Genomic DNA, 45,608 nt, shown 5'->3' on the forward strand with positions numbered 1-45,608 from the left:
CGCGCTGATACCCGAGGTCAACAGCGGTAAACCCTGACAGCGGCATATAGGCCGCACCGGTCTCGGACCGCTGCACATGTCCGAACTGCTGCATCGGTGCTGATGTGACGTTCGACTTGAAGCGCGCCTTTTTGCGGATCCAGTTGGCACATTCCCGCGCGACCGCCCGTTGAGTCATCTTGTTCCGAAGCTGAATTTCAAACTCGCTGCCTGAAAGCGTTTCTGCCGCTCGCCCTTTGGGAATGAAAAACTCACGCTTCTCCTTCTTGATGCGGTCGATCGCACCGTTTGGGGTAAACGTCGGTGTGGTAAAAATGAACTCGAACTCTTTTAGTTCACTCAATTCCGTTTTCAGGGCATCGAATGCGTAAATAGAGAAGCACGCGGCGGCGACCCGAAATTTCGACGCGCCGGACAGCTCGCTTTTCAGATCATCTCCCAGCAGCGTGGTTGTGTTGTCGACAATCCGCAAAAGTTCCCCCATAGGTCATATGTTCGGAAATGATGTCACACTAACTCTCGCGGCAGAATGTGCAACGCTTTGAAAATAAATGCGCAAAGCTGTTTACACTGCCAAAAAGAATAACTCGGAGCCTTGGGCGAAGCCAAGCGTCAGCCCTTCTCCAAGCATTCGGCCATCGGCCGCCCCATGACCTTAATCCACTACCTAAGCCCAGACTAGGATCGTAAGCGCTTCTAAAGCCTTGGTTTCTATTTGTTTAATAATTTAGAAGTGGTCAGGCTGTACTAGTTCCGGCCAAGCCTGAGCTCCGTTGCCTACGACCAGATCGTGTTTTCTTTGGCTGTGCCCTAGCGGCTTCTGCGTATCCCTGTAGCGCGCCTGTATAGGTCTGGACCGCAGTCTCGAATTCCTTGTCGCCCATGGAAATCGCCGCGGGTGCTGCGGGTTCTGGTTGCTCGAGGGTGATTTTCCTCGGCCTGTTCGAGACTGGCGCTGCAGCAGGAGGATATGGCAAGGCATGCCCTTGCCGTGCTTTGTCGATCTCCTCAAAATGCCAGTCCGCATAGTAACGGATGTGATCCGCCTTGATGGGATATTGCCCCTCGGGCAGGACAAGGACCTTGTCGAGCGGGAAACGCAGCAATTCAGCGGGCGATACCAACGCCCGTTCTTCCGAGCGACGGCTGATATTTGCGCTCTCCGAGAGCTTGCGCACGGTTGCCTGTGATCTGGTCTTGCCTACGATCGTGCGCTTGCCGAGGGCTGCGGACAGCACGTCGGCGGTACGATCATCCTGCGGGGTCATGTAAATCTGTACACCCGCACCGGCCTGTAGCGCACGGCGGTCGGTTTCGCCGTAGATGCCCTCAAGACCGGGGATCGACTGCGAGATGATAAAGAGCCGCCCGCCATAGGAGCGGATCGTCTTGATGCTTTGCAAGACCAGGGGTTGTTTGCCCAGTTGGTCGAATTCATCCATCAGGAACATGACGGGATGTGGCTCGTCCGGTCCGGGATGCGCGCGCTGCAGACATGCGATGGCATCGGCGAACAGGAGCCGGATCAGGGGGGCCAGTGTTTTCAGGTGCTCCGGCTGCACGACAATATAGAGCGACTGTGGCTCTCGTCGGAACGTCCCGAAGTCGAAATCGCTTGCCTGTGTTGCCCGGTCCACCGCCGGATCGAGCCAGAGCTCCAATCCGGCCCCGCGGATCACACTGACATAGGAATCGAGAATCTTATCCACTTCGTCGGCCATGCTCAGGAAAATCTCTGCCACCACCGGGTTTGCGGTCTGCATGGCGGCCCGTTTGTAGAATTCCTTTTTATTGCCGCCGCCAGTCATGATCCGCAACGCCTCACCGATCGTCGGCTTTCCGGTCTCGATGGCATAGAGGCAAGACGCCACGAACAGGCTGCGTCCGGCCTGGAAAAAGCTCTGCGCGTTCACGCTTTCGACGATGAGGAACAAGTCCGCCATGGTGTTTACGGCGGTGTATTGCTGCTCGGGGCTGGGCAGATCGGCAATGCGCTGGAGAGGATTGAACCGGTGCGTGCGGGTCAGGACAGGCCCGTTTTTACCTTCGGGCTGAACGTAGTCATAGGGCGAAAAGTACCAGACCTGATTGTTCAGCGCCTTTTGGCGGTGGATGGATGTCTTCTCGAAATTCTCGCCCTTGACGTCAAGGATCACGGCACTGCCCTGGAAGTGCAAAAGGTTTGGCAAAACGAAGCCTACCCCTTTGCCCCGGCCCGTTGGCGCGATCATCATTGCGTGTGGGAAGCGATCTGGCGTGGCCGACACGAAAGGCGCGCGGGACGCAGGTGACCCGAGCTTGCCGAACAGAAAGCCGTTCTGGGAAAGAGACGCCGACATACGGTTGCGGCGGAGCTCGGGACGCGACTGGAAATGCGCATCATCATAATCGGTGAGCGACCCGCGATGAACGGATGTCGCTCCTGTCGCCGCCAGAAGCAGGGCAGGAAGTGCCGTGATGAGCCACGCAGTATGTTCCACCGCAGGGTTTGCCTTGATCCGTGGATCAGACAGATTGAGCAACCAAAGTTCGAAAATATCGAACCCACCCAGGTCTTCGCCAAATCGCGCCATCAGATAGAGCGTGGCGATCGCGGCACCGATCCAGGTGCCAACACCGAGACCGAGCAGGATGGCGATCGGATACCGCCAACGGCTTTCCATTGCATGCAGCATGTTTTGAATCCTCTAGAGGCCGTAATCGCCACTGGTATCGTCCCGGTCGCGCCCCCGCTCCTCGGCGCGCTCGAAAGTCTCGATACGGGTCCGGTAGGTGGCGGCGGGTTCGCTGTCGCGACCGGCAATGTCATCACCCGCATCCACTGCGGCGATGGCCTTTAACTCCGAGAACACGGCTTGTCGCAGACCAGGGTCTTCGATGCGGTCCATGAGCGGATCGATCCGGCCCGCTGCCAGCTGATCCATATCCCCGTCGCGCAGGTCTTGCCGCACGTCGGAGATCAGCTTGTCCAGCGTAGCGATGTCGGCAAGGCGACTGCCCTGCCCCGCGTCGAGAATGTCCTGACGCGCCAGATCCGCCAAAAGATCACGATCCATGTGCAGCCCCGCAAAAACATCACGCGCGCGCGCCTGCAGATCGCGTTCCAGCCCAAGCCAGTCCGCGCGCTCCTGTGCGTCCACTGGGCGTGAGGCTTCGAGTTGCGCCTCGCTGCGATGGGGTGCGGTGAAACGGGCAGCGACTTCTTCGACGCTGCTGCCCGCCTCCTCGAGCCGTGCCTCCATCGGTGCCAGAACCCGCGCCAATTCCGCCCGGAAATGACCCAGTGCAGCATCGGCCTCTGCGACGAGCGGATTGCCCTCGTCTCCTGCCCGTGCAGCCAGCCCCGCAATCCCCTGCACACTGTAGGGATCGCGCTCGGGCGACACCGATGAAGAATGATCCGCAAGAAAGTCGCGGCCCAGAAGCGTGCCCATTTCGCGGGCCTGCCCGGCAAAGAGCTGTTCCAGTTCGACCTTTTCGGCACCGGGCGCCATGTCCTGAATGGCGCTCCAGGCGGTGTCGGCTTCCGCTTGCAATGTCTCGCGGGCGGCGATCAGACGACCGATCACATCCGCTCCGGCAACGGGGATCTCAACCCCTTCGGCAAACCCTTCTTTCACCGGCATTCCTTTCATCAAGTTGGTGGCGGCAAGCTCTGCGCCCACCGCGATGCGCCCCATCCATCCATCCGGAGGGGTGTCGGCCTCCAGGCCCATCCCCGCAAGTTGCGCCAGCTGCCGATACCCCTCGGCGTGTGTGCGTATCTCGGCCTCTCGCAGAGCGCGGCTTTCAGGATCCAGCGGGGCAACCACTGGCTCCCGTCCCTCCTTGCGGGCCGCCTGCAAATCGGTGTCCCGCGGGGCGTTTTCCATGATGCCACGCGACAGACGGGAAGAGGCGTTCAGCACCAGCCCGTGCTCGCCCGCGATCTGCGCATGCAGCTCGCGCATCATGTCATAGCTGATCTCGGAATGGCGGCTGATCGAGAGGAACTTGCCGTCCTCCATCCCGACCTTGTCAACAAGAACATGGGCATGCACATGATCTGTGTTGCAATGAAGGGCCGCCACATACCGATATCGATCCCGGTAATCCCCGCCGAACACCTCCTGCGCCCATTCGCGCGAGATGGCTTCCGCCAACTCCGCCTCGGTTCCCTTGGGAAAGGACAGGATGATGTGATCGGTGTGACCCCGTTTCGGCGCCCCGCACCAGGAAGCACTCCAATCGGCAATGACATTTTCCATGCCGCGCTCGCCAAAGACACGATCGATGCCGATCTGGTTCGACCAGGCTGCGACCTGCGCCTCGTCGCGCAGGATGTATTTCATCTGTCGGCGTAACTCTTTGGGTGAATGACACCCGCCCGTGCCAACCCGCTTCACCACGCTTTGCGGCACCCGCAGCGCGTTCCAGGACATTACCGCAACTGCCCCGCCGGACGTGCCACGCCGACGGCCCGAAGAAACGCGCGCTTCGCCTGCCATGGCTGCAGACCGCCGCCCCACATGAGGCAGTATCTCGCCTAATACCGCCTGCTGGAGGGTGCGTGTTTCAGCCATCGCGCTGCCCCTCCCCAACGTCCCGAAGTTCGGACACCCGGACGAAGGACCCGCGCAGCGAGGCCGCGCGCAAAGCCTGCACAGCCCGGGCAACCTCTTCGGCCCGATCCGCAAGCCGACCGACCAGTGCCGCGTCGCGCGCGTTCCACCGCAGCTTGCCCGCATGGGCAAGCTTCAGCATCTGCACAAGATTGCGCGCCAAGGCATTGAGCTGATTGGCCGACGCCTTGAGCGCCGTGACCTCGTCCCGGCGAAACGCGACAATGCCGGATGACAGACGGATCATGTGCCGGAGCAGACCCGACGTGGTCATGCCCGTCTCAGCCACAAGCGCCTCGAATGCTTCGGCCTCACGGGCGGACACCCGAACCTGCAGCACGCGGCCCTTTGTGGTTCGATCCGTCACCACGCCGCGCGCCCGCACGCGGGCGACAGTGGGCCGGGAGCAGCCAACACGCGCGGCGATCTCCCCATCGCCAAGCCCTTGCGCGGCGAGCCGGAGAACCTCCTGTCGGGCAATGGTGGAGAGGCGTTTGGACATCGGCGGCAAGATTTATCATTAGATATCTTTTGTAAACACGAAAACTCTAATGAGTCGTCGCACAAGTTTTGTCATACACAATACCGTTCCTGTCAACGTCCCTTTGGTCCGTTGTCGCACCTTCGGTGATCAGCAGGCAGGGCCTTGGCCATGCCTGCTGTAAACCCCACGCGACAACGAACAGACCGAAGGGACACCGCCTCCCCCGCGCCGCGATCCGGGACCCCGGCCCGGATCCTGAACAGGCGCGGGAATGACGTCGGCGCAGCCGACACGATATCCCTTCATTGGCGTTGAATGCTCAAAGGGGTTCTCCCGGAAGGAGAAGAAGACCTTGTGGGATTGGAACGCCTGCACGGCCCCGTGCGTATTACCTCGGCGCTGATACGGATAGTCGATGGTCAGGTGACCCGACACCTCGAAGGCTGATGGCAGCATTGAGAAATTGTCACAACGACGCGATGGCGAAAAGGATGGGCGCTGCAATGACGGTCGGCGTGAGTGACCGGCTGACCGATTGACCGAACGCGTACGCAGATGATCGCCAAAACAGCACATCGCCATAGCAGCTGCACATCTGTCTGACCCAAAGGTTGAACGCCTTTATCGCGCAAGGTCTGGACGCCATCCCGAGGCATCGCCATAACGGCACAAAATATACGTTATGGAGACATTGAATGCTTGTTGTGACGGCCATCTCCGCGAAGGGCGGTTCGGGAAAGACAACTCTCATACAGATGCTTGCGTCCGCCATGTTGGCACGCGGCCGCCGTGTGCATGTCATGGATGCGGATGCTGACAAGCAAATCCTCGAATGGGAATCAAAAAGCGCGCGCGCCGACTTCGGTGATCTGCCACGCCTTCCATGGCCCACAGGCTTGACCGTGGCCGATGCCCCCGAGACCGTTGAAGGCCTTTACCACGCGCTGGACAGCTTTGAGGCTGAAGGTGTTGATCTGGTTCTGATCGACACCCGCCCCGGCGAACACCCCGACACCGAAACACTGGCGCTGGCCTGCGACATGATCCTGGTGCCGGCCGTGCCGGTACAATCGGATTTCGTGGCGGCCCTGAAAACACTGACATGGGTTATGCGCATGATCGAGACCCTCGGGCCGGATGACCCCGCCCCGCTGTTTTCGGCGGTATTGATGAACGCGGACAAACGCGCCATCGATTTCGTGACCGCAGGCGATGACTTAGAGCGAGATGCAGCAAGACGCAGGGTTCACCGGCAGGACCTCGAAGTCTTCGAGGTGATTTCTTCCCTGCCGCTCCTACCAACGCCGGTGCCCCACCTCGCCGCAATCCAGCGCATGCCGCTGACCGGACCGCTGGGACACGTGCGGGAAATCTATGAACAAGACATTCGTTATCGGTTGCAGGCGGGGCATCTTTCCTCGGCCCTCGCCCTATGCAGTGAGACCCTTTGCGACATTGAGACCATGGTGGACGCCGCCAATGGCTAGGAAGATTCCAAACCGGTCCGGGACCGCTATCTCGAACGAAGACAGGCTGGCACGGTCGCGGCAGTTCACCACGAGCGCAACGAAATATGCCGCATTCAATCAGAGTACGGCGGCAGCGGTCGCGACAGAAGGCCCAGCGGCAAATTCAGTGGACAAGAAAGAACCCCGGAAAGGGGAAAAGGCGGCTTTGGCTGAAACGGCGCGTATCAACCCAGGGGTATCCACCCAGCCGTTGGCGGACGATGCTTGCAGCAATAGCACCGAAGCGCAGTCTCGAACCTATTACGTGCGCATCGGGGCTGAAGGTCAGGCACGCATTGATGCGCTGGCAGAACGATCTGACCTTGACCCGGATTACGTTCGGCGTGCCTTGATCAAAGCGGTTCGCGCCCGCATGCAAAACCTGCGCGACACCGCAACCTGGCATGAGATTGCCTCCGCTGCTCGACCACGCCTGGCCGAGGTAAAAGGCACTGGTGCCCCCTTCATGAAATCGATGATCAGGCTCGACGCCGCCCATGCGGCGGCGTTGCAGACAAGCATTGATGACCCGCTCAACGTCTATGGGGTGACGCAACTGTTATCCGCCTTCGGCAAGGCGCTGCTGAGATCCGAGATCGAAGAGCTTGCTCAAAAGATCAGCGGCATCGAAGCCCGGGCAGCGCGACCTGATCCAGCGTAAAGGCATCGCGTGCAGTCACGACAGCGATTTGACCGCCTGTCTCGATCATGTCGATGAGCTGCGCCCATTCGGCAGGATCAGCATCTCGGTGCGTTGCGATCCCGTCCCGCACGGAGAAGGCAGCCTGCTCTCCACTCGCTGCAAGAAACACAACTTTTTGCGGCGTTCTGCCGTCTTCGAAACGCAACAAAAAATACGAGTGGTTCACGTATGAGTTGTAGACATGGTCGGGATCGCAAACTAAGAGCACAGTCCCGTCGTTCGCTGTCGCGGCATAGGTCTCCAGACCTCGCGACACGCCGATCTCCCATTCGGCAGCGACAGCCGATGAAGCCGCGCCCAGAAAGAGCGCAATGTATAGAGGCCTGTAAAGCAAGTTTGTAAACTCCGTTTTGTGTCGGTTAAGTATATAGGTGCAGGCAATTACCCACCACCTGAAAACTGCGGCTCCGACCAAATGGAGGTCAGGAGTAAAGTATGAAAAATTATGCGGGTCATCCCGTCGAAGTTATTTGGGCGACAATAAACGGTGAAGATGTCGAGGTCGGCGTCGTGTTCCGATGGAATTGCGGCATGCGCCGTACCAGATGGTCCGATGGCTTTGATCAGGCAGACAGCGCAAATTTGAAGTACGTTCCTTATGATGACGCAGGATAGACCGCCATCAGCCCTACGATGTTTGCAAGCGACTGGAGCAGGACGCGGTTGTGATCCGGGGGCAATGGCACCGAGAGAGAGCACACGCGGGAAAGAGATCGTTGCAAGGGCGACGACGGTTTGCAACCCTACCAAAGAGAACCGATAGGAGACCCATGAGATGAAAGAGATTTTCAACGTTGGCGAGACAATCTTGCTTGACGGCACGCCGCTTGCACTCGTGACCCGCGATGGCGTCAAGGCCTGGATCGAAGACAGCATACAACACAGCTTTCGCTACGACCGGGTGCGTGATCCTTTCAGCGGGCAGATGAAATACCGCTGCCTCTACGAGAAGAACGGGTCGGATATGCCATTCGCGCTGGTAGGCGATCCTGACAGTGAGGAAGGCGCTCGCGTTATCCTGTTCGACCAGAAGCCAGACCCATAGCCCTTCGGAATCTTATGCCAAGTGGCGAAGACTAGAGCCCCTCGGCTTCGCCCGGCGGCAGCGTCCGCCTTGCAAGAGGGATGCAGACCCGTCAGGGCTCAAAGCGGATCGTGAAGGCGACCATGTGGCAAACGTTTTGGGATGGCTCAGGATGAGACAGACCAAGACGTATTGGCACAGGAAGACAGCAAGGTCAGAATTCAGGGCGGAGCCTCAGCAGCCCGGCCCCGCTTGCGGGGCTTGCCCATGTCAAAAAGAGCCCAGCAGCGAAATTCAGGCAGGCCGCAGCGTACAAGGCCGCTTCGCAGGTGAAGCATCGTGCTCACCCCAAAGCCGCCGTTTGGATTCTACAGCACGCCGCAGCGCGGCTTCCCCAGATCGGTCATTCATGCTTGTCGCAGAAAATTGCGCGGTACAATGTATCTCATGTGACTTGAAGCGCTTCCTCTATGCGCAAGTGGATTAAAAGCAATGACTATTGATTACAAGAAAGATGGGTCGGGATGGCATCGGTGGGATCTCCATCTTCACGGGCCAGGAACCAAACTGGCAAATGGCTACGGCGATACCAGTGAGGAAAATCTCCGCGCCTATCTCGAAGTGCTAGAGGGCTCGGACGTTCAAGTATTTGGGATCACAGATTATTTCTCCTTTGACTCTTACTTGGCCGTTTCAGAGGCGTATGAGCGCCTTTACCCACACGGCACAAAGGTTTTTATCCCGAATTGTGAATTCCGGCTCATGGAAACAGTGAGTTCGGACGGCCGCAATGTTCACACCCATGTCCTGATCGACCCTGCGCTTGCTTCCGTAACGAAGCTGCGCACCTTGCTCAGCGATCTGCATACGCACAAAACTCGGGAAGGGCTGCGCCTTCGCTGCAGTGAGCTCACATCGCGCGAAGAATACGAACAGGCCACAATCAGTCTGTCCGATCTTCAAACGGCTCTCAAGAAGGTGTTCCCCGACGAGACGGCCTATCTGATCGTCACGGCGGCCGGCAATGATGGTCTGCGCGGCGTTGACACGAAATCCGCCCGCAGCAAATCGATCTCGGATGAGCTAGACAAGGCCAGTCACGCTTTTTTCGGGTCAGACAAGAGCACCGGCTATTTCCTTAGTACGGACCGCTACGAAGACGGCAGCCCTTCCGAGAAGAAGCCCGTCTATTCAGGTTCGGACGCTCATGCGATGGCCGATCTTGGCAGGCTCTCCGGCGACGAGGCAGGATACCCGCCGACCTGGATCAAGGCCGACTTGACGTTTAGAGGGCTCCGTCAAACGCTCTTTGAACCAAAGGGTCGCGTGCATATCGGCGAGCATCCCACCGTGTTGGAACGGCTCAATCAGGATGCAACCCGTTTCATCGCGGGGCTGCGCATTGATCAGATTGCGGGATATGCGGGAGCCAAAGGCTCCTGGTTCAGGAATGTTGCGATACCCTTCAACCCCGAGCTAACGGCTATTATTGGCAACAAGGGGAGCGGCAAGAGCGCCATCGCCGACATTCTTGGGCTCCTCGGGGAATCGCGCCAGCAAGAGCATTTCTCGTTTCTGACCGACGAAGCCCGCAACCGAAAGTTCCGCCAAAAAGGCTACGCCGAAAATTTCACGGCAACTCTGACCTGGGCGAGCGGAACCGAGCGCACGAAAAAGCTCGATGAGGATGTTGACGCGCTCCGGCCCGAAGCTGTCAAGTACCTTCCCCAGAACTACTTCGAAAGCCTGACGAACGAGATCGAGGTCAAAGCGTTTCGCAAGGAGATAGAAGAGGTTGTTTTCTCGCATGTGGAGGAATCCGACCGCATTGGGAAATCGACGTTTTCAGAACTCGAAGACCTGAAGACCGCGCAGAGCAAGAGCGACATTAGCGCCCTAAAGGTACGTCTGCGCGAGCTAAACATCGAGATCATTGAACTTGAGCAGCAAGCAGACCCTTCGACCAGCGCCCGGTTGAAAGAGCAGTTGAATCAACGGTGCGAAGAGTACCGCGTCCTTGAGAATTCGAAACCTGCGGCTGTCGAAAAGCCGGAGGAAGAAACGCCCAAGCAGCGCGCCGTATCCGAGGAGATAGAACGAACGCGAGCCCTTCAAGCGACTATCACGGAACGCGGCAAGCAGGCGGTCGACCGTCTATCGGCCATCAAGACCGACCTGACGTCGCTCGGATCGCTCAAGGAGTCCATCAACGCTCTCGACGCTCACGTGAAGCAAGGTAAGGAAGAGCTTGGTCCCATCTGTACACGCTTTGGTCTGGAGATTGACCTCATCGTTTCCCACAAGATCAGCACCGCAAGCATCGATGCCAAGATTACCAAACTTGCCGCCGAAGTGAAGGCGCTGGAGGCCGAGCACGCTGGCGAGTTTACCGAGGGCACGGACTTTACTGCGCTCACAAGCGTCCCCTCTCTACGCAAAGCCCACCAGTATCTCGCTGATAAACTGAAGGCCTTGCAGGAAACTCTATCCGCGCCGCAGCGCCGCTATCAGCGCTACCTCCAGACCCTTTCGGAAATCAAGAAGAAGATGGAAGAAGTCATGGGGAAAGATGAGAGCCCCAAGCCCGGCACCATCAAGGACTTGGAGGCCCGTATCCGCTACATCGAGGACGACCTGCAGGCGCAACTTGATACCCGTTATTCCGACCGCGACGATCTTGCGCGTTCGATTTTCACCTCCAAGGAAAAGGTGCGCTCTTTCTACGAAGGCCTGAAATCCAGCGTCGAGGAGAAGCTGGCAACCGTAAGTTCGGAGGCATTCAATGTATCGATCGACGCGTCATTTTTGCCGTCACACGAATTTCCGGGGCGCTTTCTGGAACTCGTGACCCAGACCGCGCGCGGGCCGTTTCGCGGTGCCGTAGAGGGGCGCAGCGATCTGGAAAAGCGCATGACAGACGTGAACTGGAATGAAGTTGAAACCATCCTGAGCTTTGCCAAGACCGTCATTTCCGACATCAAAGCGGAAGGTATCTCGAAACAAATCAAAGACGTTAAGCGTCTCTACGATCTGCTTTTCTCGCTGGAATATTTCGAGCCACGTTATGAGCTTCGATTGGGCGGGAAAAACCTGAACCAACTTTCCCCAGGCGAAAAAGGTCTATTGCTGCTGGTGTTCTACCTGCACCTCGACAAAGAAAAAACACCGCTGATTATCGACCAGCCGGAAGACAACCTCGACAATGACAGCATCTTTACCGTGCTAGCGCGTTGCATTCGCGAGGCTAAGAAATCTCGGCAGGTGGTATTGGTCACTCACAACCCGAACCTTGCCGTCGGGGCCGACGCCGAGCAAATTCTTTACGTGACGCTCGACAAGGCCAACAACTACAAATTCACCTATGAAAGTGGTTCGATTGAAAACCCGCGTATCAACGATGCCATCGTCAAAATTCTGGAAGGCTCCAAACCCGCGTTCGTTCAACGACGACTGAAATACCAGATAAAATAGAGTGTCCGCGTTGTAACGATGCTGCGGATGCGAGCAAATTTCGCGCAGATGCAGCGAACAATTGGAAGGTCCCGCAAAGCCGCCCGTCACTCGGCCTTGCTGAAATCCCGCGCGAGAATTTCCCGCGCATGCGCGACCCCCTCTGGGGTCAGGCTTAGCGATTTCGCCTTGTTTTTGGGATCAAAAATCAGGCCTTTCTCGAAAAGCCGGTTGGTGATGGCCCAATCGACTCCCTTCCAGACCTGATCGCCGTAATGCAGCGTCAGGCTAAGGATCGCGAGAGCAGCATCATCAATCTTATCGATGTCGAGTGCCATCTCCCCCTCGTTTTCCTGTGTCTGCCCGCTTTTCGAACCGCGAACGCTTCATTCATATCCCCGCCGCTTTTTCACCGCGGCAAGCTTCATCAGCGCGGTGACGGCGCGCCCTTCATCCGGATGCTGCTCGATCTTCATCTGCCCGCGCGCGCCAATGCGGCCCCATTCGCGCACCAAGCTGGCGCCCCCAAAGAGATCGGGCTGAATGCTCATGCAGTAAAACCGCCGCATGTTGCAGGCTGGATCGATCCGCCGCATCCGCAGGTCGGTCGGGAACACCTCAAGTTGAGCGACAGAGTGAGACATATCGTGATCCAGCAGGCTTTCTTCCAAAATATCAAGTGGACGCATGCCCTGCCACCTTGATTTCCCCATGAGGGGAAAAGGGGGCTCACGCCCCCTTTTCGAACTTCATGACCGGGATGCCCAGCTTCTTGGCCTTGTCGGCGAGGTTCTCCTGTATACCAGTTCCTGGGAACACCAGAACACCCACCGGCAGCACATCCAGCATCGCGTCGTTGCGCTTGAAGGGGGCGGCTTTGGCATGCTTGGTCCAATCGGGCTTGAAGGCCACCTGCGTCACGCCCCGGGCCTCGGCCCATTTGGCGGCGATGAGTTCTGCGCCCTTGGGGCTTCCGCCATGTAGAAGGACCATATCGGGATACTTGGTGCGGACCTGGTCGAGCTTTCCCCAGATCAGCCGGTGATCGTTGAAGTCGGTCCCGCCGGTGAGGGCAACCTTAGGGCCTGCGGGCAACATCACCTCGGTTTCTGCGCGGCGCTTGGCGGCGAGGAAGTCACGGCTGTCAATGAGCGCGGCGGTCATGTGCTGACGGTTCACCATCGAGCCGGTGCGGGGCCGCCAGGTCGATCCCGTGTGATGGACGAACTCGGTGGCGGCGTGATCCCGCATCATGTCCATGCAGTTGCGCCGTTCGATCAGGGTGAGGCCTTCGGCCGTCAGGCGCTCGAGTTCGGTGGATTTCACCTCGGAGCCGTCCTGCTCGCGCTGGAGGCGGCGCTGCGCCTGTTGGTTCTCATCGAGCGACCGCTCAACCCTCGCCGTGGCGCGGTGGAAGAGGTTGACCTGGCCCCAGAGCACCTCTTCGAGGTCGGGTTCCATGCGGGTGTCTTCCAGGCTCGCGACGAGGGCATCGAAGATGTCTGCGATGGCGACCGCAAGGCGCTGCCCATCGGGCATCGGGCGCGGATCGGGCTCATCAAAGGGACGGAAGCCATAAAGCTGCAACTCGTCGAGCGCATGGGCGGTCTGGGATGCGGTGTGGGCGGGTTCATACGTGTCGTCGTTAGTGTGGATCGTCATCTGTTTCTTGCCTCCGGGCCTGTCTCATCCGCGCGACAACCCGCGCGGCCTTCATGGGCTGCGAAAGCTGTCACTGGGGACGCCCCCTCACCCCGCCTTCGGGGCCGGAACGCATGTGGAGGAGGGCGGCAGGCAAGCTATTTGCTTCGCGATGCAAAGCGGGGGCTCGTCCCCCGCGGCGGAAATAGCTTGCCTGCCGCCCTTGAGGGGGCGTCCGCTTTGACGGCCGCCTGCCCATCTCTTGAAGGCCGCTCGGGTGTCGGGTGGATGAGATTTACCCGGGAAGAGGCAAAAGGTGATGATCCACACCCACGACAGGACTGCAGGACCCCTACCCCCTCAGCCCCTGACCACCCTCTGCGCGATGCTGCTCAGCCTGACAGGCGCTGCCGATCCTCAAGCCCGATCTGCCCTGCCAGATGCTGGCGCAGCGCCTCTTTGCCGGTCGCCCGGAGATCATCGTTGAAATCCCCGAGTTGTGGCTCGAGCACATGGCACCCAATCCCGACCTCTGTGGCTCTGGCGCTCAACCTCTCTGCCGCGCGTTGCCCGGCCGGATCGCGGTCTATGGCGATGTAAAGGCGCTGCAGCCCCTCCGGCAACTGGACCGCCCCGAGGTGACCCGACGAGAGAGCCGCCCAGACGGGAAGGCCGGAGGCCGCCTCGGACAGGGACAGCATGGTCTCGATGCCTTCGCCGACCACGAGGATGTCTTCATGCGGGGTCAACCTGACAGCATTGCCAAGGAGGTGACCCATGGCACGCCGCTGCGTCTCGACATCCGCTTTCCCCTGACCGTCAAGAGCCAGCCAGGTGCGATGCACACCCTGCAAAGCCCCTGCCCCATCGGTGACCGCCGCGATCAACGCCGGTCGTGGGATGCTCCGGGTCTGGCCCTCATCCCGATGCCAGCACTTCGGGTGGAAGCGCAGCGCACTCGTCATGCCGCCTTGGGTCAGGCCCCGGGCGCGAAGGTAGGTATCAGCAAGCGTGCCTGCGACCGGCACCGAGGCTGCAAACAATCGCGCCGCCGCCGCTGGTGTGCCACCGGGGGCCTTGGGCTTCTTCGGCACTGGCGTATTCGGGAGGATCGGCTGGGGACGGCCCAAATGCGCTCGGGCCTCGGCCAGAAGATCGGGAAAGCGCGAGATCCCGGTTCGCTCGCGGATGATGTCGAGGAGATCGCCATGCAGTCCGACAGCCGCGTCCTGCCATTTGCCACGGGCTCCCGGTCCTGATGTGGGTCCAGTCAGCCGCACGAAGAGCGACCGGCCGGGGTTGTTCTGCAAATCGCCGACGATCCAGTAGGACCCTTCCCGCCGTCCGGCGGGAAGGTAGGCGCGACACACGCTCTCTGCGTTCTCCGCCAGAGCGCGGATCACATCTTCAGTCTCGGAATACATGGCTCAGCACCCTCCACGCGCATGTAGTCCTGTCACAGGACAACGTGCAAGCAGACGATCAAGCACTGTGATGCCGCTGGAGTCTGCTGGGCAGAAGAGCCGCAGCTTCCAGGCGATGATCTCGGAGAAGAAGCCATCGGCCTTGAGCCGGTCCTTGGCGGCACCCAAAAAGCCCGACAGTTCTATCCGGTTCACCCCCATGACGCGGGACCGGTGCAACTCCATCCCCTCGGCCAAGCGCACGACCGTCTTGCCCTCCAGAACAAGGGCATGGACTTGCGCCGCCGTGAGCTTCGGCGCATCGGCGGCAAGTGTGGTCGCGACCCACGACGGCGAAACGCGGCGACCGATGATGCGCTGACCGTCATCGGTCTGCAGCCGGTAGACGCGGGTTTCATCCTGGGGGAGCTGCTTCCAGATCGGCAGCAAGAGGCCCGCCACGATGTGCAGCGTGGTTTCCGTGAATTCCGGCACCTCGGCCAGTTCTGCCGTCCAGGCTTCAGTGAAGGCCGCGCGGTCGGCTTCCAGCCAATGGGTGTCCTCCATCATTCGGGCCGGAACCGTGCTCGCTTCCGTCGGGCGGATCAGCCGCAGGCGCGGCTCGATGGTGCCGTCATCCAGCATCAGGCTGGTGGCAGGCACCTGCACCGCGGCGCGGCCCGAGCGGCTGTTGACCAGCAGGCGTGCCTTGGGGTCGTCCAGCCAGTCGAGCGCATCCGCGAGCGAGGTCGGCGTGTTGCGCCGCTTCTCCGCGATGGTCAGAAGCTGGGTTTCCGCGCCGGGACCGGGATGGGTGTAGATCACCCGGGCATCCGTGACGCGAAAGCTTTCGGCGCGCAGCGTCTCGAGCCCGAGGTCGTAGACCCCGGCGGCGATAGCGCCCTCGATCCGTTGGTCGAGGAGTTCCTCGAAGGCCGCGAAGAGCACAGCCTGCATGTCGATTGTGAGCGCCAGCAGGCGATTGAGGAAGGTGGTGATCGGCGGCAGGTCATCCTTCAGACCGTTGTCATCAGTCAGGCTGAGGCCGGTCGCATCCTCAAACGCCCCGAGCGAGCAGCCCGCAACATCACCGCGATAGAGGCGGCGGTAAAGCTGGCGCAGAGCGTCGCGGGCATAGGGGGACTCGAGATTGTCCTCGGGCCGGAACAGCCCCTGCCCGCCGGTCTGGCGTTGGCCACGCGTGATCGCCCCGAGTGTGTCGAGACGGCGCGCGATGGTCGACAGGAACCGCTTCTCCGCCTTCACATCTGTGGCGACGGGTCGGAACAGCGGCGGCTGCGCCTGATTGGTCCGGTTGGTGCGGCCCAATCCTTGGATGGCGGCGTCTGCCTTCCAGCCGGGTTCCAGCAGATAGTGGACCCGCAGGCGCTGGTTCTTGGCGCCAAGATCGGCGTGATAGCTGCGCCCGGTGCCGCCGGCATCCGAGAAGATCAGGATGCGCTTCTGGTCATCCATGAAGGCGGCGGTTTCCGCGAGATTGGCAGACCCCGCCCGGCTTTCGACGACGAGCCGCGCCAAATGACCCTCGCCCTTGCGCACGATGCGCCGCGAGCGGCCCGTCACTTCCGCCACCAGATCCGTGCCGAAGCGCTGGACGATCTGGTCCAGCGCGCCGGGCACCGGCGGCAGCGAGGCCAGATGCTCGATCAGCGCGTCGCGCCTGCGCGCGGCTTCGCGACATTCCACCGGCTGGCCGTCGCGCGTGACGGGCCGCGAAGAGAGGTTGCCTTCGCTATCGGTGAACGGCTCATAGAGCTGCACCGGGAAGGAATGGGCGAGGTAGTCCAGGCAAGCCTCTCTTGGCGTGATATCCACCCGCAGATCGTTCCACTCGTCCGTGGGGATGTCCGACAGGCGGCGCTCCATCAGCGCCTCGCCTGTCGAGACGATCTGGATGACGGCCGCGTGGCCTGCGGCGAGATCGGCGTCGATGGCAGCGATCAGGGTCGGGGTTTTCATGGAAGTGAGCAGATGGCCGAAGAAGCGCTGCTTGGCGGACTCGAAAGCCGAGCGGGCGGCGGACTTGGCCTGGCGGTTCAGCGTACCGCCGGATTCGCCAGTAATGTTGGCCGCTTCCAGCGCCGCGGACAGGTTCCGATGTATGACTCCGAAGGCGAGCGCATATGCATCATAGATCCCGCGCTGCTCCGGCGTCAGCGCATGTTCCAGCATCTCGTATTCGACGCCGTCATAGGACAGCGAGCGCGCCGTGTAGAGGCCAAGCGACCGCAGATCGCGGGCCAGGACCTCCATCGCGGCAACGCCGCCCGCCTCAATCGCTTGCACGAATTCCGCGCGCGTCGCGAACGGGAAATCCTCGCCGCCCCAAAGACCGAGGCGCTGCGCATAGGCGAGGTTGTGCACCGTCGTTGCACCGGTGGCCGAAACATAGACCACGCGGGCATTGGGCAGCTTATGCTGCAGGCGCAGGCCCGCCCTGCCCTGCTGCGAGGCCGTGACATCGCCGCGCTCGCCTTTCGATCCAGCGGCGTTGGCCATGGCATGGCTTTCGTCAAAGAGGACCACCCCGTCGAAATCAGCTCCGAGCCAGTCGACGATCTGATCGACGCGGGACTTTTTTACGCTCCGCTCCTCGGAACGCAGCGTGGCATAGGTGGTGAACAGAATGCCCTCGGAGAGCGGGATGTCTTTGCCTTGCGCAAAGCGCGACAGCGGCGTCACCAGCAAGCGTTCCTGGCCAAGGGCCGACCAGTCGCGCTGCGCATCCTCCAGCAGCTTGTCACTTTTGGAGATCCAGAGCGCTTTGCGCCGACCCTGCGTCCAGTTGTCGAGCACAATCCCAGCCGACTGGCGGCCCTTGCCCGCACCGGTGCCATCGCCAAGGAAGAAGCCACGGCGGAAGCTGACGGCGTCCGCGGCATCGTCGGGCGCGGCCGAGACCATGTCGCCGGTTTCATCGACAGTCCAAGACCCGGCAAGATACGCGCCATGCGCCTCGCCCGCGTAGATCACGGTCTCGATTTGCGCATCGGAGAGCAGACCGTTGCGCAGCACGGCGGCGGGGAGTTTCGGCCGGTAGCTGGGTTTTGGGGGAGCGACCGAAGCCATGGCCGCAGATTGCACAAGCTTGGTCGGGTGCGGTGTGGCGCCGGGGATGTCGATCGCCTGCAGCCGGTAGGTCTCATAAATGGCATCCGACAGGCGCGCGCTGGCTCCATCCTCGGTAGCATCGCGCAGTGTGTAGGCGAGGTCTGTGGCCTCTAGCTGCGCGCCAGTGGTGGCGAGGGGTGTTGCGAGCGTGGCGCGCGATGTGCCGATGGCGGCGCGCGTGGTGCGGGCAGGGTTTCCCGGGAAGGGGGAAGTGGGGACGTGCGCGCTAGGGCTTCGGGCGTCCAGCGCGAGGCGCGGGGGGACGTGGGCAGTGATCAGCGACAGCAGGCTAGCCACATCGGACGAAATCGGGCGCGCCAGATCGGCTGTGATGCCGCCCGCCTCGCCACCGCGGCATTTGTCGAAGACCGAAATCCGCGTCTCGAAGCTGGTGCCGTGCTTGGCGAAGGCCGCACCCGACACAGCACCCGTAAAGACCAGATGCGCGGTCTGGGTCAGACACGCGAAGGTTTCCGCCCAGGCGGGCGCATCGGGCGCGAAACCGGCGCCGGTGATGGCCACAAGCCGTCCGCCGGGGACCAGGCGCGCGAGCGCAGAGCGCAGATGCCGCGCTGTCGCCTCGGTGGTGCGGGCGTCGACATTGGCCACCGCCGAGAACGGCGGGTTCATCAGGATCACGCTCGGGCGCAGCCCCGCGTCCAGATGATCGTCGATCTGGGCTGCGTCAAAGCCCGTGACAGGCCGGCCCGGAAACAAGCGACGGAGGAGATCAGCGCGGGTGTCGGCAAGCTCGTTCAGCGCGAGGCTGCCGCCCGCGATTTCCGCGAGGACCGCCAGAAGGCCCGTCCCAGCCGATGGCTCCAGCACCAGATCGCGCGCGGTGATCTGTGCTGCAGCCATTGCGGCCAGCCCCATAGGCATCGGCGTCGAGAACTGCTGGAACCGCTCCATCTCCTCGGACCGCCGCGTATGGGTCGGCAAAAGGCCGGACACCTTGGCAAGGATCGGCAGCAGCGCTGCGGGCGAGCCCGCCCGCGCCAACAGCGCGCGGCCGAATTTCCGCAGGAACAGGACCAGCGCTGCCTCGCCTGCTTCATAGGCCAGCTTCCAGTCCCAGGCGCCGGTCGCGTCAGAGCCGCCAAAGGCGCGCTCCATCTCAAGGCGCAGGCGCAGCACGTCGATCTGGAAACCTTGCGCCAGATCAGGCTGCAGCGCTTCGGCCACCCTCAAGATCGCAGCGGCCGTATCGGGGGACGGGATGGGGACAACAGACGCAAGGGCGCGCTCGGTCGCAAAATGGGCGAGATGGGTCATCGGGAAACTCCGGAATGAGGGACAGGATCAGCCCCGGACACCCTCTTTCGGGCACCCTCAGGCCTGACCTTCCCCGGCCCTCCTCTTCCTCTCAAACCCCATGATTTCCTGAGGTGGCTTGCCTTTGTTCCTGTTATGTTCTATTTTGAGAGCCAAGCTAGGAAGGGAGATCCCCGATGGAAAGCACCACTTACGCCCTGCCCGCGACCCCTAAGCAGATCGCCTATGCGCGCGCGCTGGCCCTGCGCAACCAGACGCTTTTGCCGTGGGAGATTCAGCAAGATCGGCGGTCCCTGAGCGCATGGATTGACGCGCAAGCCAAGCTGAACCCGGGCGCGCAGGACAGCCGCCCGACATCAAAGCAGGTCGCCTTTGCCGAGCGCCTCGCCCGCATCAAGCGCCGCGCCGTGCCGGATGAATGCTTCCGTGACAAGGGGCTGATGTCGAAGTGGATCGACGGGAACAAGTAAAGCTGGGCTGACCCTGCGGTGATCGAGACTACTTCAGCCGATCGACAACGGATGCCCCGCCCGACTTGGCAAGCGCGATCAGGCTGGACTGGATCTTGGATGTGAAGACGGAACTGAACGTGCCAATGGGCGTGCGGTCCTCCCAGACATAGGACCGCTCCAGAATATCCGTGTTGATCTCGTCCAGCATGACCCATTTGCGGACATGGGTCTCTAACCCCACGCGCTGCGACTCGATCTGTGGCACCTCGATAAATTTGCGCGAGGGCAAGGGCGGCTGCGTCGTGATCGGCAGGATGAACACCACGGTCTCGCTATCGGACTTGGCGACAGTGACGGCGATACAGACAGGCCGCGTCTTGCGGCCCTCGGTCTCACCCGCCATCTGCTCGCGTTTCCAAAGGAACGGATAGTGGAAAACCTCTCCAGCACTCGGCTCAGTCATCCGCCCGCGTCAAGTCCCGCTCGAGCCCTTCTATCATCAGCGCCTTGAGATCCTCGGGCATCTCGTCAACCATATGAGCCTGCTGTGTGGCCCCTCGCGCGAGCTGCTGATACTGGTCCATGCTCATCAGCACGAATTTGGGTTTGCGATGCTTGGTGATCGCAATCGGCGACCGAATGGCCGCGTCGAACAGGTCACTTGTGTGCCGCGTCAGGTCGGCCGCCTTGAACTCGGGAAGATCATGCATGATCGAGGTCTCCATTTGTGCAGAATATACATACATTCTGGATATTCTGCAAGAGATGGGTTGCGCCCGCCCATGTGTCATCCGAACCGCCGCCCTGCTTCGGTGAAGGTGTATTCATTGGCGATGATGCCGTCCTCAACGGACTCGTCCGAGGTCAGGTGGTCGTATTCAGCCTCAAGCTGGCGGTAGAGCCAGCGGGCCAGATCGCGGAACGCCTCGGTCACGGTCTCCTCGGCGTCCTCGGTCGGCGGCTGCCAGGTCGGGCTTTCGCGCGTGACGTCCACCGACATGGTGTATTCGTGGTAGTAGCGCCCGCGATGGCTGACCTCGGCGGCGAGCTGGTAGAAGTTCCGCCGCTGGATGGCCTGCAACCGATCCGCCATACCATGCAGCGTCGTGTCGCTCGGGGCGTAGTCCCGGATGCGCGCGGCCGCGCCCTTGGCGTGGGACCAATAGCCTCCGAAGCAGGCTCCGTCGCCCTGGCTCCAGAAGCCGGAGAACCAGATGCAGGGCTTGGCCCGTGTCCCGCCGCCCATCAGACGGACGGGCGTGGTCTTCAGGCGAATGCCGAGGATCTCGCAGACCCTCTCGAAATCCTCGTAGACCGCGTCCCACCAGTCGTCGTGGGGGCCGAGTTCGCGATACCAGCTGCGCGCTTTTTCCTTGGCGGCATCCAAGAGTTCGGGGAACTGGTAGACCTTGGTGCAGATGATCTCAGGCATCGACGTCCTCCCCATTCAGTGCAGCGGCCAGCCATTCTTGCGTGCTGGTCCAGCCGATAGACTTGCGAGCACCGAGATCGATGGCATGCGCGCCGCCGCCGCAGGCGTCGAGGCGAGGTCGGGAGCAGGTCAGGGCGTACTGGAAGCCCCAAAGGCCGATGAGGTCGAGCTCTTCCGCCAGGCGCAGCACGAAGCGGATGACCGCCTCGACATCGCCGTGGTCGTCGTCATGGATCCAAAGGGTGCTGCCCTCGGGGGCATCCTGGCGCACGAGATCGAAGCCCGCGACCTCCGGGTCATCGGCGTCCTGATCCGCAGCGCGGAGTTCCTGGAACAGCGCGAGCGCGCGGGCAGCCTTGTCAGGGGTGCCAACGTCGAGCAGGCACGAGAAATAGGTGAAGTAATCCGCCAAGGGGACCTCCTGAATGGGGAAGACCCGACCATGAGGCCGGGCGTTGTGTAGGGATGAAGGAGTGGTTGGCGGCGATCAGCCGGTGGGACTGTCGCCCGCCGCCTGTCGCGCGGCATGCGCGCAGAGCATCTGCCGGTAGAAGCGCTTGCGCGCCGTCCGGAAGCTGCGCACGGCGCGCGTATCGGGGTGAAGCGCCCGGACCGCCGCGCGCAGAACTGTCTGAGGCGATGCCGTCGGCGGCAGACCGAGGCGCAAGTATGCGGGATCAGTCATGTCAGCTGACCTCGACCACGGGCGAGGCGTGATGCGGATCGACCTGCGCCTCGATCCGCTCGGACCGGCCCATCCAGGGTTCGGGCCGGATGGCCTTCACCCAATCGGCAAAGCTCGGGATGAAGCCGAGATCCTCTTTCACATGTTGTTCGCCAACCCATCGGGTCGGGATGAAGCGCCCGGTCGAGAGCGTGAGGGTCTGGCCGAAGATCGTCTCGGCCATGAATATGCCCTCGGCATGGTGCCGCAGGGCCCGGTGCCGAAAATCGGCGGTGATCTCCTTGCTCTGGTCGAACCAGGTATGCACGGCGATGAAATCATCGACCGTGCCGCCCCATTTCTTCACCGAGGACAGGGCGTGGTGATAGGGATGTGCCATCGCCGCCCCCTCAGAAATCGTGCGTGTAAAGTTCGGACGAGGTGAAGCGCTCGTTGAACTCGAGATGGATGCAGCGTGCGGACGCATCGAAGCAGAACTCGCCCCACGCGCCGTCATTGTTTTCCCAACCGCCATGGGTGTCGGAGAGGAAGTCATAGGCCAGCTGCTCGACGACATCTTCCAGCGAGAGCTGCCGCATCTCGACCTCGGGGTCGTCCCAGGTCAGTGCCGCATAGGCGATCTCGGTCGCCGGGAAATCGACCGCGGTCTCGCCGGACCAGGCGCCGATGCTTTCGATCTGGCCGCTGTCCCCGGCACCGTCGAAGGTCACGGTGACATGGGTGATGCCGGCGGCCATGAGACCGTCAAACAGGCGGTCCTTGTTGCCAGGGCGCAGCGCGTCGATCCGGGCCGCGCGTTCGGCATGCGCCGCGAAGATCTGCGCCATGTCGACGGTCGGGGATGCCATCGGCAGTGCGAGCGTGGGTTCAGTCAGGGTCATCGTGTGTCTCCGGTAAGGGGGAAGGTATGGGAGCCGGGCCGGGCGATCTCTCTCCCCCGGACAAGCTCCAAATCCCCCCTGCCCTCCTCTGCCTCTCGGCCTTCACGCCGCGACCTGCAGCGCTCGGGCGGCGAAGGCGCGCCAGAGCGGGTCGACGAGCCGCCCATCCAGAAGATCGGCGCGGTGGCGCAACTGAGCCGCCATATCGGGCTCGCCCCAGACGGACGCGCGGCCCGCCTGCGCGCGCAACTGGCTTGCCTCGGTCACGACACCCCGCGCCTCGGCCGCGCTCATCACCGGGTGACACCACGCGACGGCGTGGTCTATGGCGGCCCCGGCCAGCACAAGGCGCTCGTCGCGGTCGAGGATCGCCAGAAGCTGGGGCGCGGCGTCAGAGGCGATCGCATCGGCGTGGTCGATCGCGCCCTGCATGGCCCCGGCCAACGTTGCGAAACGGGCGAGGACGAGTGGAACGGCCCGGCCCAACAGAAGGTCGGCCGGTGCGCGGCGCGACAGGGTCAGGGCGAAGGGATGGTGGAGTTCAGGGCCGCCAGTCGGAAAATGCGGCGGGACGCCCCGCGCGTAGGCGGTCGGGAGGATGGGCAATGGCAGGTCGAACATGGGGAGATCTCCGACGGCGCGGGAAGCCTCTCTCCCCGCTTCACCGTCAAAGACAAAACCGCCGCCCTCTTCCTCGAAGGGGCAGCGGCGATGGGTCTGATAGGCCCTCAGAGCTTGCCCAGAGCACGCAGGCTCAGCTCTGTTCCGGCACCCACGATGATGTGGTCATGCAGCGTCAGGCCGAGATACTTGCACCCCTTCTGGATCTCCTTGGTCATGCTGAGATCGGCTTCCGACGGGGTCGGATCGCCAGAGGGATGGTTGTGGATCAGGATCAGGGCGCTGGCGTTCAGCATAAGCGCCCGCTTGATCACCTCACGCGGATAGACCGGGACGTGATCCACCGTGCCAGTAGACAAGAGCTCATCGGAGATGATGCGGTTCTTGCGGTCGAGATAGAGGACGTGGAAGCGCTCGACCGGGCCGCGCACGGTCAGAGCGCAATAGTCCATCAGCGCCTGCCAGCTGCCGATGACCGGATTCTGGCTGAGGTAGCGGCCGAGGATGTCGCGGGCCTCGAGGACGATAGTTTCTTCCTGGGGTGTCATGGGGGTCTCGCTGAAATGCGCAGGCCGACGCCCCCTGCCCTTTCGGGGCAAAGCCGACGGCGTGCATGTTGAGAAATAGCTGCAGCGACCGCCCCGGTGTCGGGCGATCGCTGCATGGGTGCTTGGTCAGCCGACCCGGTCGAGGAGCTTCTTGGCGCGCCCCTCCATGTCGAGCCGCGCATCCTGCTGGGTCTTGTCGCGCGCCAGCCGCGTGATGCCCTGCACGAAGTCGAAGATGCTCTCGGGCGGGCGGCCCTCTTCCATCAGTACCTTCTCGATGATCTTGCCGGACTCCGCCTTCGAGAAGCCCCGCTTGCGCAGGAAATCCGCGCGATCCTCATCGCTGCGTGCCACGATCTGCTGCCGCGCGGCCTTGATGCCGTTCACGAAGCCCTGCGGCGAGGAATTGGCGAACCGCGTCAGCGCCGGGGCCGCCTCGTGGGCAAAGCGGGAGGCCGCGTATTTCGAATGGCGGATCCGGATCTCCTGAAAATCCTCGACGCCCCAGAGGTTGCGGTTCTGGCACACTGCCCGCAGGTAGAAGCTCGCCATGCCGAGGGTCTTGGCGCCCACCTCCGAATTCCAGCAATAAAAGCCCCGGAAGTAGAGATCGGGGGAGCCGTCCGGCAGCTTGCCCGCCTCAATCGGGTTGCGATCATCAACCAAGAACAGGAAGACATCGCGATCCGAGGCGTAAAGCGTGGTCGTGTCGCGGCTGATCTCGACATCGGGGTTGTAGACCCCGGTCGACCAGTCGAGCACGCCCGGCACTTTCCAGCGCGTGTCGCCCGTGCCATTGCCCGCGATGCGCTGCACCGCCTCGACAAGTTCGAAGTCATGGATGCGGCCATAGTCGGGGCCGGTCACGGCGCGCAGTTCCGTGCGGCCATCTTCGGTCTCAAAAGTCTTCACCTGCTCGGCGCGGTGGTTGGTCAGGCCGTATTGCAGGTTGATCCCCGCCAGCGGCGCGGGCAGCTGCCGCAGATAGGACGCCGGAGCGCCGACGATGCTGGCAAGCTGGCCAAAGGCCCAATGCGTGGGCGCGACTGGCTCATGCGCTTTCGGCAGCATCAGGTGCAACCGCTCGGGGTTGTCGCGCGCGGCCTCGACACGGATATCCGCCGTCTGCACCACCCGGCTGCGGCTGCGTTCCGACCGGCCTTTCACATTGGCCCAGAGATCGTCGAGCGACAGATACCGCTCGTCGTCGGGCCGGTTGAACCATTCGGACGACACCCGCCCGTTCCGCTCACCCCGGATCACATCCACCTTCCAGCCACCCGCCCGCGCCGGTGCGACCGGATCCAGAACTTCCACAACACCCATCGGTATTCCTCCGTGACAGGCGCCGGAAGCCACTCTCCCAGCCTTTAACCTGTCGCGAAAGCAACCAGCCTTTCTCTCACTCTAAATCGGTTTGGGAAGAGGGTGGGCGTCTGATGAACATGCGAAGGCCAGCTTGCGCTTGGCGCGAGCCGCTATTCGTGGCTTTAGGTCTCTCAGACCAAGAAGATTGCGGTATCCGGCTGGGGAACTCGCTTTCTCGGCGGAAGTTCGAAATTGATGACGCCCCGCTCCCGCATATCCAAAAGGACACTGTTCAGATGCTTGCGGCGAATTGGAACTTCCTCCATCGCCTGATTGAACATCGGGCCAGGAAATGCCCGCATTCGGCCTTTCAGGAAACTCACGATTATCTCCTCAGCCCGTTTTCTATTCGCTTTGCACCCGACGCCTTTCTGTTCCTGCTGGATCGCTGCGATGTCGGCAGAAGAGAACAAGCTGACTTGCGGGCTGTCACCTTCGCGGAGGTTGTGACGCATCACTAGTTCCTGCTTCTCGACCTTCTCTTGAACGTCGCGGAATACTTCCAACCCGGACGGGCTCTGCGTACCGAGTATTAGACGCATCTTCACTCGCTCGCGCCTCGGCACCATGATCGAGAAATCGGGTAGATATGATGCCACTTTGTTCGAGCGCATCGCGGCCTTCATCAGGTACAGCATCTTCTGCTCGTTGCTCCAGCCGGCGGGTAGGTGCGCGAACTCATCAGCCCATGCCGCGTCCGCTAGGAACCGCCCGAAGGACGCCTCAACCTCGTGATATTCAGCATGTCGGTTGATGTGGTCCGACATGAAATTCAGCATGAACTCGCCATTCTGTTCACGCAGGAAGCGGAACACCTCTTCGTTACGAATGTTCCATCCGGTCGGGTCAATGAAGGTGAACGTGAAACCGTCAGTCAGTTTGGCGGCGATCGCATTGAGGTTGTCTTCGAATGCACCTTCGAGAACGTGTATCTCGAACCGCCCTTTCGAAGCAGCGTACTCCCGAAGGCGCGCAACCGCTTCTGGACGCTGTTCGCAGAAACAGAAGCGAATTTTCAGTCCACCGACGCCGCGCTTTTCTAGATCAGCGCGAACAGCTTCCAAAGTGTTGATTGCCTGATCGAACGACGCATCTGAATACTTAGCGTCATCAGATATGCGCCAAGGTCCGGCAAAGGCATCTACGAAATTGAATGAAGGAGAATGGCCTTGCAGCGTCTTGTATGCCGCTGCTTGGAGGTATTTCGTCAGGAACTGGTGCTTAATGAATGATTGTTCGCGGTCGCGGTAAAGGTCTAAATCTGCTTCCATACGTGTCTCTCGCTATTGCAATTCGGCCATGATCGCCTTCGGCACGATTTGCCACGGGAACCCGTTCCATTCTTCGCCTTCGAGCAGACGACCGCCGGATTTCGGCCGCGCACCGCCCCACTGTTTGAAGAAGAAAGCAACTTCGTATCGCTCACAGGCAACGCGCAATTCGGTCGCCCACGCCGCTTCCATCGGACGAGCGCCGGGCCCACTTTCGCCGCCGACAATCGCCCAAGCAACACTTGTCAGATCGACCTCGCCAATCGGGCCTAGCAGCGGTTCGAATGAGATGAAGCGCGCATCCGAGTTGATCTGCCGAAGGTGTTCAATCCGCCCTTTGTGTGCGGCATCCTCGACGGACACGCCAAGCCAGATATGCGACGGCACTCGCCCACCGTTGTAGCGGCGGCGCACGTAGTTGCGCATCAGTGATGAGCGCTTGGTCAGGACTTGATAGACATGCCAGTCGGCGGCCTCCATCGCATCGAACACGTGGTCGATGAACTCACGCGGAATATCCTTGTGGAACAGGTCGCTCATCGAGTTGACGAAGATCATTCGCGGCTTCTTCCACTGTGCGAGCTGCCCAAGGCGTGACGGCCATAGGCGCAAGTCGAAACCTTGTTCGTATGGATGTCCTTGAATACCGCGCCAGCGTTCAGCGAACCTTTCTGCGTAGCAATGTTCGCAGCCGGGACCGACCTTCGTGCATCCCGTCACAGGATTCCATGTCGCATCCGTCCATTCGATTTCAGATTTCTGTGCCATCCTGCTCCACCTCTTTTTGTGGATAACTCTAATGGCATATACACAGATGAGGAACTCCTAAGTTTGTTGAACATCGATCTACGGAAACCCGCGATGCAAACTTTCAATCTTGGAAATGTTGTAAGTTGCGTCAGCGGCAGGTCGCTAGAGGTCAATTTGTAGAGGCGCCAGACCGGTTTGAGCCAAGATTGGCCAATCCCGGCGGGTTTCCCCGCCGGGCCTAAGGGGAAGACCCCGTTCTCAGAACGGGATCTCGTCGTCGCGGTCGACCAGCTCGGGGTTTTCGTTCTCGGCCGACTTCGGGCGGCTCAGGAAGTCGACCTTCTCGGCGATGATCTCGCAGCCGTAGCGGTCGTTCCCCATGCTGTCGATCCACTTGGTGTAGTGGATGCGGCCGTGGACGAGGACCTTCATGCCCTTTTCGCAATGCTCCGCGACCGTCTTGCCGAGACCGTTGAAGCAGGTGATGCGGTGCCATTCGGTGTCCATGACCCGGTAGCCGTTCTCGTCGCGCAGGACGCGACCTTCCGAGAGGCGGGGGCGGGAGGTGGCGAGGCTGAAGTTGGTGATCTTGATGCCACCCTGGGTGGTGCGGACTTCGGGGGTCTGACCGATGTTGCCGGCGAGGATGACGATGTTCTGCATGATTAGCTCCTGTGTTTCCTGTCTTCGGGACCGTCCCTTCGACAAGACCCGGAAAAAGCCCGTCGGGCGACGCGTGCACGGTGGACAGCATGGACACCGGAAACCCCCAAAGGACCGGGGTGGAGCGGGCAGGACGCAATAGCGGCCAACACGGCCCGGTCTGACGCGGGGTTGCGCGCGCGAGCCCGAACGGGATTAGGGGATTGTCAGTCGAAGGGATGGCCCGGGAGACAGAGATGCGCGGGGAGCCCATGCCAGAACCCGTCACCCGGCCAATCGAGACCGCCTGACCCCAAGTTCAGCACCTGCCTGGCGGCAAAACGACGATCACCAGCCTTTGCCACCCCTGCCCCAGCCTTCCAGGAGTTGCGGCGCCCTGCATCGACGGGCTATCGATACCGGGACATTCAGGACACGGACCGCACAAATGGCTGATTGCGATCTCGAGCCACTGTCGCTCGGCGAGCTGAAGAAAATGCAGAAGGACGTCGCCAAGGCGATTGCCACATTCGAGGATCGGCAGAAGGCGGAAGCCCGCGCCAAGGTAGAAGCTGTCGCCCGGGATCTGGGCTATTCATTGGCCAAACTCGTCGGGACAGATAGCAAGACCAAGCGCGCTCCAGTCGCACCAAAATACCAGCACCCTGAGAACCCGGCCGTCACCTGGTCTGGTCGCGGGCGTAAACCGCAGTGGTTCGTAGACGCGCTGGCTGCTGGCACAACGGCTGGTGATCTGGAAATTCGCTGAAAGATTACCAACCCTGTGGCTAAAGAGTCCGAGGCGGATCGGTGCCCGACCCAGTCATTGGGGCCTGGCGCCGCGTATGATAGGTGCGGCTTCACTTTGGCCGCCAATGTCGTGCCGCGGCCCACATCGAAAAACCTTCAGAGTTGCCGATATTTGCTGCAAACCGTCTCAATGCCGGCTCATAAAAATATCCAACACTTGCTTCGCTGAGTCACCTAATTGGAACAATAGAACTTCAGCCGCGTGTTTGCTCTGGCACAGGCCGTCTGCATGGCATCCCAATGCATCAGGAACTGCCGCAGGCGGTTCGGCCAACGCTCTTGGTTCAGGCCCTCCACAAGCGCTTGCCTGCGCGCCATCTTCGCTCCGACAATCCAGATTTCACGATCAAAGGACGGATTTCGACACGACGCGTGGAGCAGATCGTTGAGTTGAGCAGATGTGAGACCGTTAGGATTCCGAAAGATGCGGCTACGACCATGTAGCCTGACTTGATTAGCCTGTACGTCGGTTTCCCATCGATCGGGCGTCCAGACCGTAGATGGCTGTCCGCGCGAGATAAACCCGAGGCTTGCGAGTGCTTGCCGACCGACATCCTGTAGTCCGCCGACATGATATCCGGTGCCGCCCCGCCCCACATCGCCGACCTTTGCGTGAACAAACACGATCTTCCTGTTATCAGGATCAAAACCTATGAAGTCCGCGGCTTCACGGCTATCGTCATCACACAACCAGACCGGTATGGCTTCAATTTCGGCGGTAAGTTTGTCATCCGCGATCCCGTTGGCAGCGCGCTGGCCTTCGCATGTTACCGAAAAAAGCCCGAAAATGGATTGCCTGTACCAATTTGCACGATTTGCGGCGTATTGATCGTCGCCCTTCTCGGTCAGGACATCATCGAGCGTGGGCGATGCGTGGATATATTCGAGAACCGGTTTGACGCCACCGTCCTGAACCCACTGCATCTTCGGTTCGTAGAAATTGCCCTCCGAATACACGACGCTGTCACGCTGTGTGAGAATTCGGAAGGCCTGCCCTTTGTTAAGCCGCTGTATGAGCGTCAAGGCCTGACGCCTATCCTCTCCTTCCTGCGCGGGAGCAAGCTCATCCAGCCTTGGGCTGGTAACCCTGTATTTGCGGGTTTCCGAAACGAACTCGACGCTACACGGCACATCCTCGTCGCCGATCTGGATCGTGAATCCGCCTGTTGCGCCATCCACCTCGGCACATAGATCAAAGTAATCGATGTCCTCAAGGAGAACCCAGGCCGCACCACCGGCCTCGTCGTCGCGCATGTCGTCAAGCGATGGGTCAAGCAGGATCGAAACCGGCTGGGCTTCTTGGTCATCGATATCTTCGACCAAGGCAGCATATCGATTAAAGACATGGCTTCGTTCCCGATCGGCATCCGCCAGCTCGGCGGCGATTTCTGTAGTCCATGTAAGATAGTCTGCAACCGAAACATGGCGCTCCGAAGCATCGCGCAGGCGCGAGCGATTAAAGCCAACATACCGGGCGGTCCCGTTTACAAAACCGGCGGCAGTTGCAGGAACGAGCGAAGGATCAAGCAAATCGGTAAAAGCATCTGCAAAAGAACGAGTCCGCAGAGCCATTGCCCGGATCGCATGTTGGGACATGTCGAGAGAGGAGAAGGACATGCGGGAAAGTCGGGACGGATTGTCGTCACTCTCGGGGAAGGCCTTTTCCATGACCGACCTGCCCGCTCGTTTGAGGCTTAGGCCGTCCATATCCACCACAAGGCCTTCTGTATCGTGCATGAAAACGAGTTCACCCTGTTGGACAGCAAGGAAAACCCCAAGCTTCCATTCAGAAAAGAACCGGTCGATCAGGTACGGCGAGTTTCGCCACGCATAGTAGGAAAAACCGATCGAACCATCCGGCATGCCTTCAATCGGCGTAATCTTAAACCGGTCCTTGTCCATGATTGCTTCTTCGATCACCGTGGCGAACACACGGATGTCGGGAAGCGGTGCGGCAGTTCTCAGAACAGCGGCGGTTCGGGGAAGCTGGATGTCGCCTGCGGCGAGTGGCTGTTCGAACTCGAAGCGCCCCCGAAATTCACCGCCAATATATTGATACTCGGCCATGTATTCGAGCAGGCGGTCCGGAAGCGTAACCTCGTTCGTGACGATATGCGCGGTGTTCCGCGCCGCATAATCCTCGTAGCCTTGGTATCTCTCCCAAGTAGTCCGAATACGCTCGGCATTGGCAGGAGTGGAAAGAATCCAACCTGCCTGGGGTATACCATCCTCACCCCGCGAATATCTGGTCGCACGTCCAATCTGCTGCACGAGCTGTCGTGCATTGCCCATGAGATCGAAGATGGCGACGGCAACGAATGACGGATCGTCAATCCCCTCCATGAGCTTGTTCTGGTGAATCCAGAACTTCGCGTCAGGGCGGGACCGAAGAGCGGACGCGACGCTGGTGAACATGTCCCGGTTCTGCTGCGTCTTCTTCGCGCGGTCATGGATCACGACAGCTTGCGTTTCGAAGACGCGGTTAATCTCGGTCTGTAAGAGCGTGAGGGTCTCAAGGTCATCACCGCGCACCATGACTTTTGGCGTTACGCCGTTCAAAAACCAGCGTTCGGCCTCCCGCAGGCGCTCGAGCAATTCCTTGTGCAGAATGCCGACAAACTGTGGGATTGCAGCTTCCCGCACAACTGGTCCGACGTCGCCTTCTGGCACGATGATATCGGCGGGACGGATAATACGCCCGTCAACTGCCTGCCTGTAAGGGAAGTTGAAGAGATAACGTCCGCGCACACGAAACGACTTGTAGTCGTTCCTGTAAGGCGTTGCGCTCAATAGAAGAGTCGGCAGATTGAATTCTCGAACGCCGCGTGACCACGAGATAGCAGGCTCGTAATGACCTTCATCGACGATCACGAGATCAAACTCGTCCCGGATATGCGCTAAAAGAGCTGCTGCAACTGCCGAACCGCCATCATCAGGATCTTGTGCCGTCTTGCGGATGTCGCCGAGCGCCTGATGCGTGCCGACGAGAATGGCGCGATCAGTGGCCTGATCGCCCAGATGCTGCACCACCATGCCGACATTCTTGGGCAAGAATTGTTCGACATACACGTTGTCAAGCGTGGTGCCGAACACGTCGGCCTCCGCGGTGAAGAGCGCCGAGCCGTTTGCCTCATACCCAAGGTGAGACCAGAAACGGTAACGGATGTCCGCCAGGAGTTGCTCAGTCAGCGCAGTGCGTGGCGTCAATACGAGAACACGGCGGACCTCCGGCAGACACCGCGCAAGGATCGCAATGATGCCAGACTTGCCTGTGCCGGTGGGTAGCTTTAGGAGCGCAGCTTCTGTGTGCTCGGGCCGCTCCGGTATCTGCTTGTCCCCGTGCAGATAGGCAACGACCGTGGCGATAGCTGCTTGCTGGTGCCCCCAGAGGTGTGGCGCATCGTCGACACCCTCCCAGAAGTTGTAGCTTCGAAGGTGCCGGAGGGTCCGCGAATAGGCTCTGTTATCGATTCCCTGTCCCGTAATCGACGTCCGCTCATCCGAAATTAGTTCTTTTAGATTCACTTTTTGTTTTCCTTGGCCGGATGGCAGTACGTCGATCGGCTTGCATACTTCGCCTTATAGTTGAAGCGTAACCACTTATTTTTTTGGCGGAAAGAGCTCTTACGAATATTCTAAGTCATTCAACTATCAAAGCATATGACATTGCAAAGGCCGCTTCGAACGCTGCATGCAGCACCGAAAGATAGAATTAATGTTCGGTCCGGCCCGGACATGTCGATATTCTTGGCGTTGTGGCAGTCGCGTTGCAACTGGCACCTCTACAGCTTCAGGCCATCTGGCGCTGCGCCATCGGCGGTCCACTGTTCCGAATATTTCACCGGCACCGTGCGGGAGCGCAACGACGCAGCAGAAGACGCTTCTGCGCCTCCGCGTGAGCCTGCCGGGGTAACCGTGGGCCTAAGCCCACGGGTTAATCTCAACCAGCACCTGAACCTCGTCGCCGTCGATTTCATCGGCGGGGACGGCGCCGAAGGATCCATCCCCTGCCTGGAAGACGACGATTGAGACCATGAGGGTGGCGGCGAGGGAGGCGGCGAAGGCGTGTGCATCTTTGCGGGACATCTGTTTGGCTCCTGTCTTGGAGGCGGGGGACCATCCCCCGCGCGACAGGCCCTCGAAGGCCCGAATACTGGCTGACATCACCGGGTGCGTTCGGCTCGCCCGAATCTACCCGGCGGCACGGGCTTGCCCCGTAGTCCGACCCCTCGCGGGTTGATCTCGAAGACAGAATTCGGGGCAAGGAAGGGAATGGCGAGCGGGGGATGGTCCCCCAACGTCAGGAGCCGATTGTCCCGCTGATGCTTCTAACGCCGCCAGCCTCCCGGCCACGCTCTTGGTTGAAGACGTCCTTCCTTGGGGATGGTTCCTTTGGTGCCCCGCGAACTCAAAGGACAAGGTTGTGATGGTTGAGAGGCCCGCGCTTGGGCGGGCCCCTCGGTTTCAGTTGGGCTCAGGCGGCCAGGTCCGCGCCCCCTGCCCTTTCGCCCTCTTCATCGCCGACGATTTCAAGCCGCGCATTGCGGTATCCTTCCTTGGCGATCCAAAGCTCGGCCGCAGTGACGGACTCCGCTAGATGCAGCAGCTCCGTGTTGCCGCCGAAGTCCAGAAGCACGCGCACCTGCCCGGGCTTCGGCTCCTCGGCCACCTCGAAGACGAGGGCGCTGTCAGCGGAATGGCTGCGCATGATGGTGACGAGGATCACCCCGTCCGAAGCGAAGTTGCCTTCATGCAGCGTGAACGACGCGGGAGCAGTCCAGGTCGCGTAAGGCCGGGGTGGCTCCTTTTTTACAAGGCGGCCGACACCGTTCGAACGCTCCCAGGCCGCCAGCTTCTTGGTGAAGCGTGCCGGTGGCTTGGGGCTGCCGTCAGTGTAGCGAATGAGCGCCCCGAGGGGTGCGGTGTCGATGATGGTTGTTGCAGACATGATTCCTCATTCTGAATGCGAGTAATCGCATTCATCTTATTGATATTGTTACACTATAGGGTGATTGGGGGCGGAATCTCCGCCCCCCACTGGATCACGTTATTCTGCGACCAGCATCGACGCGCCTTCAGCAGGCAGGTCATCCGTCAGGAATGCAGGAAGGTCAGCCTCACTGACGCTGTCGGCCATTTCGGCATCGACATCCGCCCCCTGCCCTTCGGCATGGCCCTCACCGTCCAGCGCCACGAGTTCGTTCCGGCGCAGGACCTCGGGCAACCAGCCACTGCCCTTCAGCAAGCGCTCGGCCTCACTGGCCATCTCTCCCTTCTTCAGGTGATCGAGAAGCTGGGCAGTCCCCTCCCCTTTCGCATCGCGCACGGCCTCGAGGATGCGGGCCTTGGGCACGCGGTTGAGATAGGTGTCGACCGTCGGCTCCCAGCCCGCCTCGACCATATCGAGACCTGTGGCGCGCGCCACGAGATCGGAATGCGCCATCCGCCGGGTCAAACCGCCAGCAGAGATGCCCGCTCCGTAAGGGTTCACTTTCTCATGCAGCGCGTTGACGCCGAAGCTGAGGCAATGCGCCAGCAAGGCCAGACGGCTGCCCTGGTCGATGACCGTCAGATAGTCCCAGAGTGCCGCATCATCGCCAAGCGGCAGATCGGCTTCCCATTCCGCGTGACGCTCGTCGACCAGCTTGGCCACCACACTGTCCTTCAGATCGGGCGCCTGCGCCGACATGTAGACCGGACGCACCGAGGCTTCGAGACAGCTGCCCGAAGCGGAGGAGGTGCGGAAGGTGTCCGTGACGAGCTTCAGCAGCAGCAGCGTCAACGCGACATCCGGCGAGCGCCCGATCGCTTCACGCAGCGCCAGCGTCCGGTGGGCCGTCAACTCCATGACCAACCGCTCGGGTAGTGGCTTCAGCGCTCCGTCATCCTCATCCTCCGGCAGGTCGCCACCAATCGGCTGGCCACCCGACATGATGACGGTTCCGCCATGAGCGGCACTGCCATGGCCATCGGTGAGATCACGATCAGCCCCCTGCCCCGCCACCGCAGGATCATCACCATCCTGGACCGCGGTCTCCTCAACGGGCTCATCCTCTGGACGCACATACCCGCGATAGACTGCCAGCGCGCCGTAGCGGTCGAGCGTGACGAACGCCCCTGCCCGTCCGATTTCCAACGGATCGAAGATCAACGGCCGGGTTTCGATCTTTTCCATCTCCGTTTCCAACACGCCAAGCCGCGCGTCGATTTCATCGGGGATGTCATCCTGACCCGCGTACTCGTCTTCCAGCGCCCGATACTCGGCGAGCAGCTTGGCATGGGCCGCGCCTTCGTCATCCGTCATCGGTGCCGGATCGCCGGACAGGGACCGCAGGCCGTGGCTGTAGCCATAGGGCAGGTCGAGTGCGACCTCGATCCACTTCCAACCCTCAACCGCGACCGTCTCAGCCTCGGCCTGGAGTTTGTCCGTCACAAGCCGATCGAGCAGGGCTGGGTCCTCGAGCCAGCCACCGTCATCGCCCTGAAAGAGGTCATGCAGCATCGTGCCGCCCGCCGCTTCGTAGGCCTCAACACCCACAAAGACCGCACGCCGGTCGGACGCCCGAACCGAGGTCTCGGTGAGCATGCGCCGGATCTGGAATGGCTCCTTGTTCCAGGATGAATGGATCACATCCCAGACCTGAACCTGGCGCGCGTGATCAGGGTTCACGGTGAAGGCCATGAGTTGCTCCAGCGTCATGCCATCCTCGGCATAGATCTCAAGCAGGGCAGGGGCGACGGAAGCGAGTTTGAGGCGCTGCTTCACGATCTGCGGCGTCACGAAGAAGGCGGCAGCAATCTCAGCATCGCTCTGCCCCTTGTCCCGCAGGGCCACAAACGCGCGGAACTGGTCGAGCGGGTGCAGGGCGACGCGCTGCATGTTTTCTGCAAGGGAATCGTCCTCGGCCAGGATGTCGGACGCCGCATCACGGACGATGCAAGGAATGGGCGTCGTCTTCGCCAACCGTTTTTGCTTCACCAGCAAGGACAATGCCTGGAACCGGCGGCCACCGGCCGGTATCTCGAACTTGCCGGTCTCGGCACCATCGTTAGCCAAGACGGGCCGCACGCTCAGGCTCTGCAAGAGGCCGCGGCGGCCAATGTCTTCGGCCAGTTCCTCGACGGACACGCCAGCCTTGATGCGCCGCACATTGGACTGGCTCAGCACCAGCTTGTCGAAAGGGATATCCCGCGAAGGGGACAGGGTGATTTTCTGGACAGCTTTCGTCATCAGATCTTCTCCACGACGGGCGCCGGAAGCCACTCTCCCGATCTCACTTCCCGTCACCCTCAAACCAACACTCCTTTCCCTCTCGATGACCTTATGGTTGGAACTATCCGGGAAAATTTGCCGGAGGATAGAAGACTACGCTCAATTACAAACTGGTTGAGTGAGCGTGATAAGACCATCACGTCCCTTGCCTCATCATAGCGTCGAGGTAGGCGTTGTTGTTTTTCACCTGTCCTGTGCTGGCTCTCAAAATTAATTCGTCGAGTGCAATAAGGAGCTGCCCTGGACCTCGTTCTCTAAGGTGTTTCATGATCCTGCCCTGTTCTATTCTTAGCAATCTTCCGACATCGGCCAATATTTCGAGAACTGATTGATGATCTCTTGGTTCATGCGGGAAGAAGTCCGATACGTTTTTCAGGTCCGTCCATGCCATAATTGTTGGATCTCGGCGTTCCTGAAAACCAGAGGTGCAGTGTGCATCTGCTCTATCTTTTTTTATATTCAATCTTGTGGGTTCTACGTGCCGGACATTTTGTCCGTCGTCGCCGGACATTTGGTCGGGCATTGTTTCCTGAGCGTCATGGTTTCCGGCCGGAAACTCTCTGATGGTCGCTCCGACCAACTCTGCCAGCCTCTTGATAAGCTCTATGATTTCGTCGGCTTTGAGAGTTGCACGGCGTAGGATGTTTCGTACGTTCTGGAGAAATGAGACAGTCTCAACATCCTTTGCTTGGCGCAAAGCCTCGACACGAAGAGCCAGTGCCTCCGCCTTGAGTGACCGTAGCTTTTCCTGATCGCCCACAAGCTGTTCTGCGTGTTCGGTGAGCTCTCTTTCCCGATCATACATTGGCTGCAGATCGAAGCCAAAGGCATCTCTGATCAATCCACCGTAGCGAAGAGGGAACCGTTTGCGGGTTGCGCTATCCCTGCGCTGGATCAGCCCGGCATCCACGAGGTGTCCGATACACCGTCGAATCGTTCTCTCGTTCAGGCCGTTCGTTCTCTCAGACAATGATGCGTTTGAGGGAAAGACGATAGTCATTGGAGCTGTTTTTCCGGCCTTCTTCGGCATGAAGCTGATCAAGGCCTGCAGTGTTACCAGGTCATTTGGTGTCAGACCGAGTTCTTTGCGAAGCGCTCGGATCGGCTCGATTACCCTGTACGGGTTCGTACCGGGTACAGACGATCGTTCCGCCAAGGCGGGTGTGTGAGAAAATACCTGTCTCATGATGATTTCGGCTGAAAAAGCTTCCCCGTTCACCGCGAACGGTGTTGAAAACGATTCGGCTTCGGGGTATCAATCAGGTGTCTAAGCTAATCGAGGCCCTTCGGAAGCGCTGCTTTCGGGGGGTCTTTCCTTTTCTGGCCTGTCCTCCTTTCTGCTCAGTTTTTGTTATCGTCTATTTCAGGACCATCAAGATCCTGATCCCTGCCGGAGACTGGGTTACCTATGGGTTCCATTTTCTCTGGGGTAATGATCTGCCCTGGACCAGCGGCCTTCGCGTTCGCCAACGCTAGAAGAGCGGCCTCTGGATTCTCAGAGATCCACTTATGAAGCCCGTCATCTCCGTTCTTGACGGTGATGATCACGTTTCTTTTGGTGACCTTCACCATCCCGAGTTTTGTCTTGATTGCCGATGGGGCAGGGGGCTTGTGCTGTTTCAGGAGCCCTTCGAAGATCGCAAAGCGTTCGTCGGAGGTCTTGCCTGAACCTCTGGATTCCATGAGAGCATCATGGAATTCTCGGTTTCCGGCCGGAAACCCTTCACCTCCAGAGAAGCCAAGGCTCTCATAAGACTTTGCGGCAGCATACCAACGATCCCGTCCAACCCCGGGTGCCGCCCCGATCTTTTGGATGAGTTCAGTCGGAATACAGGAAGTGACTTGTTTCATGCGAGCAAGTCCCGTGAGCTTGTCACCGGCTTTCCTGGCTTTCTGATCGATGTTGAGGGCGTCACAGACCAGTCCCTCATCCTTGCCGGACTCTATGAGAGAACGTGCAAAAAGGGCTTTCTCGATCCAGCTGAGGTCTTTTCGGAAGCTGTTCTCTTGGCCTTGTGCAAGAATCGCTTGATCCTCATCCAAGCCTCTGATGAGAGCCTTTGCGGGCTTGCCAATAAGTCGAAGGGCCGCTAATCGCCTGCGCCCATAGATGATCCTGTACCGCCCCCCTTCGGGGCTCAGAAGTATCGGGATAAGCTGTCCCTGCTTGTCAATGCTTTCAGCCAGTTCCCTGATGTCATCTTCGTCATCCAGGGCCAGACGATCCTGGAACTCGGAATCATCAATAAGGTCGGTACTGATTTCTTGAATTGAAGATTGTGCCGCATCCTGAAGAGAACGGGCCATTCCCGAAAGGGCAGGGGCTCGTGACTGGGTTCGAGTCGGAGAAATCGACGAGCTCTGCTGCTTTTCTTCATCCTCGGGAATGTCGAATGTGACTTTGCGGGCCATTACTTGCGCCCCCATGCCGTTTTGATGAGCCCTTCGACCTCCGCCACAACCCCGTTGATGGACTCGATAGCCCGATCGTACGTCTGGCGATGAAAATCCGTTCTGGCGATCTCGAACAGTGTCTGTTGCGTGAGCCCAGCGTCAGAGACTGCGGAGGATTTCAGGAAAGGCTGAGTAAGAACGTCATCCGTGAACATGGTCCGCAGGAATGCCGCCATCTGGGTTTGGGGGCCGTCATTGGGCTCGAAACGAGTGATTAGAAATCTCATGAAGTCCCAGTCGGGCGATGCGCCCACATCAGCAATTGTTGCCATGAGGCTGGATGTGAGCTGCAGGAATTGGGCCATCGAGGCGACGTCAAGCATGCTTGGAATGACAGTGACGACTAGGGATGTCGACGCTACCAAAGCCGATAGTGTGGTAAACCCGAGTTGCGGTGGGCAGTCGATGACGACAATGTCGTAGTCTGTCTCGACTTCATTAATGCAAAGGGCAAGCCGCTGATAGAACGGCGGCCTGATATTGTTTCGAAGGGCGTGTGCGGTTTCGGTCTCGAACTCAGAGAGCAGCAAGCCGGCCGCGGCTAGATCGAGGTTGTGGAAATACGTTTTGCGCACAACGTCTCTAAAGGGGATAGGGTCCTCGTACCGAAGGGCATCGTACACCGTTCCGGCCTCAGGGAAGTCGATTTCCGGCCGGAAACCGAACATGGTGGTCATTGAGGCTTGTGGGTCGAGATCAATTGCCAGAACCCGATAACCATCAAGGGCAAGCTTTTGGGCCAGATGGATCGCTGTTGTCGTCTTCCCTGCGCCCCCTTTGAAGTTGGCGATCGAAATGATCTGGATATGCTCCCCATCCCGACGACGAGGAACGATATGCTGGAACTTGGTGCTTGACCGGGCTATTTCGTGGCGCGCTATATCGATTTGCTCTGCAGTGTAGAACCTGCGGCCGCGGGCGTCTGTTTCGATTTCACCGAGATCGAGCTTGTCCTCGAAAAACATCTTCCGCAAAAAATCTTGGCTTACGCCGAGGATCTGGGCAACTTCCGTGGATGAGAAGCGTCTGAGAGCCTTTCGTTCATCAGGTAGAAACGACTTGCGCATATTCACATCAAGCGATTTGCTTAGACGTGTCGCCATCGTCTGGATCTTTTGATCCATTCTGATCCGCTGCTCGTTCATGCCCGTCCCGTCGCCCGTCTTCCGGGTCTATCTTGAGAAGGAACGCAAAACCGCCGGAAACTGATGGTTAGCGTTCTTCCGCAAAAATGTCAGGAAAGCGTTTGACAGGCAAGGATTTTTTCAGATGGTGGGCCGGTATCCGGTGAAATCATTTATTTACAATGACTTATCTTATTTCGCGGATCCAGCGCGTCAAGTGCTTGTGTCGCTGCCATCACTTAAACGCAAGATGTACCCGATTCACATAGGCGGTTTTGCTTCCAAAGAACGAATCTGAGTCTCTTAAATCATTCCCAGTCTCTCAGCCCGTTCCAGCAGCATCTTCACCGAAGACGGCCGCCATCTTGTTCGGCCACGAGGCGTGCGTTCGCGCATAGATTCCAGCCGTTCACAGATCGCTTGAAGGGTGATGTCGGGATCTGCGCCCTTGATGCCAGCAATAATGGCGGGCAGGCGGTCGTCCTTTTCGCGACGCCCGGCGCGGGCCAAAACTGTCTTGGGCAGGAAGCCGTCGCGGACATAGGCCTTCACGGCGCGCAAGAGACGGCTTTGGGTCCAGCGACGCGCCTCGGGCAAGGGGCCGTTGATGATGCGCACAACATCCTCCCAGGCCAAGTCGGGGCGCAATCGGCGCACATGGGGCACCCAATCTTGTGCCGTCTCGTTCAGACGCTCCATGTAGCCGTCCTGTCGCGCCAGCCGCACCTTGCGAAGAGCGGCTGGGTCTTTGGCCCGCAGCCCAGGGTTCCCGCCCACGCGGCCCTTTGTGCGCGCGCTGGCGAGGCCGGCCTTGGTTCGTTCCCGGATAAGGGCGCGCTCAAACTCGGCCGCAGCCCCCAGCACTTGCAAAGTGAACTTGCCCTGCGGGGATCCGGTGTCGATGGGGTCTTGAATGGAACGAAAGAAAGCACCCTTGGACTCCAGCCGCTCGATCACCTCCAGCAGATGTGACAGGGACCGCGCGAGGCGGTCGATCCGTACGACCACCAGCGTGTCGCCCTTGCTAATGCGCTCCAGCAAGCGGGCAAGCACCGGCCGGGCACGATTGCCGCCTGAGGCGTGCTCTTCGAAGATCTCGACGCATCCCGCAGTTTGCAGGGCCTCAGACTGGGGCAGGGGGGTCTGATCCTCTGTGGATACGCGCGCATAGCCTATCAGGGGCATGAAAATCGGCCGTTTGCAATTTCATATACCGTTACTAAACGACGGTTTATAAACGAATGCAAGCAAGTGTTCTCTCGTTGAGCTGGCGTACAATGCCTTGGTTTTCTTGCGCAGAGCGCGATCTGAGAGGTTCCGCCGGCAGTCGCGCGCGCGTACTATATAAAGGGCGCAAGCAACGGCCACAAAAACGCTTGGGTAATGGGCAAAAAATCAGTATTTTGCACATATGAAATCACAAACATCTAATTTGACTAATGATTTTGACGACCCCTTCATCACAGTCGAGGGGGACGAAGAGGCTCACGAGGATGATCTCTGGTTCCTGCCTGGGCCACTCGAAGAAGAACCCGATGATTTGCCTCCCGGGCCGCGGGCGGAACCGCCCGACACCGCTGTCGTCGATGACTGGGCAAGGGCAGAGGGGGTTCACGCTGCGCGACTGGCAAGAGTGGCTGGACGCCTTGGAGCTCTGGATGACCGGCTGCTGCGCGGTCCGGAAGGCTGGCGGCATCGGCTCGCTCTCATCGAGGCGGCGGATCTTAGCTGGTTCGCAGGAGATCGGGTGAGTTCTGATCGGCTGGCGCTCTGGGTGTCGATGCGGCTCTCGGGCGCACAGGATGACACAAATGCCCTAGCAAGAGTTGGATGGGCCGCTCGGCGCCTGACTGGCGGTCCCGGACCAAAAGGTGACTTGGCAGCCTTCCTAGATCGCCGCGATCCCGAAAACATTGAAGACAGCACTGAGCGTTTCGAAGATCGCGCGGGCGGATGGCTGGACGTAATAGCAGCCGCAGCCGATCTCCACCCAATCACGCGGGCTTGCATGGGCTTTCATCTCTGGAGCCTGGCGGGCCTCGGACAGCACGGCGACCAGATGGAAGCCGCCGTCACCGCGTCCAGGATCGCGGCCAGTGACGGAAGCGGCGCCATTTTCGCACCGCTCGCTATGGGCGGGGCAGGGGGGCTGCGTGCTTCGGGCTTGCCACCCGAACGCTTGGCCCGCTGGTTGGATGGGATGAACAGCGCAATTCTAACGGCGATGCGTCATCTAGATGATACCCAGACATGGAGTGCTCGGGCGGAAGGAGCCATGTCTCAGCTTTCGGGGCGAACTCCGGCCGCTCTTCGTTCGGCGTTGACAGAGTGGCCTTTGGTGTCGGCCCCGATGGCGGAAGTCTTAACAGGCGCAAGTCGCGCGGCTGTTCAAAGGAACCTCGCTTGGATGGAAGAGAGAGGCCTGATCCGAGAAGTGACGCAACAAGGACGCTTCAGGATGTGGCGGATCAAGGACTAGACCGTTGTGAGTAGATCCAGCGGTAAGGGCCTTCTCAGTTCATTGAGGGTGGGGCGCGTGGCGCCGATGCCTACGTTCATCAGATTCGCCAAAGAATCCTGGGTTGGATATCGAACAAAATTTTCTCTCAGAATTGCTTTGTGTAATCCGGCAACGAGCTATCGCAGCATTTCGAAAAGATCCGGTGTGTCCTCGTCGCGCCGCCTGCTCAGACCTTCGCCAAGATGTAGGCAATGGTGTTTAATTCGTGTCAGGCCTTTGCCGCCCTCGAAATGGACCCAGCCCCCTCTGGGCATGCCCACACTTACGATCAGCGCCCCGCATATTGGACAAGTCCGCCTGAACGGTGCGCCCTTCTTGCTTTCACGGTCGCCCCGAACTGCCCAACCGCCGCGGACGGATACCGTGCGCCCCGTCGACAGGCGGCGGGTGTGCGCCTTACGGAAATACCAACGGTCCGTCATCCCAGCCCCCTCCTTTCCTCGACCCGGCTGCCGCTTGGGGTCGAACGCACATAGAAGCCTTGTGGAATAGCCTCCTGCACCAGCCCGACATGCGAGATCAGTCCCACAGCCCGGCTGCCCTCTGTCAGCGCAGCAAGAACCTGGATCACTTGGTCCAGCGTGCCCGCCCCATTCTCGGTGTCGAGGCTGCCGAAGCCTTCATCGATGAAGATCGTGTCCATTCGGATCTTGCCCGAAAGGCTCTCGACCACATCAGCTAGCCCAAGCGCGAGGGCTAGTGCCGCGATAAAGGTCTCGCCACCGGATAGCGTTGCTGTCGGACGCGCCTTGCCGGTGTTGATGTCGAAGACCTCGATTTCGAGCCCACGCTTGCCGCGGCCGCCAGATGCCTCAAGCCCGCGCGTCAGCCGGTAGCGACCACGTGTCATAGGGTCGAGCCTCATATTCGCCGCATCGAGAACCTGGTCGAACATTGCACCGATCGCGAAGGTCTCGAGTGTCATCTTGAAATCGTTCTTGCCGTTAGCCAGATCGGCCAGCCCCCGGAGCGGACCGGTCTCGGTTTCAAGCCGCTCGGTTTCGGCCAGCGCCGCCGCAAGCGATTCCTTGAATTTGGTCAGTGACGATACATCTGTCCTCGCTGTGGCGAGTGCAGCGTTGGCCGCGTTCAAGGTCTGGGTGGCGTCTGCCAACGCCAGCTGAAGCGGGGCAAGATCCGGGCGTTCACGATCTGCGCAAGCGGCTATGGCGTTCTGCAATGTCGTGTGAGCCGCGATCAGGCCCTCACGATGATCGGATACCGTCTTCTGGTCGGCATCGAGGGTCGGGAAATGCGCCTTGCAAGCATCATATCCCGCTTTGTCCAGCCCGACCTCGGCAAGCCGAGCACCAAAATCATCTTGCGCCTTTTTCACGCGCTGTTGCTGCGCGTCGCGCGCCCGCTTTGCTGCTTCCAGCTGCTCTTGCGCACGGGTGAGCATTTCACCGGCGGCTCGGTCCTGTTGCGTCGCCACTTCCAGCGCCTCGGACAGTTGCCTTTGCTCTCTCTGTAAAGCCTCCCGTCGAGCGACAACCGCCTCGGGCGTGCGCAGACCTTCCGGCAGGGCCTCGATCACTGTGTCCAGCTTGGCGCGCGCGCCGGCAAGATCGGTCTCGGCCTTTCCCGCAGCGGTGCGCGCCGTAGCCTCGGCAGCTTCAGCCTCAGTCAGTTTCAGCTTGAGTTGGGCCAACTGCTCCGCCATCGCGTCTAAATCGACCGCTTCTCCAAGCGCGGCGACGTCGCCTTCAAGCCGTGCGATTTCAACTTCGAGTTCCGCTAACGTGCGCTCAGGACTTTCCTGTTCCTCGAGCGCCCGCTTCTTTTCGTCGAGCCGCATTCGAAAATTGCCGAGTTCGCTTTCGGCCCGAACTCTGGCTTCGGAGGCAGTTCTCGCCTGAACCTGCGCACTCCGAAACGCTTCGGTCAAACCAGATTGTTCGGGCATACCATGGGCAGGCGCAGGATGATCATGGGAGCCACAGACAGGGCAGGGCGCTCCTTCGGTCAACTTTTCGGCCAGAATGATCGCTTGCGTGCGCGAAAGCCGTGCCTCGGCATCTACCAATGCCGCATCAGCGGCTTGCGCCGCGTCGGTTCTTGTCGCCAGTTCGTTCGATGCCGCTTCTACATTTCGTTGAGCATCCGCGACAGCCTCTTGCGCCTTAACATGCGCCGCTGCCTTGACTCTTTCTCGGTTGACCTCGGCCAACTCACCGGTCAGCTGGCCTCGCACCGTTTCGGTCTTTCGCGCTTGATCAAGTGCCAGATCGGTCGCATCGCGCTGAGACTTGAGCTTCTCTCGGGCATCTATGGCCTCGGTCAGAGCCTTCTTCGCCGAACCTTCGTCCTTCGCAGCGTCGTCAAACGCGCTTCTAAGAGCCGCTGCTTGACCGACCTGGTTCTCGATCGCCTCCAACCTTGTCAGGTCAGCCTGAACTTGCTGCCGCCGGTCCTCGCCCGACTGTGCCTCAACAAGTTTTTTTCCCGCCACCTCCTTCGCGCCAGTGGCGATATCTAGTGCCGCCTCGACCTTTGTGACAGCCTCCACCGCATTCCGGCTTTCCTGCTCCGCATCGCGCAAAGCCGTCTCAAGATCACGGGCCTGAATGGCATTCCGGACAGCCTCAATGCGCTTGGCCAGTTCTTCGACCTCGCCCGTTTTCTTTTCTAGATTATCGAATGCCTGCTGTGCCGTGTCGACAGCAGAAAATGCTTTCTCGATTTGCTCGCCTTCGGTCAGAGCTTTACGCGCGGCTTCGGTAGCCATCGCCGCGCCGTTCTGAACTCCCTGCTTTTCTTCGACTTTTGTTTCGGCTGCGGCAATCCCGAGTTCTAGCGCCTCCGCGCTCTCAAAACCACGTTCCTCGAGTCGAGCCACGTAGAGAGCGCGCTGGTCGCGCAACGCTCGTTCTGCCTCTGAGGCTTCTTCTTTCAGCCGTGCGGCGAGATCTCGATAGATCTTCACGTCGAAGAGATCCCGCAATATCTCGACCCGCGCATCCGTTTTTGCGGCCAAGAACGTCTCGAACTTGCCTTGCGGTAAGAGCACGATCTGTCGAAACTGATCTGCCCCGTAGCCAAGCAGCGCCTCGACTTGCTGCCCAACTAGCGAGACTTTCTTTTCCGCAATGACACGGCCAGACTGACTCGGACCAAGAATGTCCACCGGAATCCCGGTGACGTCGAATAACGAGGCTTCCGACGCGTCCTCAGTGGTCCCTTCACCGCGTGCCTTCGGACGTTCCTGCGCCGGACGACGACGGATCAGGTAGGTCTTGGCGCCCAGCTCAAAGACAAATTCAACTTCGGTAGGTAGATCCGACGCGGCGTGATCCGAGCGTAGTGAACGTGGTTCTTGATCAGTCTTGGTCGGCGCCCCGAATAGCGCGAAGGACATCGCCGAAAACAGCGTCGACTTTCCCGCGCCGGTCTGACCATAAATCCCGAACAGACCCGTCTCCAGCGCGGACCGGAAATCGACTACCTCGGTTGTCGCAAATGGCCCGATGTCAATCGGCACGCAAACTTGACCCCCTATCGGCATGCAAAAATAACCCCCTCGGAGCGCTCGGGTAGCTGGCCCGATGCGGTGTA

Annotated in this window: 40 protein-coding genes (1 of these 40 running past the window's edge); 8 read left to right on the forward strand and 32 right to left on the reverse strand. The window is 60.2% G+C overall.

What is annotated here, in order from left to right; translation table 11 throughout:
• The 4 genes from PVW51_RS16690 to PVW51_RS16705 form a co-directional block, all read right to left on the reverse strand.
• Positions 1 to 472, reverse strand: the 5' portion of a protein-coding gene (locus PVW51_RS16690) for a helicase-related protein (protein WP_274576135.1). It extends 2,789 nt beyond the left edge of the window; only the first 472 of its 3,261 coding nucleotides appear in the window; it begins with the start codon at positions 470 to 472; its stop codon lies off the left edge, out of view.
• 265 nt (positions 473 to 737) lie between these two features.
• Positions 738 to 2,675: a type IV secretory system conjugative DNA transfer family protein gene (locus PVW51_RS16695; RefSeq protein WP_274576137.1), complete on the reverse strand. Its 1,938-nt coding sequence runs from the start codon at positions 2,673 to 2,675 to the stop codon at positions 738 to 740.
• A 12-nt stretch (positions 2,676 to 2,687) separates the two neighbouring features.
• Entirely contained in the window at positions 2,688 to 4,331 is a 1,644-nt protein-coding gene (locus PVW51_RS16700) for a relaxase/mobilization nuclease domain-containing protein (RefSeq protein ID WP_274576139.1), read from the reverse strand.
• A 223-nt stretch (positions 4,332 to 4,554) separates the two neighbouring features.
• Positions 4,555 to 5,103 carry a helix-turn-helix domain-containing protein gene (locus PVW51_RS16705; RefSeq protein ID WP_274576140.1) on the reverse strand — a complete coding sequence of 183 codons (549 nt, stop codon included), beginning with the start codon at positions 5,101 to 5,103 and terminating at the stop codon, positions 4,555 to 4,557.
• Positions 5,104 to 5,780: 677 nt separating this feature from the next.
• Between PVW51_RS16705 and PVW51_RS16710 the strand changes: the two genes are divergently transcribed.
• Together PVW51_RS16710 and PVW51_RS16715 are read left to right on the forward strand one after the other, a co-directional pair.
• The gene (locus PVW51_RS16710; RefSeq protein ID WP_274576141.1) at positions 5,781 to 6,572 is read left to right on the forward strand and encodes an AAA family ATPase; all 792 of its coding nucleotides are present in this window, start codon (positions 5,781 to 5,783) and stop codon (positions 6,570 to 6,572) included.
• The gene (locus PVW51_RS16715) at positions 6,565 to 7,254 is read left to right on the forward strand and encodes a hypothetical protein (protein WP_274576142.1); all 690 of its coding nucleotides are present in this window, start codon (positions 6,565 to 6,567) and stop codon (positions 7,252 to 7,254) included. Before PVW51_RS16710 ends, PVW51_RS16715 begins: the two co-directional genes overlap by 8 nt.
• Here the strand turns inward: PVW51_RS16715 and PVW51_RS16720 are convergent.
• On the reverse strand, positions 7,211 to 7,630 hold the full coding sequence (locus PVW51_RS16720) for a hypothetical protein (RefSeq protein WP_274576143.1): 420 nt from the start codon (positions 7,628 to 7,630) through the stop codon (positions 7,211 to 7,213). The genes PVW51_RS16715 and PVW51_RS16720 overlap by 44 nt on opposite strands.
• 101 nt (positions 7,631 to 7,731) lie before the next feature.
• Between PVW51_RS16720 and PVW51_RS16725 the strand changes: the two genes are divergently transcribed.
• From PVW51_RS16725 to PVW51_RS16735, 3 genes are all read left to right on the forward strand, one after another.
• Positions 7,732 to 7,911, forward strand: a complete 180-nt coding sequence (locus tag PVW51_RS16725) for a hypothetical protein (protein WP_114295055.1) — start codon at positions 7,732 to 7,734, stop codon at positions 7,909 to 7,911.
• Between the two features lie 160 nt (positions 7,912 to 8,071).
• The gene (locus PVW51_RS16730; protein WP_274576146.1) at positions 8,072 to 8,341 is read left to right on the forward strand and encodes a hypothetical protein; all 270 of its coding nucleotides are present in this window, start codon (positions 8,072 to 8,074) and stop codon (positions 8,339 to 8,341) included.
• 471 nt (positions 8,342 to 8,812) lie between these two features.
• Entirely contained in the window at positions 8,813 to 11,791 is a 2,979-nt protein-coding gene (locus PVW51_RS16735) for a TrlF family AAA-like ATPase (protein WP_274576147.1), read from the forward strand.
• An 86-nt stretch (positions 11,792 to 11,877) separates the two neighbouring features.
• Here PVW51_RS16735 and PVW51_RS16740 read toward each other — a convergent pair whose 3' ends face one another.
• The 5 genes from PVW51_RS16740 to PVW51_RS16760 form a co-directional block, all read right to left on the reverse strand.
• Positions 11,878 to 12,108 carry a DUF6429 family protein gene (locus PVW51_RS16740; RefSeq protein ID WP_067296576.1) on the reverse strand — a complete coding sequence of 77 codons (231 nt, stop codon included), beginning with the start codon at positions 12,106 to 12,108 and terminating at the stop codon, positions 11,878 to 11,880.
• Positions 12,109 to 12,156: 48 nt separating this feature from the next.
• Complete coding sequence (locus PVW51_RS16745; protein ID WP_274576188.1) at positions 12,157 to 12,414, reverse strand: WGR domain-containing protein; 258 nt, start codon at positions 12,412 to 12,414, stop codon at positions 12,157 to 12,159.
• A gap of 85 nt (positions 12,415 to 12,499) precedes the next feature.
• On the reverse strand, positions 12,500 to 13,432 hold the full coding sequence (locus PVW51_RS16750) for a DUF2493 domain-containing protein (RefSeq protein ID WP_274576149.1): 933 nt from the start codon (positions 13,430 to 13,432) through the stop codon (positions 12,500 to 12,502).
• A gap of 371 nt (positions 13,433 to 13,803) precedes the next feature.
• On the reverse strand, positions 13,804 to 14,835 hold the full coding sequence (locus PVW51_RS16755; protein WP_243253629.1) for a DUF7146 domain-containing protein: 1,032 nt from the start codon (positions 14,833 to 14,835) through the stop codon (positions 13,804 to 13,806).
• Between the two features lie 3 nt (positions 14,836 to 14,838).
• Entirely contained in the window at positions 14,839 to 19,221 is a 4,383-nt protein-coding gene (locus tag PVW51_RS16760; protein ID WP_243253628.1) for a bifunctional class I SAM-dependent methyltransferase/DEAD/DEAH box helicase, read from the reverse strand.
• 176 nt (positions 19,222 to 19,397) lie between these two features.
• Between PVW51_RS16760 and PVW51_RS16765 the strand changes: the two genes are divergently transcribed.
• A complete protein-coding gene (locus PVW51_RS16765; protein WP_114293637.1) occupies positions 19,398 to 19,691 on the forward strand; it encodes a hypothetical protein in 294 nt (97 codons plus the stop codon).
• 28 nt (positions 19,692 to 19,719) lie between these two features.
• Here PVW51_RS16765 and PVW51_RS16770 read toward each other — a convergent pair whose 3' ends face one another.
• The 13 genes from PVW51_RS16770 to PVW51_RS16830 form a co-directional block, all read right to left on the reverse strand.
• Positions 19,720 to 20,136, reverse strand: coding sequence for a hypothetical protein (locus PVW51_RS16770; protein ID WP_240310530.1), 417 nt, complete (start codon positions 20,134 to 20,136; stop codon positions 19,720 to 19,722).
• Positions 20,129 to 20,383, reverse strand: a complete 255-nt coding sequence (locus PVW51_RS16775; RefSeq protein ID WP_274576156.1) for a type II toxin-antitoxin system prevent-host-death family antitoxin — start codon at positions 20,381 to 20,383, stop codon at positions 20,129 to 20,131. The genes PVW51_RS16770 and PVW51_RS16775 overlap by 8 nt, the downstream gene beginning before the upstream one ends.
• 77 nt (positions 20,384 to 20,460) lie before the next feature.
• A complete protein-coding gene (locus tag PVW51_RS16780; RefSeq protein WP_274576157.1) occupies positions 20,461 to 21,105 on the reverse strand; it encodes an antitoxin of toxin-antitoxin stability system in 645 nt (214 codons plus the stop codon).
• Complete coding sequence (locus PVW51_RS16785; protein WP_114293639.1) at positions 21,098 to 21,517, reverse strand: hypothetical protein; 420 nt, start codon at positions 21,515 to 21,517, stop codon at positions 21,098 to 21,100. The genes PVW51_RS16780 and PVW51_RS16785 overlap by 8 nt, the downstream gene beginning before the upstream one ends.
• 75 nt (positions 21,518 to 21,592) lie before the next feature.
• The gene (locus PVW51_RS16790; protein WP_114293640.1) at positions 21,593 to 21,790 is read right to left on the reverse strand and encodes a hypothetical protein; all 198 of its coding nucleotides are present in this window, start codon (positions 21,788 to 21,790) and stop codon (positions 21,593 to 21,595) included.
• A gap of 1 nt (position 21,791) precedes the next feature.
• The gene (locus PVW51_RS16795) at positions 21,792 to 22,169 is read right to left on the reverse strand and encodes a DUF6915 family protein (RefSeq protein ID WP_274576158.1); all 378 of its coding nucleotides are present in this window, start codon (positions 22,167 to 22,169) and stop codon (positions 21,792 to 21,794) included.
• 10 nt (positions 22,170 to 22,179) lie between these two features.
• A complete protein-coding gene (locus tag PVW51_RS16800; RefSeq protein WP_274576159.1) occupies positions 22,180 to 22,671 on the reverse strand; it encodes a DUF6878 family protein in 492 nt (163 codons plus the stop codon).
• 102 nt (positions 22,672 to 22,773) lie between these two features.
• Entirely contained in the window at positions 22,774 to 23,292 is a 519-nt protein-coding gene (locus PVW51_RS16805) for a DNA repair protein RadC (protein ID WP_274576161.1), read from the reverse strand.
• Between the two features lie 107 nt (positions 23,293 to 23,399).
• Entirely contained in the window at positions 23,400 to 23,840 is a 441-nt protein-coding gene (locus tag PVW51_RS16810; protein ID WP_261497811.1) for a JAB domain-containing protein, read from the reverse strand.
• A gap of 126 nt (positions 23,841 to 23,966) precedes the next feature.
• Complete coding sequence (locus PVW51_RS16815) at positions 23,967 to 25,166, reverse strand: DUF932 domain-containing protein (RefSeq protein WP_274576168.1); 1,200 nt, start codon at positions 25,164 to 25,166, stop codon at positions 23,967 to 23,969.
• Between the two features lie 173 nt (positions 25,167 to 25,339).
• Positions 25,340 to 26,479 (reverse strand): three-Cys-motif partner protein TcmP, encoded by a 1,140-nt coding sequence (gene tcmP, locus PVW51_RS16820; protein ID WP_274576170.1) that lies wholly within the window; start codon positions 26,477 to 26,479, stop codon positions 25,340 to 25,342.
• A gap of 12 nt (positions 26,480 to 26,491) precedes the next feature.
• Positions 26,492 to 27,247 (reverse strand): DUF5131 family protein, encoded by a 756-nt coding sequence (locus tag PVW51_RS16825; protein WP_111550035.1) that lies wholly within the window; start codon positions 27,245 to 27,247, stop codon positions 26,492 to 26,494.
• Positions 27,248 to 27,487: 240 nt separating this feature from the next.
• Positions 27,488 to 27,892 (reverse strand): single-stranded DNA-binding protein, encoded by a 405-nt coding sequence (locus tag PVW51_RS16830; protein ID WP_274576174.1) that lies wholly within the window; start codon positions 27,890 to 27,892, stop codon positions 27,488 to 27,490.
• 427 nt (positions 27,893 to 28,319) lie between these two features.
• On the opposite strand from PVW51_RS16830, the gene PVW51_RS16835 reads away from it, so the two are divergent.
• Positions 28,320 to 28,640 (forward strand): H-NS histone family protein, encoded by a 321-nt coding sequence (locus PVW51_RS16835; protein ID WP_274576175.1) that lies wholly within the window; start codon positions 28,320 to 28,322, stop codon positions 28,638 to 28,640.
• Positions 28,641 to 28,855: 215 nt separating this feature from the next.
• On the opposite strand, the gene PVW51_RS16840 is transcribed toward PVW51_RS16835, so the two are convergent.
• The 8 genes from PVW51_RS16840 to PVW51_RS16875 form a co-directional block, all read right to left on the reverse strand.
• Entirely contained in the window at positions 28,856 to 32,206 is a 3,351-nt protein-coding gene (locus PVW51_RS16840; protein WP_274576176.1) for a DEAD/DEAH box helicase, read from the reverse strand.
• A 396-nt stretch (positions 32,207 to 32,602) separates the two neighbouring features.
• Entirely contained in the window at positions 32,603 to 32,767 is a 165-nt protein-coding gene (locus PVW51_RS16845; protein WP_274576177.1) for a hypothetical protein, read from the reverse strand.
• A 388-nt stretch (positions 32,768 to 33,155) separates the two neighbouring features.
• The gene (locus PVW51_RS16850; RefSeq protein ID WP_274576178.1) at positions 33,156 to 33,629 is read right to left on the reverse strand and encodes a hypothetical protein; all 474 of its coding nucleotides are present in this window, start codon (positions 33,627 to 33,629) and stop codon (positions 33,156 to 33,158) included.
• Positions 33,630 to 33,728: 99 nt separating this feature from the next.
• Positions 33,729 to 35,912 carry a ParB/RepB/Spo0J family partition protein gene (locus tag PVW51_RS16855; RefSeq protein WP_274576179.1) on the reverse strand — a complete coding sequence of 728 codons (2,184 nt, stop codon included), beginning with the start codon at positions 35,910 to 35,912 and terminating at the stop codon, positions 33,729 to 33,731.
• Between the two features lie 178 nt (positions 35,913 to 36,090).
• Positions 36,091 to 37,140, reverse strand: a complete 1,050-nt coding sequence (locus PVW51_RS16860; protein ID WP_274576180.1) for a helix-turn-helix domain-containing protein — start codon at positions 37,138 to 37,140, stop codon at positions 36,091 to 36,093.
• A gap of 155 nt (positions 37,141 to 37,295) precedes the next feature.
• Positions 37,296 to 38,366 carry a plasmid partitioning protein RepB gene (repB, locus tag PVW51_RS16865; RefSeq protein ID WP_274576181.1) on the reverse strand — a complete coding sequence of 357 codons (1,071 nt, stop codon included), beginning with the start codon at positions 38,364 to 38,366 and terminating at the stop codon, positions 37,296 to 37,298.
• Complete coding sequence (gene repA / locus PVW51_RS16870; protein ID WP_099828095.1) at positions 38,366 to 39,553, reverse strand: plasmid partitioning protein RepA; 1,188 nt, start codon at positions 39,551 to 39,553, stop codon at positions 38,366 to 38,368. The genes repB and repA overlap by 1 nt, the downstream gene beginning before the upstream one ends.
• 282 nt (positions 39,554 to 39,835) lie before the next feature.
• On the reverse strand, positions 39,836 to 40,717 hold the full coding sequence (locus PVW51_RS16875) for a recombinase family protein (protein ID WP_274576183.1): 882 nt from the start codon (positions 40,715 to 40,717) through the stop codon (positions 39,836 to 39,838).
• A 226-nt stretch (positions 40,718 to 40,943) separates the two neighbouring features.
• On the opposite strand from PVW51_RS16875, the gene PVW51_RS16880 reads away from it, so the two are divergent.
• The gene (locus PVW51_RS16880) at positions 40,944 to 42,011 is read left to right on the forward strand and encodes a hypothetical protein (protein WP_198362935.1); all 1,068 of its coding nucleotides are present in this window, start codon (positions 40,944 to 40,946) and stop codon (positions 42,009 to 42,011) included.
• Between the two features lie 460 nt (positions 42,012 to 42,471).
• Here PVW51_RS16880 and PVW51_RS16885 read toward each other — a convergent pair whose 3' ends face one another.
• On the reverse strand, positions 42,472 to 45,534 hold the full coding sequence (locus PVW51_RS16885) for an AAA family ATPase (RefSeq protein WP_274576186.1): 3,063 nt from the start codon (positions 45,532 to 45,534) through the stop codon (positions 42,472 to 42,474).
• Positions 45,535 to 45,608: the final 74 nt, after the last annotated feature.

Origin of the sequence: Sulfitobacter sp. PR48, assembly GCF_028807335.1 — a bacterium.
GTDB lineage: Bacteria > Pseudomonadota > Alphaproteobacteria > Rhodobacterales > Rhodobacteraceae > Sulfitobacter.

Bases quoted from the DNA above. Each gene is read 5' to 3' on its own strand.
- PVW51_RS16730 (WP_274576146.1), top strand. From the start codon at position 8,072: ATGAAAGAGATTTTCAACGTTGGCGAGACAATCTTGCTTGACGGCACG.
- repA (WP_099828095.1), bottom strand. From the start codon at position 39,553: ATGAACGAGCAGCGGATCAGAATGGATCAAAAGATCCAGACGATGGCG.
- PVW51_RS16745 (WP_274576188.1), bottom strand. From the start codon at position 12,414: ATGTCTCACTCTGTCGCTCAACTTGAGGTGTTCCCGACCGACCTGCGG.
- PVW51_RS16770 (WP_240310530.1), bottom strand. From the start codon at position 20,136: ATGACTGAGCCGAGTGCTGGAGAGGTTTTCCACTATCCGTTCCTTTGG.
- PVW51_RS16845 (WP_274576177.1), bottom strand. From the start codon at position 32,767: ATGTCCCGCAAAGATGCACACGCCTTCGCCGCCTCCCTCGCCGCCACC.
- PVW51_RS16875 (WP_274576183.1), bottom strand. From the start codon at position 40,717: ATGCCCCTGATAGGCTATGCGCGCGTATCCACAGAGGATCAGACCCCC.
- PVW51_RS16810 (WP_261497811.1), bottom strand. From the start codon at position 23,840: ATGACACCCCAGGAAGAAACTATCGTCCTCGAGGCCCGCGACATCCTC.
- PVW51_RS16860 (WP_274576180.1), bottom strand. From the start codon at position 37,140: ATGAGACAGGTATTTTCTCACACACCCGCCTTGGCGGAACGATCGTCT.
- PVW51_RS16750 (WP_274576149.1), bottom strand. From the start codon at position 13,432: ATGACGATCCACACTAACGACGACACGTATGAACCCGCCCACACCGCA.
- PVW51_RS16725 (WP_114295055.1), top strand. From the start codon at position 7,732: ATGAAAAATTATGCGGGTCATCCCGTCGAAGTTATTTGGGCGACAATA.
- repB (WP_274576181.1), bottom strand. From the start codon at position 38,366: ATGGCCCGCAAAGTCACATTCGACATTCCCGAGGATGAAGAAAAGCAG.
- PVW51_RS16705 (WP_274576140.1), bottom strand. From the start codon at position 5,103: ATGTCCAAACGCCTCTCCACCATTGCCCGACAGGAGGTTCTCCGGCTC.
- PVW51_RS16800 (WP_274576159.1), bottom strand. From the start codon at position 22,671: ATGACCCTGACTGAACCCACGCTCGCACTGCCGATGGCATCCCCGACC.
- PVW51_RS16850 (WP_274576178.1), bottom strand. From the start codon at position 33,629: ATGTCTGCAACAACCATCATCGACACCGCACCCCTCGGGGCGCTCATT.
- PVW51_RS16755 (WP_243253629.1), bottom strand. From the start codon at position 14,835: ATGTATTCCGAGACTGAAGATGTGATCCGCGCTCTGGCGGAGAACGCA.
- PVW51_RS16880 (WP_198362935.1), top strand. From the start codon at position 40,944: ATGAAATCACAAACATCTAATTTGACTAATGATTTTGACGACCCCTTC.
- PVW51_RS16775 (WP_274576156.1), bottom strand. From the start codon at position 20,383: ATGCATGATCTTCCCGAGTTCAAGGCGGCCGACCTGACGCGGCACACA.
- PVW51_RS16710 (WP_274576141.1), top strand. From the start codon at position 5,781: ATGCTTGTTGTGACGGCCATCTCCGCGAAGGGCGGTTCGGGAAAGACA.
- PVW51_RS16695 (WP_274576137.1), bottom strand. From the start codon at position 2,675: ATGCTGCATGCAATGGAAAGCCGTTGGCGGTATCCGATCGCCATCCTG.
- PVW51_RS16700 (WP_274576139.1), bottom strand. From the start codon at position 4,331: ATGAAATACATCCTGCGCGACGAGGCGCAGGTCGCAGCCTGGTCGAAC.
- PVW51_RS16715 (WP_274576142.1), top strand. From the start codon at position 6,565: ATGGCTAGGAAGATTCCAAACCGGTCCGGGACCGCTATCTCGAACGAA.
- PVW51_RS16830 (WP_274576174.1), bottom strand. From the start codon at position 27,892: ATGCAGAACATCGTCATCCTCGCCGGCAACATCGGTCAGACCCCCGAA.
- PVW51_RS16760 (WP_243253628.1), bottom strand. From the start codon at position 19,221: ATGACCCATCTCGCCCATTTTGCGACCGAGCGCGCCCTTGCGTCTGTT.
- tcmP (WP_274576170.1), bottom strand. From the start codon at position 26,479: ATGGAAGCAGATTTAGACCTTTACCGCGACCGCGAACAATCATTCATT.
- PVW51_RS16765 (WP_114293637.1), top strand. From the start codon at position 19,398: ATGGAAAGCACCACTTACGCCCTGCCCGCGACCCCTAAGCAGATCGCC.
- PVW51_RS16795 (WP_274576158.1), bottom strand. From the start codon at position 22,169: ATGGCACATCCCTATCACCACGCCCTGTCCTCGGTGAAGAAATGGGGC.
- PVW51_RS16780 (WP_274576157.1), bottom strand. From the start codon at position 21,105: ATGCCTGAGATCATCTGCACCAAGGTCTACCAGTTCCCCGAACTCTTG.
- PVW51_RS16790 (WP_114293640.1), bottom strand. From the start codon at position 21,790: ATGACTGATCCCGCATACTTGCGCCTCGGTCTGCCGCCGACGGCATCG.
- PVW51_RS16735 (WP_274576147.1), top strand. From the start codon at position 8,813: ATGACTATTGATTACAAGAAAGATGGGTCGGGATGGCATCGGTGGGAT.
- PVW51_RS16815 (WP_274576168.1), bottom strand. From the start codon at position 25,166: ATGGGTGTTGTGGAAGTTCTGGATCCGGTCGCACCGGCGCGGGCGGGT.
- PVW51_RS16805 (WP_274576161.1), bottom strand. From the start codon at position 23,292: ATGTTCGACCTGCCATTGCCCATCCTCCCGACCGCCTACGCGCGGGGC.
- PVW51_RS16740 (WP_067296576.1), bottom strand. From the start codon at position 12,108: ATGGCACTCGACATCGATAAGATTGATGATGCTGCTCTCGCGATCCTT.
- PVW51_RS16835 (WP_274576175.1), top strand. From the start codon at position 28,320: ATGGCTGATTGCGATCTCGAGCCACTGTCGCTCGGCGAGCTGAAGAAA.
- PVW51_RS16825 (WP_111550035.1), bottom strand. From the start codon at position 27,247: ATGGCACAGAAATCTGAAATCGAATGGACGGATGCGACATGGAATCCT.
- PVW51_RS16855 (WP_274576179.1), bottom strand. From the start codon at position 35,912: ATGACGAAAGCTGTCCAGAAAATCACCCTGTCCCCTTCGCGGGATATC.